Source organism: Paenibacillus sp. FSL R5-0923 (assembly GCF_038009145.1).
Lineage (GTDB): Bacteria > Bacillota > Bacilli > Paenibacillales > Paenibacillaceae > Paenibacillus_AQ.
Map to the genome: position 1 here is coordinate 2,595,219 of NZ_JBBPAT010000001.1, position 57,671 is coordinate 2,652,889.

General features: G+C 43.4%; 46 protein-coding genes and 1 riboswitch (2 of these 47 cut by a window edge). Of the genes, 39 read left to right on the top strand and 7 right to left on the bottom strand.

The annotated features are described in order from the left end of the window. The 3 genes from MKX35_RS11480 to MKX35_RS11490 all read left to right on the top strand — a co-directional run. Positions 1-1,585, top strand: the 3' portion of a protein-coding gene (locus tag MKX35_RS11480) for a PTS fructose transporter subunit IIABC (RefSeq protein WP_042190597.1). It extends 344 nt beyond the left edge of the window; 1,585 of the gene's 1,929 nt are visible here — the last part of the coding sequence; the start codon falls outside the window, past its left edge; it ends in the stop codon at positions 1,583-1,585. A gap of 274 nt (positions 1,586-1,859) precedes the next feature. Then, positions 1,860-2,360: a Crp/Fnr family transcriptional regulator gene (locus MKX35_RS11485; RefSeq protein WP_076284669.1), complete on the top strand. Its 501-nt coding sequence runs from the start codon at positions 1,860-1,862 to the stop codon at positions 2,358-2,360. Positions 2,361-2,677: 317 nt separating this feature from the next. Continuing rightward, on the top strand, positions 2,678-3,349 hold the full coding sequence (locus MKX35_RS11490; RefSeq protein WP_076300790.1) for a YitT family protein: 672 nt from the start codon (positions 2,678-2,680) through the stop codon (positions 3,347-3,349). A gap of 732 nt (positions 3,350-4,081) precedes the next feature. On the opposite strand, the gene trhO is transcribed toward MKX35_RS11490, so the two are convergent. Further along, a complete protein-coding gene (trhO, locus tag MKX35_RS11495; protein WP_076300830.1) occupies positions 4,082-4,978 on the bottom strand; it encodes an oxygen-dependent tRNA uridine(34) hydroxylase TrhO in 897 nt (298 codons plus the stop codon). 481 nt (positions 4,979-5,459) lie between these two features. On the opposite strand from trhO, the gene MKX35_RS11500 reads away from it, so the two are divergent. Further along, the gene (locus MKX35_RS11500; protein ID WP_042190589.1) at positions 5,460-6,254 is read left to right on the top strand and encodes a TIGR00266 family protein; all 795 of its coding nucleotides are present in this window, start codon (positions 5,460-5,462) and stop codon (positions 6,252-6,254) included. A 194-nt stretch (positions 6,255-6,448) separates the two neighbouring features. On the opposite strand, the gene MKX35_RS11505 is transcribed toward MKX35_RS11500, so the two are convergent. After that, a complete protein-coding gene (locus MKX35_RS11505) occupies positions 6,449-6,838 on the bottom strand; it encodes a hypothetical protein (RefSeq protein WP_143759579.1) in 390 nt (129 codons plus the stop codon). 572 nt (positions 6,839-7,410) lie between these two features. On the opposite strand from MKX35_RS11505, the gene MKX35_RS11510 reads away from it, so the two are divergent. The 7 genes from MKX35_RS11510 (at position 7,411) to metE (ending at position 16,259) form a co-directional block, all read left to right on the top strand. Next, positions 7,411-8,112: a response regulator transcription factor gene (locus MKX35_RS11510; protein WP_042190586.1), complete on the top strand. Its 702-nt coding sequence runs from the start codon at positions 7,411-7,413 to the stop codon at positions 8,110-8,112. Next, positions 8,109-9,107 carry a sensor histidine kinase gene (locus MKX35_RS11515; protein ID WP_042190583.1) on the top strand — a complete coding sequence of 333 codons (999 nt, stop codon included), beginning with the start codon at positions 8,109-8,111 and terminating at the stop codon, positions 9,105-9,107. The genes MKX35_RS11510 and MKX35_RS11515 overlap by 4 nt, the downstream gene beginning before the upstream one ends. Before the next feature lie 85 nt (positions 9,108-9,192). Next, positions 9,193-9,963, top strand: a complete 771-nt coding sequence (locus tag MKX35_RS11520; protein WP_076300832.1) for an ABC transporter ATP-binding protein — start codon at positions 9,193-9,195, stop codon at positions 9,961-9,963. Then, on the top strand, positions 9,938-11,887 hold the full coding sequence (locus tag MKX35_RS11525) for an ABC transporter permease (protein ID WP_076300833.1): 1,950 nt from the start codon (positions 9,938-9,940) through the stop codon (positions 11,885-11,887). The genes MKX35_RS11520 and MKX35_RS11525 overlap by 26 nt, the downstream gene beginning before the upstream one ends. 17 nt (positions 11,888-11,904) lie before the next feature. Then, the gene (locus MKX35_RS11530) at positions 11,905-12,528 is read left to right on the top strand and encodes a DedA family protein (RefSeq protein ID WP_076300834.1); all 624 of its coding nucleotides are present in this window, start codon (positions 11,905-11,907) and stop codon (positions 12,526-12,528) included. 49 nt (positions 12,529-12,577) lie between these two features. Then, on the top strand, positions 12,578-13,438 hold the full coding sequence (locus tag MKX35_RS11535; protein WP_042190575.1) for an undecaprenyl-diphosphate phosphatase: 861 nt from the start codon (positions 12,578-12,580) through the stop codon (positions 13,436-13,438). A 160-nt stretch (positions 13,439-13,598) separates the two neighbouring features. After that, a riboswitch (cobalamin riboswitch) is annotated at positions 13,599-13,804 on the top strand. A 133-nt stretch (positions 13,805-13,937) separates the two neighbouring features. Beyond that, positions 13,938-16,259, top strand: a complete 2,322-nt coding sequence (metE, locus tag MKX35_RS11540) for a 5-methyltetrahydropteroyltriglutamate--homocysteine S-methyltransferase (protein ID WP_076284442.1) — start codon at positions 13,938-13,940, stop codon at positions 16,257-16,259. Between the two features lie 138 nt (positions 16,260-16,397). On the opposite strand, the gene MKX35_RS11545 is transcribed toward metE, so the two are convergent. Continuing rightward, the gene (locus MKX35_RS11545) at positions 16,398-16,550 is read right to left on the bottom strand and encodes a DUF1540 domain-containing protein (protein WP_076120659.1); all 153 of its coding nucleotides are present in this window, start codon (positions 16,548-16,550) and stop codon (positions 16,398-16,400) included. A 650-nt stretch (positions 16,551-17,200) separates the two neighbouring features. Here MKX35_RS11545 and MKX35_RS11550 point away from each other — a divergent pair. Beyond that, a complete protein-coding gene (locus MKX35_RS11550) occupies positions 17,201-18,331 on the top strand; it encodes a DUF4349 domain-containing protein (protein ID WP_076284443.1) in 1,131 nt (376 codons plus the stop codon). A gap of 173 nt (positions 18,332-18,504) precedes the next feature. Here the strand turns inward: MKX35_RS11550 and msrA are convergent, their stop codons facing one another. Both msrA and MKX35_RS11560 read right to left on the bottom strand, forming a co-directional pair. Further along, positions 18,505-19,491, bottom strand: a complete 987-nt coding sequence (msrA, locus tag MKX35_RS11555) for a peptide-methionine (S)-S-oxide reductase MsrA (protein WP_076284444.1) — start codon at positions 19,489-19,491, stop codon at positions 18,505-18,507. Positions 19,492-19,590: 99 nt separating this feature from the next. Continuing rightward, positions 19,591-20,211, bottom strand: coding sequence for a TVP38/TMEM64 family protein (locus tag MKX35_RS11560; protein ID WP_076284445.1), 621 nt, complete (start codon positions 20,209-20,211; stop codon positions 19,591-19,593). Positions 20,212-20,376: 165 nt separating this feature from the next. Here MKX35_RS11560 and MKX35_RS11565 point away from each other — a divergent pair, with 165 nt between their 5' ends. From MKX35_RS11565 to MKX35_RS11610, 10 genes are all read left to right on the top strand, one after another. Further along, a complete protein-coding gene (locus MKX35_RS11565) occupies positions 20,377-21,312 on the top strand; it encodes a Gfo/Idh/MocA family protein (RefSeq protein ID WP_076284446.1) in 936 nt (311 codons plus the stop codon). Between the two features lie 25 nt (positions 21,313-21,337). Then, positions 21,338-21,661 (top strand): hypothetical protein, encoded by a 324-nt coding sequence (locus MKX35_RS11570; protein WP_076300857.1) that lies wholly within the window; start codon positions 21,338-21,340, stop codon positions 21,659-21,661. 124 nt (positions 21,662-21,785) lie between these two features. Continuing rightward, a complete protein-coding gene (locus MKX35_RS11575) occupies positions 21,786-22,103 on the top strand; it encodes a winged helix-turn-helix transcriptional regulator (protein ID WP_042129916.1) in 318 nt (105 codons plus the stop codon). A gap of 250 nt (positions 22,104-22,353) precedes the next feature. Next, entirely contained in the window at positions 22,354-23,085 is a 732-nt protein-coding gene (locus MKX35_RS11580) for a hypothetical protein (protein ID WP_076300835.1), read from the top strand. A gap of 200 nt (positions 23,086-23,285) precedes the next feature. Then, positions 23,286-24,035 (top strand): iron-sulfur cluster repair di-iron protein, encoded by a 750-nt coding sequence (ric, locus tag MKX35_RS11585; RefSeq protein ID WP_076300836.1) that lies wholly within the window; start codon positions 23,286-23,288, stop codon positions 24,033-24,035. 222 nt (positions 24,036-24,257) lie between these two features. After that, positions 24,258-24,704, top strand: a complete 447-nt coding sequence (locus MKX35_RS11590; RefSeq protein ID WP_076300837.1) for a hypothetical protein — start codon at positions 24,258-24,260, stop codon at positions 24,702-24,704. Positions 24,705-24,889: 185 nt separating this feature from the next. Further along, positions 24,890-25,600: a hypothetical protein gene (locus MKX35_RS11595; RefSeq protein ID WP_076300838.1), complete on the top strand. Its 711-nt coding sequence runs from the start codon at positions 24,890-24,892 to the stop codon at positions 25,598-25,600. Positions 25,601-25,831: 231 nt separating this feature from the next. Further along, positions 25,832-28,255, top strand: coding sequence for a nitrite reductase large subunit NirB (gene nirB, locus MKX35_RS11600; protein WP_076300839.1), 2,424 nt, complete (start codon positions 25,832-25,834; stop codon positions 28,253-28,255). A 32-nt stretch (positions 28,256-28,287) separates the two neighbouring features. After that, positions 28,288-28,608 carry a nitrite reductase (NAD(P)H) small subunit gene (locus MKX35_RS11605; RefSeq protein ID WP_042190549.1) on the top strand — a complete coding sequence of 107 codons (321 nt, stop codon included), beginning with the start codon at positions 28,288-28,290 and terminating at the stop codon, positions 28,606-28,608. 52 nt (positions 28,609-28,660) lie between these two features. Further along, the gene (locus MKX35_RS11610; RefSeq protein WP_076300840.1) at positions 28,661-29,452 is read left to right on the top strand and encodes a formate/nitrite transporter family protein; all 792 of its coding nucleotides are present in this window, start codon (positions 28,661-28,663) and stop codon (positions 29,450-29,452) included. A gap of 276 nt (positions 29,453-29,728) precedes the next feature. Here MKX35_RS11610 and MKX35_RS11615 read toward each other — a convergent pair whose 3' ends face one another. Next, on the bottom strand, positions 29,729-30,454 hold the full coding sequence (locus MKX35_RS11615; RefSeq protein ID WP_042129903.1) for a Crp/Fnr family transcriptional regulator: 726 nt from the start codon (positions 30,452-30,454) through the stop codon (positions 29,729-29,731). A gap of 418 nt (positions 30,455-30,872) precedes the next feature. Here MKX35_RS11615 and MKX35_RS11620 point away from each other — a divergent pair, with 418 nt between their 5' ends. The 3 genes from MKX35_RS11620 to pgmB are packed head-to-tail and all read left to right on the top strand — an operon-like array spanning position 30,873 to position 36,126. Next, complete coding sequence (locus MKX35_RS11620; protein ID WP_076300841.1) at positions 30,873-33,179, top strand: glycoside hydrolase family 65 protein; 2,307 nt, start codon at positions 30,873-30,875, stop codon at positions 33,177-33,179. Beyond that, positions 33,176-35,458: a glycosyl hydrolase family 65 protein gene (locus MKX35_RS11625; RefSeq protein ID WP_076300842.1), complete on the top strand. Its 2,283-nt coding sequence runs from the start codon at positions 33,176-33,178 to the stop codon at positions 35,456-35,458. The genes MKX35_RS11620 and MKX35_RS11625 overlap by 4 nt, the downstream gene beginning before the upstream one ends. A 32-nt stretch (positions 35,459-35,490) precedes the next feature. Then, positions 35,491-36,126: a beta-phosphoglucomutase gene (pgmB, locus tag MKX35_RS11630; protein ID WP_076300843.1), complete on the top strand. Its 636-nt coding sequence runs from the start codon at positions 35,491-35,493 to the stop codon at positions 36,124-36,126. 73 nt (positions 36,127-36,199) lie between these two features. Here pgmB and MKX35_RS11635 read toward each other — a convergent pair whose 3' ends face one another. Beyond that, positions 36,200-36,364 (bottom strand): hypothetical protein, encoded by a 165-nt coding sequence (locus MKX35_RS11635; protein WP_179085761.1) that lies wholly within the window; start codon positions 36,362-36,364, stop codon positions 36,200-36,202. A 317-nt stretch (positions 36,365-36,681) separates the two neighbouring features. Between MKX35_RS11635 and MKX35_RS11640 the strand changes: the two genes are divergently transcribed. The 14 genes from MKX35_RS11640 to MKX35_RS11705 all read left to right on the top strand — a co-directional run. Beyond that, the gene (locus MKX35_RS11640; protein ID WP_076300844.1) at positions 36,682-38,475 is read left to right on the top strand and encodes a cache domain-containing sensor histidine kinase; all 1,794 of its coding nucleotides are present in this window, start codon (positions 36,682-36,684) and stop codon (positions 38,473-38,475) included. Between the two features lie 19 nt (positions 38,476-38,494). Next, entirely contained in the window at positions 38,495-39,823 is a 1,329-nt protein-coding gene (locus MKX35_RS11645; protein WP_076300845.1) for a response regulator, read from the top strand. 117 nt (positions 39,824-39,940) lie between these two features. Then, positions 39,941-40,861, top strand: coding sequence for a carbohydrate ABC transporter permease (locus tag MKX35_RS11650; protein ID WP_042129891.1), 921 nt, complete (start codon positions 39,941-39,943; stop codon positions 40,859-40,861). Position 40,862: 1 nt separating this feature from the next. Beyond that, positions 40,863-41,735, top strand: coding sequence for a carbohydrate ABC transporter permease (locus MKX35_RS11655; RefSeq protein ID WP_042190530.1), 873 nt, complete (start codon positions 40,863-40,865; stop codon positions 41,733-41,735). 132 nt (positions 41,736-41,867) lie between these two features. Further along, the gene (locus tag MKX35_RS11660; RefSeq protein ID WP_076300846.1) at positions 41,868-43,331 is read left to right on the top strand and encodes an ABC transporter substrate-binding protein; all 1,464 of its coding nucleotides are present in this window, start codon (positions 41,868-41,870) and stop codon (positions 43,329-43,331) included. Between the two features lie 401 nt (positions 43,332-43,732). Next, entirely contained in the window at positions 43,733-46,354 is a 2,622-nt protein-coding gene (adhE, locus tag MKX35_RS11665) for a bifunctional acetaldehyde-CoA/alcohol dehydrogenase (protein WP_042129885.1), read from the top strand. Between the two features lie 252 nt (positions 46,355-46,606). Further along, the gene (pflB, locus tag MKX35_RS11670) at positions 46,607-48,868 is read left to right on the top strand and encodes a formate C-acetyltransferase (RefSeq protein WP_076284457.1); all 2,262 of its coding nucleotides are present in this window, start codon (positions 46,607-46,609) and stop codon (positions 48,866-48,868) included. 217 nt (positions 48,869-49,085) lie between these two features. Continuing rightward, positions 49,086-49,823, top strand: coding sequence for a pyruvate formate-lyase-activating protein (gene pflA / locus MKX35_RS11675; protein ID WP_076284458.1), 738 nt, complete (start codon positions 49,086-49,088; stop codon positions 49,821-49,823). 422 nt (positions 49,824-50,245) lie between these two features. After that, positions 50,246-51,655 (top strand): extracellular solute-binding protein, encoded by a 1,410-nt coding sequence (locus MKX35_RS11680; protein ID WP_076284460.1) that lies wholly within the window; start codon positions 50,246-50,248, stop codon positions 51,653-51,655. A 127-nt stretch (positions 51,656-51,782) separates the two neighbouring features. Then, complete coding sequence (locus tag MKX35_RS11685; protein ID WP_042190519.1) at positions 51,783-52,667, top strand: carbohydrate ABC transporter permease; 885 nt, start codon at positions 51,783-51,785, stop codon at positions 52,665-52,667. Then, positions 52,667-53,497: a carbohydrate ABC transporter permease gene (locus MKX35_RS11690; RefSeq protein ID WP_042129876.1), complete on the top strand. Its 831-nt coding sequence runs from the start codon at positions 52,667-52,669 to the stop codon at positions 53,495-53,497. The genes MKX35_RS11685 and MKX35_RS11690 overlap by 1 nt, the downstream gene beginning before the upstream one ends. Before the next feature lie 29 nt (positions 53,498-53,526). Continuing rightward, a complete protein-coding gene (locus MKX35_RS11695) occupies positions 53,527-55,383 on the top strand; it encodes a cache domain-containing sensor histidine kinase (protein ID WP_076284461.1) in 1,857 nt (618 codons plus the stop codon). Then, positions 55,358-56,143, top strand: a complete 786-nt coding sequence (locus tag MKX35_RS11700; protein ID WP_076284462.1) for a response regulator transcription factor — start codon at positions 55,358-55,360, stop codon at positions 56,141-56,143. Before MKX35_RS11695 ends, MKX35_RS11700 begins: the two co-directional genes overlap by 26 nt. 530 nt (positions 56,144-56,673) lie before the next feature. Beyond that, a protein-coding gene (locus MKX35_RS11705) for an ABC transporter permease (protein WP_339266345.1) crosses the window boundary here: on the top strand, positions 56,674-57,671 show its 5' portion. Its footprint extends 28 nt past the window's final position; 998 of the gene's 1,026 nt are visible here — the first part of the coding sequence; its start codon is at positions 56,674-56,676; its stop codon lies beyond the right edge, outside the window.

A 57,671-nucleotide genomic window follows, 5' to 3' on the forward strand; every position in this document is an offset into this window, starting at 1 on the left:
TACATTGGCCTCGCTGTCCAGACTGTTGATCGATAGCGAATTCATTGAACAGCTGATGAACACCCGAACGCCAGATGAGGTATCCGCCTTGTTCGATGCGAAGCAGGCGGAAGGAGAAGCCAAGGAGAAAGAGAGCGAAGCTGCTGAAGCTGTCAAGAAGTCAGAACCTGAAAAGCTAATCGTCGGCAACCCGGATTCCCAAGCATTCGTCGTAGCTGTTACTGCTTGTCCTACTGGGATTGCGCATACCTTTATGGCTGAAGATGCGCTCAAGAAGAAGGCTCTGGAAATGGGAGTTAATATCCGAGTAGAGACAAATGGTTCAGAAGGTGCCAAAAATGTCTTAACACCCGATGAGATTCGGCGTGCAAGTGGTGTAATTGTGGCAGCAGATAAACAAGTGGAAATGGCCCGTTTTGATGGTAAGCCAGTACTGCAAAGACCGGTTAGTGACGGTATTCGCAAATCGGAAGAGCTTATTCGCAAAGCAATGAACGGCGATGCACCGATTTACCATAATGAAGGTCGTAGTGGTAATGAAGGAGAGTCGAAAGAGAAGTCCGGCAGTATCGGGAGTAAAATATACAAGGACTTAATGAACGGTATCTCCCACATGCTGCCGTTTGTAGTCGGCGGTGGTATTCTGCTGGCGATCTCCTTCCTGATTGAACAAGTCGGTGGAGAGAATCACCCTCTATTCCAACTGCTGCAGACGATTGGTGGCGGTGATGGTGCCTTCCATTTCCTAATTCCGGTTCTTGCTGGATTTATTGCGATTAGTATTGGTGACCGTCCAGCCCTGATGCCAGGTATGGTTGGCGGTTACATGGCCTTGAATTCCAACGCTGGATTCCTCGGCGGTCTGGCTGCGGGTTTCTTGGCTGGTTATGTTGTTATCGGTCTGCGCAAACTGTTTGCAGGTCTGCCAAAAACGCTCGACGGATTAAAGCCGATTCTGTTATATCCGGTATTTGGTCTATTGATAACCGGTGGATTGATGTATTACCTGTTCGATCCGATCTTTAGCTGGATGAACGTAGGACTCATTAATTGGCTTAACGATCTTGGAACCGTTAATGCAGTAATTCTGGGTCTCGTTCTCGGTGGAATGATGGCTATTGATATGGGAGGTCCTTTCAATAAAGCGGCCTACACTTTTGCCATCGGGGTATTCACTACCAGTGGAAATACTAACGGATTCATGATGGCGGCTGTAATGGCAGGCGGTATGGTTCCTCCACTTGCAATAGCGCTGGCTACTACCTTTTTCAAGAACAAATTTACAGAATCAGAACGTAAATCAGGGTTAACAAACTATGTATTGGGCTTATCGTTCATTACAGAAGGGGCGATTCCATTCGCCGCTGCCGATCCACTGCGTGTCCTGACTTCTTGTATCCTAGGTTCAGCTGTAGCTGGTGGTCTCACTCAGTTTTGGAATATCAACGTTCCAGCACCGCATGGTGGGATCTTTGTAGCCGCGCTTTCGAGTCATGCGTTGTTGTTCCTATTGGCCGTTCTGATCGGATCTGTTATTTCCGGATTAATGCTCGGATTATGGAAGAAACCTCTTGAGGCAAAGTAATAAAATAAATAATTTGAACTGCTGGGTGCCAGACGCTTCTTCTGGTGCTCGGCAGTTTTTTGAAATATAAGAATTTTTATACTTACGCTAAAAACTATTCTTCTATTTTTCGCAGAAACGATCATCGTCCCTAAGAGGAAGCCAAAGGCGTTTCTTCTTACCTAAACTTTGACCACGCATGCCCCTCTACCCTTGCGAGAATAATCTCCTTCATTGAGGTTTATTTTTGTATAATTGAAAATATATATAACAAGAGGGCAAAGGAGCGAGCGAGATGATACTGCACAAGGGGGAGGTCTTGTTCCGTCAAGGGGACAGCTGCGAATTCTTATATAAGGTGAAAAGTGGGCTGTTCAAAGTAACAAGGCTTCATGAGAATGGGAACATGGTGTTGTTCAACATCTTGTATCCTGGTGAGATGGTTCCCCATCATTCACTCATTTCGCCAAAGGAGGCGCATGGAACAGCGGTTGCGATGATGAAGAGCGAGGTGGAGGCAGTTCCTTCAGCGGAATGGTATCAACAGGTACGGGATGAGCCAGGTCGAGCGATGGAGATCGCTATCCTTCTTCAGGAGAAGGTAAGGTTTATGCAGACTCGGCTAGATCACCTTACTGTAGGAACACCCGCAGAACGTATGGAACTCTTAACCCGTTGGTTCAATGACTACTCTCATGGCGCAGCGCTAACAGAGCTTTTGACACAGGAAGAAATTGGACAATTGATCGGTGTGAGACGCGAAACAGTCAATCGTTTGTTGCGTACCGTGGAGTGATTCCTGCCTATTTTTATAACGAAGTGTTTAGAGTGGGGGATCTCCGTGGTATAATGTATTCAGAACTTATTAAATTACAGAAAGGATCAGGATACCATGTGTCCCCGAAGGACGATTCCCCAAAGGACGATTTGGAAACGTTATGATCTGTCTTATACTTAGCTTCCCTGTAGAAGGTGCGTGAACCGTTGTTACTCGACGAACCGCCTCTGCGAGGGGAAGGAGTATATATATGCGAAGGAGCAATACCTCCGGTTTTACCCGTCGTAGAGGTTGGTGGGACGTTTAGCCGCCATATACGATAAGGGGAGACCTGTATGAGGAACCACAATTACGGAGTGAATGTACTGCTCCGGTTGACAGTCATTTTGTTTGGAACATTTTTGCTTGCATTTGCTTATTATCACATCAATTTTCAGAACCATTTGTCTGAGGGCGGATTCGTAGGATTATCGCTACTCGGCAAATATGTATTAGGAATTTCACCTTCAATTTCAACTCTGCTTCTAGACGTTCCAGTACTCTTGATTGCATGGATGTTCAAAGGGAAAGCGTTCGTGTGCAACACCTTTGTTTCTGTAGGAGCTTTTACAATCTTTTACGGACTCATGGAACGTTATTCCGGTTTGGTCATCAACTTGCAGAGCAACTTGGCATTAGCAGCTCTTTTGTCTGGCGTACTGACAGGTTTAGGCGCGGGAATTATTCTGCGAAGCGGCGGCGCAAGTGGTGGAGACGATATTTTGTCGCTGCTGATCAGTGAATGGAAGGGAATTAAAGTAGGTACAGTATTCATCATGTTGGACGTAGTCGTTCTGGCATTATCACTCTTTTATATGCCTGTTAGAGAAACGATGTATACGGTGATGGCGGTAGTTGTAGCTGGTTATGTGATCACCTTTACAACCTCTTTAGGTAAACCAAAGTTAGTGAAGACGCCAAAGATTCAGTCTACGCTGCGTAAGCCACATGATGGTACGGTAATATGAATAAGACTGTATAAACAGCTTATTTCGGGGATATACTATATTTAAGGTCAGCCAGAATTTCTGGTTGACTTTTTTTGTTTAGGAAATTATACAATACAAAAAAATGTGGATAACTCCGAAGAAAAAGGAAGGAGGGGTGAACGTGAAGAAGCAGGAGACATGAAATAAACGAGGAGTCATCCGTCAGATTCTAAAAACCGAGCGGACCTTATATCCTCCGAAATGCATGTTTTAGTCGAGCCTACGGACAAATGTATGCGAAAAACCGAATAAAAATGTGCCGCCAGTAACGTAAATGAGCCAATGTATGCGAAAAATCGAATACAATGTGCCGCCGGTAACGTAAACAAGCCAAATGTATGCGAAAAACCGAATACAATGTGCCGCCGGTAACGTAAACGAGCCAAATGTATGCGAAAAACCGAATACAATGTGCCGCCGGTAACGTAAATGAGCCAGCGCTGTTATTCGCCCCAGATCACCCGGGAAGGGGCTTGTTATTAGGGAATAAGTGCAATACGGTCCGTCCCTAATATATGTGCTCATTTCATCGAAATAAAGCCATTCGGTCCGTAAGCGGAACCTCACTACGAAAGTGTATATGGATACGAGTATGGAATTACGGATGTACTCAGCTTGTAACTCTACCTCAAGGACGACGTCAGGCGTTTTTCTTGTGTTTCTCTATAAAACAAGATGGCGCACAGTGATAATCCTGTGCACCATCTTTATTTAGCCCACGGCATTCGTGATAGCTTCGCATTCGTCCGAGCAATGACCACTGTGCTGTGCTTCACAGTCCTCACAGCAAATATGCTGAAGGTGGCAAGCATCGTTGGCGCAGTTGATGAATTGGTCAGCTGGCTGACCGCAGTGATGGCAACGACCAACAATGATATCCTCGTCGGTATGATTAATCTGTACGGAGATCCGCTCATCGAAGACATAACATTTTCCATCAAACAGTTGGCCCTGTACCTCAGGGTCTTTACCATAAGTCACAATGCCGCCATCCAGCTGGTACACCTGCTGGAAGCCTTCCTTCATCATAAACCCGCTTAATTTCTCGCAGCGGATTCCGCCTGTACAGTAGGTTAGGATTGGTTTATCTTTTAGCTCGCTCATATTCTCGCGAATCCAGTCCGGGAATTCTTTGAAGCTGTCTACTTCAGGGCGGATGGAACCGCGGAAATGACCAAGATCGAATTCGTAGCCGGTACGACCATCCAGAATTACCACATCATCGCGCTGCATCATTTCATAGAAATCTTTAGGCGCCAGATGCTCTCCGGTGATCACGTTAGGGTCCAGTTCATCCTCGACCCGGAACGTCACGAGTTCCTTTTTATAACGAACGAAGATTTTTTTGAAGGCATGACCATCAGCCTCATCGATCTTGAAGACGATATCGCTAAACAGCGGATTTGCGCGCAAATCCTTCATGTATTGCTCGGTTTGGGCAATCGTACCGGACAGTGTCCCGTTAATGCCCTCATCTGAGATGAGAATTCGTCCCTTTACGTCAAGCTCTTTGCAGTAAGCCAAATGCTCCTGAGCGAATTGTTCTGCATCCGGCACTTTTACAAATTTATAGTATAGCAGAATTGCATATTCCGATTGTGGTTTCATTCTTTTCACCTTTATCATTAGAATTAGACTACTAAATAAACGTTTAAGTATAAAAAGTATTGTAACATATTATCAAGACTTGAAAAAGATACTCTTGAATCGGTAATGGTTAAAACTTGGATATTAGTAAGAAAAACAGCGCAATGAATATGTCTGAATCATCATACCTATGGGGGAAGTCTGCGAAGTGGCGGAGCGAGTGGATGAGACGATATTTTGCCGCTGCTGATCAGTGGATGTAGGAGTCAAAGTAGGTACTGTGTTCATCCTGTTGGATGTAGTCGTTGTGGCGACTGGTATAAACTGCATTTTTCGGGGATACTACGATTAAGGTCAGCCAGAATTTTGGTTGACTTTTTTTGCTGGGAATAGGCGAATAACATGGATAGTTATGATTGGCGAAACCGTGAATCACAACGCGCGTATTAATTTTCATTCGAAGAGTCACATGGTGACTTTAATAATAAGGAGGAACTGCGGGATGAGTGCTCACGAGATTGATTATGTCATTATGGGCGAGGAAATTCAGTGTGTGGAGGTGCAACTTGACCCCGGAGAGAGTGTAATTGCCGAAGCTGGAAGCTTCATGATGATGGATCAGGAAATTACGATGGAGACGATCTTTGGTGATGGTAGTGGGGGGACGCGCGGAAGCGGACTGATGGGTAAGCTGATGGGTGCGGGCAAGCGTCTGTTGACAGGGGAAAGCTTGTTCATGACCGTATTCACACACAGCGGTTCTTATGGACGAAAAAGTGTCACCTTTGCTGCCCCATATCCAGGAAAAATCATCCCGCTCGATCTTCAGCAATATGCTGGAAAAGTGATCTGTCAAAAGGATTCATTCCTCTGCGCGGCGAAGGGAGTCTCGATCGGTATTGAATTTCAGCGCAAGCTGGGCACCGGATTTTTTGGTGGAGAAGGCTTTATTATGCAAAAGCTGGAGGGCGACGGTCTTGCATTCGTACACTCTGGCGGCTACGTTATGGAACGCACACTGCAGCCGGGAGAGACGCTCAAGTTGGACACAGGTTGTCTTGTCGCTATGACGTCTTCCGTGGATTATAATATTGAATTTGTAAAAGGTGTCAAAACCGCCCTATTCGGCGGCGAGGGCCTGTTCTTCGCCACGCTGCGCGGACCCGGCAAGGTGTGGGTGCAGTCACTGCCGTTCAGCCGTATGGCTGACCGCATTCTGTCCGCAGCTGGTAACAGCGGACGCAAAGAAGAAGGCAGCGTACTTGGGGGACTCGGCAATCTGCTGGATGGCAGATAGGCTTGGGCGAGGTTGATGGGTAGAACATTCGAGGCACAGAATAAGCGGTTTTAGCGAGTGGCTTATTAGGGGGAGACAAGGACAGAAATACCCTTGTCTTGTGCGTGTTGGCCCGAATAGCGCGAAAGAGGGGCAAAAACACCCTAGATTTGTGGGAATTGGCCCAAGTTGAGCGAAAGAGGGGCAAAAATGCCCTAGATTTGCACGGATTGAGCGAATCCAGCCAAAAGAACGGTATAAATCCCGTAGAATGGGCTGGATTGAGCGAATCCAGCCAAAAGAACGGTATAAATCCCGTAGAATGGGCTGGATTGAGCGGATCCAGCCAAAAGAACGGTATAAATCCCGTAGAAATGGCCGGATTGAGCGAATCCAGCCAAAAGAACGGTATAAATCCCGTAGAATGGGCCGGATTGAGCGAATCCAGCCAAAAGAACGGTATAAATCCCGTAGAATGGGCCGGATTGAGCAGATCCAGCCAAATGAACGGTATAAATCCCGTAGAATGGGCCGGATTGAGCGGATCCGGCCAAATGAACGGTATAAATCCCGTAGAATGGGCCGGATCGAGCGAATCCAGCCAAAAGAACGGTGTAAATCCCTTAGAAATGGCCGCATCCAGTTCTAATTGCTTCAGCAAGACATTGGTTACTTATGTTCGATGTGATATCACCATTCGACGTTTGAATTATCGACTCTGTGATGTCCACCGCTACTGTATCTGCAACTAACTATATAGTGAGACCCGTGAATGATTATGCTCATTCACGGGTCTTTTTTTAGAGGTTGGGCTTGGGATAGTTTAATTCATAACCATCAAATACCTGCCTCACGTTACGCTTGGCGACCTGCCTAGCTTTACGCTGATGATCTATCACACAATCTTCCTAACAATTTGACTAACCCTGTCCGCGATGTATATATTATTTGGCAAAGCCCTTATAAGAGGTTGTTCAAAAAGTCCGCTTTTGATCACGAAGTATTCCAAGAAGATTATTCGACATCGAATATTGAATTCAGGCGAAACTTCCGGTGCTCACGTAGCTTCCACTACGCTCCGCTCCTCAGTTTCTACTTTCGTCCAATCTTCTCGGTGCTGAAAACCGTACTTTTTGAACACGTACTATAATGTTAAAGCTGTGACCGGAGGCATGATATGTTCAAAATATTTATTATAGAAGATGACCGTGGACTGGTGGCTCTGCTGCAGGATTATTTACATAAGTTTGGATATGAAACACAGGCTGTGAATGATTTCGAGCGTGTTCGCACTCAGTTTGAGATGTTCGCTCCGCACTTGGTTCTTTTAGATGTTAATTTGCCAAAATACGATGGGTATTATTGGTGCCGCCAGATTCGTGGGATTTCCACCTGCCCTATCCTTTTTATATCTGCCCGCGATGGCAAAATGGATCAGGTGATGGCGTTGGAGAACGGAGCCGACGATTATATTACGAAGCCCTTTGATTACGAAATTGCGATGGCCAAAATTAAAAGCCAGCTGCGACGCGCCTACGGTACCTATGCGGGAAGCAACAATGAGCGTACCCTAACCGTTGCCGGAATGGCACTGGATGTGGAGCGACTAGTCCTTACCCGAGGAGAAGCCAAAGTGGATTTAAGTCACACGGAAGCCAAGATACTAGATGAGCTGATGCAAAAGTCGGGAACTATCGTTACCCGCGACAGACTGCTCGAAAAAATCTGGGATGATCAAGCCTTTGTGGATGAGAATACGCTTAATGTCTATGTCACCCGTGTACGTAAAAAGCTTGCCGCTCTTGAGATTACGGACGGTCTACAAACCGTTCGAGGTCAAGGCTACCGCTTGATTCCGAATTGGGGGGATGAGGATTGAAGCTATTTTTAAGGGAGCAGATCCCTTTAATTGTTGTCTATCTAGCACAGCTCATCTTGATCACACTAGTATATCGGCTGGATGGGGGCAGTGGGGTGAGTGTTAGTCTGTACGCTGCTCTTCTCAGCACTTGTCTGCTGCTTGGCTACCTCGCTTATCGGTATATCAGCAATCGTACGTTCTATGAACGACTGGAGACTGTACCCACCTCTCTAGATGAAGCTGGCGGTCCATCACAGGATTCTCCGCTTGCCGTGAGTTTACGAGGACTACTAGGGTCACAATTCCGCCTCTACAAAAATGATTTACACAGCTACCGCCACAAGCTGGAGGAACATATTCACTTTATTAATCAGTGGGTGCATGGGATGAAGACGCCATTGTCTGTCATCCATTTGATGATTCAAGATAAAGACGGACCGCCTTTTACGGCGATAGGTGATGAACTGGATCGTCTGAAAAAAGGACTGGACACTGTACTTTATACGGCTCGGCTAGATACTTTTGAGCATGATTTTTACGTGGAACGTTTGGATTTGGAAACCCTCGTACGTAGCGTGACCTCAGAGCAGAAGCGTCTGTTCATACGTAACCGTATATTTCCTACTATTAAAATAGATGAACGAATCGCCGTAACCACAGATGAGAAATGGCTAAGTTTTGTGCTTACGCAAATTATTACGAATGCAATACGGTATACGACGGAAGTCGGCAAACATGTATATTTCCATGGGTACATACAAGAAGAAAAGAGAGCAGTACTGGAGATACGAGATGAAGGGGTTGGCATTCCAGCAGGTGATCTGCCGCGTGTGTTTGATCCTTATTTTACAGGTGTGAATGGACGAACCTTTCAAGAATCCACGGGGATGGGTCTATATCTTGTGAAACAGATCTGCGGAAAACTTGGTCACGAGGTGAGCATTTGCTCAGAAGAAGGTAAGGGCACGACCGTGCGGATAGTGTTTAGGGAGTCCTACCTTACAAAAATGTAAGGTCATTGTAAGTTAGAGAAATGGCAGCCTGTGTATACACTTTGTATAATGAAGGCAATCCAGTCGAAAGAAGGAGAGGTAACGCTTGCCCATTCTAGATGTTCATAATTTATCAAAAATATATGAGGGTAAAGTGTCCACTCAGGCATTGAATCATATCCGTTTTTCTGTTGAAAAAGGGGAGTTTGTTGGCATTATGGGACCTTCGGGGAGTGGAAAAACAACACTGCTCAACACGATCGCAACCATCGACCAGCCGACCTCCGGTCAGATTCTGATCAACGGCCGAGATCCCAATCTGCTTAGCAGAAAAGAAAAGGCACTCTTTCGCCGCCATGAGCTTGGTTTCGTCTTTCAGCATTTCAATCTGCTGGATACGCTCACTGTAGAGGAGAACATTGTGCTGCCTCTCACGCTTGCTGGTGTCCGTGTTACGGAAATGGAGAGCAGATTGAAAGAAGTAGCAAGTATGCTGGACATTGAGCATTTGCTGCAAAAAAGGACATACGAGATTTCAGGTGGACAGATGCAGCGGACCGCCATCGCCCGGGCGATGATTCATCGTCCTTCATTGATTTTAGCAGATGAGCCTACAGGGAATCTGGATTCCAAAGCTTCAGGTGAAGTCATGAATATGCTGACAGAGGTGAATCAGGAAGAAGGGGCAACCGTGCTGATGGTCACACATGACGCAGTGGCCGCGAGCTTTTGTAACCGAGTCATCTTTATTAAAGACGGACGTTTCTATAGTGAAATGTACAGGGGGAGCAGCCGAGGCGCCTTCTTCCAAAGTATCATTGATATGTTGTCTCTGCTTGGGGGAACTAGCCATGACCTTTCGGCAATTCGCTTATAGGAATGTTACACGTAACAAGCGTAAATATGCGGCTTATTTTGTCGTCAGTGCTTTTTCAGTGATGATCTTTTTTGTGTGCGCATTGTTTATTTACCATCCGGATATTTCTAAGAGCTTGGTTTATAGTACAGCTGCTCATACAATGATGGCGGCAGAAACCATTATTTATGTGTTTTGCTCCTTGTTCGTTCTTGTATCGGTCGGATCGTTCCTGCAGTCACGTAAGATGGAGTTTGGGATTTTATTGATGCATGGAATGACGAAGCGACAGCTGAACATGATGGTATTTTTGGAAAATATGATGATCGGCACCTCTGCCATCCTGACAGGTACTTTACTTGGGTTAATTCTAGGTAAGTTGTTTTTGATGATCGGATCTACTTTTCTAGGGATACCTCTTTTAACGTTTCATCTTCCATGGCAGGCGCTTGTACTAACGATATGTAGCTTTGCGCTGTTATTTATTCTAATCTCGCTAAGCACGTTCTTCTTTATTGGGAATGAATCACTGATGCGGCTGTTTCAGGGAGAACGAAAAGCAGAAGAGGAACCTAAAGTTTCCTTGGTGTTATCTATACTGTCTGCTTTATTGCTGTTAACGGGCTATTTTATGGCAGCTACAGCACAAGCGGCTTCGGTTGAAAAGGTGATGTTCCCCGTCGTTATAATTACGGTTGCGGGTACCTATCTCTTTTATACTCAGCTCAGTATTTACACTGTTAAACTACTTAAGACGATCCGGCGCCTGTATTGGAACCACACGAATATCATTACTTTATCGGGTTTGTCTTACCGCTGGAAAGAGAATGCCCGAATGTTTTTTATGGTGACGATTGTATCCGCAGTATCTTTTACTTCAGTGGGAGTATTCGCATCGATCCATACGCTTTCCAGAGAGTTGAAATTGGACTATCCCGCAGCAGTTGGTTATGTAGCCAAAGGCAATCAATTGCAGGATCCTTTTGATCAGCATTTGGACGAAATTAAGGAAGAGCTTACAACGCTCGGTTTACCCTATGAGACACTTAGTATTCCGATTAAATACGCAGAGGTGGAATCTCAGACCGGGCCAGATCGCACGTTAAGGCTTCCCTTGATTGCTTACAGTGATTATAAGCTTGCTCTGCTTCGTGCAGGGTTTACGACGGATGAGCAGCCTCTAAGTAGAGATGAAGGACTGGTGATGATCGGTTCGCAACGAGACCGGAGTCTGCAAGCGGGTAGAGTAAAGCCGGTATATACCTTGAAGCAAGGTCTTTCCATTCGAGAAATGGGTTATACCCAGCATGTTCCGATTGCTGAATATCTATTGCCGGAGCTGGATGGAAGGGATGGGGGAGATTTCAGTGGTGTTGTGATTAGCGATGAGCTTTACAAGGCTATTCATCCCGTACAGACCGATTTGTATACAGGATTTTACATGGATGACTTCCCGCGAACGGTAGGTATAGCTGCGGATCTTGCTCATAAAGGGAAACGATCCTATGAAAATAACTCGCCATACGCGATTGTTGTTAGCGGCACGCTGTTTGAAATACAAAGAACATTGTACAACACGATGCTATTCGCTTCTTTACTGGTGGGTACTGTCTTTTTCATTGCAGCAGGCAGCTTCCTTTACTTCCGGCTGTATACAGATCTAGATCATGATCGTCATCAATATTCTACATTGTCCAAAATGGGACTTACAGATCAAGAGCTAAACCGAATTGTAACGATACAATTGTCGTTGTTGTTTTTTGTTCCGGTTGGGGTAGCTATTTTGCATAGTGTGTTTGCCTTTATTGCGCTTCAGCGGTTGTTTTACTTATCTATTGCTGTGGAGACCGGGGCGGTTTTATTGGGATATTTGGCTGTCCAGGGACTTTACTTCTTTTTTATTCGCAGCCGTTATTTACGCAACTTGAAGAAGAACTTGATCTGAATAATGGGGGTTACGAAATGCAAGTATGGATTACAGATTTTATGGAGCAGTTTGGTTACTTTGGTATTTTCCTGATGCTCGCTTTTGAAAATATATTTCCACCGATTCCTTCCGAAGTGATCCTTCCTTTTGGCGGATTCATGACAACCACAACGAATTTGACCATTCCTGGTGTAATTATTGCTGCTACGCTTGGCTCACTGCTGGGTGCAGTAATTCTCTATTATATCGGTCGTTTGTTGGATGTAAATCGCTTGGAAAAGATCGTTGAACGCTGGGGCGGCCTACTCCGGATTAGCAAAAAGGACATCCACAAGGCTGACGCTTGGTTTGACAAATATGGCTATTGGACCGTATTATTTTGTCGGATGGTTCCACTAGTGCGTAGTTTGATTTCGATCCCTGCAGGGATGTCGGGCATGAAATTTGGAGTGTTTATGATCTTCACAACGATTGGTACGCTGGGATGGAATCTATTGCTGGTGCTTATTGGTGCGGCATTGGGTGAGTCCTGGGAAGACATCGCCATGTATATGGATATGTACTCCAACGTAGTGTACGTGCTTCTTGCAGGTGGAGTAGTGATCCTTGGGTATTTGTTCTTCCGCAAGCGCAGCCGGAAAATGAACACCGAAGGTTGAGCCGAGAAGGACATATAGATAAAAGTTATGATTAAAAGGAGGAGAACAAATGGAGCTATTAACGATTATTAAAGCTATTATTTTGGGAATTGTTGAAGGATTGACTGAATTTGCTCCGGTATCCTCCACAGGTCATATGATTATTGTTGATGATATGTGGTTAAAATCGACAGAGTTATTTGGGCAATATACGGCCAATACGTTCAAAGTGGTTATACAGCTGGGGTCAATATTAGCAGTTGTAGTTATTTTTAGAAATAGGTTCATTGAATTGCTGGGCTTAAAGCGCTTCAGCCGCAAGCAGTTGGATCCTGTAACCGAGCAACAACCACAGCTTGAAAAAGGCGGCCACCTGAAGCTTACACAGGTGCTTGTAGGTTTAGTGCCAGCAGGCGTGCTGGGGGTTCTGTTTAATGATTATATTGACGAGCATTTATTCTCTACATCCACCGTGTTAATCGGTCTAGTAGTCGGTGCTGTATTAATGATTATTGCGGATCTATTCGGACCAAAGAAGATTCAAACGGAGAGTGTCGATCAGATTACATATAAGCAGGCGCTAGGTGTTGGTCTGGTCCAGTGCTTCTCCTTGTGGCCGGGATTTTCTCGTTCCGGGTCGACGATTTCTGGTGGTGTTCTTCTGGGTATGAGTCATCGCGCTGCTGCTGATTTCACGTTTATTATGGCTGTTCCAATCATGGCAGGCGCCAGTTTACTCTCACTGATGAAGAACTGGCAATATTTCACCATCGATGCCCTGCCGTTCTTCATTGCAGGCTTTATCAGTGCCTTTGTATTTGCACTATTATCGATGCGTTTCTTCTTGAAATTGATCAACCGGATTAAGCTTTTACCATTTGCTATATATCGCATAGTACTTGCTGCAGTAGTATATTTCGTGTTTTTCTAAATCCGTTATAAGGAATCGATATAACAAAAGCCCCCGTAATCTATTGCAGATGACGGGGGCTTTCACGTATGATGACATCAGATTTAAGACACTCACTTTATCCTTATAATTCTCGCATAAACGCTTACCGTCCTTAAAAGGACGCTGAAGGCGTTTTAGCTTGACAATATCGGAGACAGGTGCTTGCCGGAAATTAGTAATTCGGTAGGCTTAATAGGGAAATTCGGTTTGAAGCCGATGCGGTCCCGCCACTGTAACGGAAGAGTCCATAGCAACATATGTCACTGGCAATTTACTACTGCTGGGAAGACTGCTAAGGATGCTGACACCGCTAGCCAGGAGACCTGCCTGTTTCAACAGCACTGCTTCACCTACGGAGGATAGGAAGGTGTTAGACGTTAACCATAGGTATATTATGGGCGTCTTTCCCTTTGACTTTTTTAGGGAAGGGCGCTCTTTTTTAAAGGAATGCAAGTGATATCGAGTCCAAAATAAGAAGATGGAGAAGGGGAGCTGCAAAGTGACGAACAAAGTAAAAGTAAGCAATCTTGGCTATCCAAGAATCGGAAAAAACCGCGAGTGGAAGAAAACGTTGGAAGCCTTCTGGGCGGGAAAAATAAATGAGGAAGCGTTCCGTACTGAAATGACAGGAATTCAGCTTCAGCATTTGAAGACTCAGCAGGAGGCAGGAATTGATTTAATTCCGGTAAATGATTTTACGTTCTACGATCATGTGCTAGATACAGCTGTAATGTTCGGGATCGTACCTCCACGTTATGCGTATGATGGTGGCGACATTGGGCTTGATCTTTATTTTGCGATGGCTAGAGGAAATGCTGAGGCTACCGCTTGCGAGATGACTAAATGGTTCAATACGAACTATCATTACATCGTTCCAGAGATCGGTGCACAAACGCCGCGTCTGACCGAGAATAAACCACTGGCAGCTTATCGTTTTGCCAAGTCCCAAGCGGGAATTGAGGGTAAACCTGTGGTTTTAGGCCTTTATACATTCCTTAAGTTGTCAAAAGGTTTTGCATCTGCGGATATTGCGAAGATTGCTGCTCGGTTTCTTCCGGTTTACGTTCAGCTGTTGCAGGAACTGAAGCAAGAAGGAGTAAGCTGGGTACAAATTGATGAGCCAGCGATTGTTACAGGAATAAATGAATCAGAATTATCATTACTTAACTCGATTTACACAGAAATTGCTGAATCCGTGCCTGGATTAAATATTATTCTGCAGACTTACTTTGAAGCTGCTGAACCGCTGGAGGCACTGTTCAAGCTTCCGGTACAAGGTTTAGGTCTTGATTTTGTCCATGATGGCGGGACGAACCTGGCATCGATTGAACGTCTTGGCTGGCCTGAGGATAAGTGGCTGGGAGCGGGTATTATTGACGGACGCAACATCTGGCGCTCGGATCTGGATGCTAAGCTGCAGCTGATCGAGAAGCTGAGTGTACATGTACCGCTTGATCGTCTTATTCTACAGCCTTCTTGCAGTTTGCTGCATGTTCCGGTTACTGTTCAGGGTGAGGTGAAGCTGAAGGCCACCGTCAAGGCTGCTTTAGCTTTTGCTGATGAGAAGCTTAGAGAGCTTGGCCTGCTTGCTGCAGCCTTAGAGGGTACAGCAGAAGCTGCTGCTGCGTTGACAGCCAGTCGCGAAGCCCTTACTGCCTTCCGTGCACTTCCTGAACGCGGTCGTAAGGATGTGGCCGAGCAAGTTCTCGGACTTGCAGATTTACCAGACCAACGTAGCCTACCTTTTGCTGAGCGCCTGAAGGTGCAGCAGGAGAAGTGGCAGCTGCCACTTCTGCCAACGACAACAATCGGAAGCTTTCCACAGACCGTAGAAGTGCGCCAGGCAAGGTTGAAATGGCGTAAAGGCGTATGGAATCAAGAGCGTTACGACGGGTTCGTTCGTGAGCAGATTGCAGATGCAATCACTTTCCAAGAAAAGCTGGGTCTGGATGTACTCGTGCACGGTGAGTTCGAAAGAACCGATATGGTGGAGTTTTTCGGGGAGAAGTTGGATGGTTACTTATTTACTAGTAATGGCTGGGTTCAATCCTACGGATCACGCTGCGTTAAGCCACCAGTTATTTATGCGGATATAGCTTTTATCCAGCCTATGACTGTAAAAGAAAGCGTCTATGCTCAGTCGTTAACTTCCCTTCCTGTTAAAGGTATGTTGACTGGTCCTGTTACGATTCTCAATTGGTCTTTCGTACGTGATGATCTTAGTCGGGAAGCAGTAGCGAATCAAATTGCCTTAGCGCTCCGTCATGAAGTTAAAGCTTTGGAGGATGCAGGCATAGAGATGATTCAAGTAGATGAACCGGCTATCCGTGAAGGACTTCCTTTGAAGGCGGAAGATCATGAGGCATACTTGAATTGGGCGGTGAAGTCGTTCCGTATCGCGACGAATCATGTGAAGGCTACGACACAAATTCATACCCACATGTGCTATAGCGAATTTAATGACATGATAGACTCCATTTCAGCGATGGATGCGGATGTTATCTCTATTGAGACTTCACGTAGCCATGGGGAACTGATCGTTAGCTTTGAGGAGCAGGAGTATGATAAAGGAATTGGTCTTGGTGTATATGATATCCATAGTCCACGGGTTCCTGCAGTAGAAGAGATGACAGCTAATATTGATCGTGCGCTGCGGGTGCTTGATCCTGAACAGTTCTGGATTAATCCGGATTGCGGTCTTAAGACACGTGGCTGGCAGGAGACAGAAGATGCACTTCGTAACATGGTAAAGGCTGCCGCTATTGCAAGAGAAAATGCAGGAGTTAGTGCTTCCAAATAACATAAGAAGTATACAATAAATCATAGCCGGGGAATTTCTCCCTGGCTTTTTATTTCAGCCACTTGATAATAATTCTCATTCTTGATAGAATGAGAAAAGAAAAGAAGGAACCGTGGAGGGTCCCTTCAAATCATCACCTTATTTGCTTTCGAAAGTCTTGCAATCTGTTTCTTCTGCACGTGTAGGTTCTTGGGAGCTGTGGAAAGCTACAAAGATAGAATCAGCACTGCATTTGTTCTCTTCTGCCCAGTGGGTGCAGGAGTTAACTTCGCAAATTACGTCTTTTGCCATGAGGGTTCACCTCCCCTTTTAGTAATAGACAGCATTATTAAAAAACTTCTCTGTTCAACAAGGTGGAGCTTGTCCGAACAGAACCGTGTTCTGCCCTCATTCATTATGAATAGAGGGTTTTTTGGTATTTTTTTACGTGTTTAGACGTGGTAATTGTACCAAATAAAGTGCGTGTAAGCAAATGAGTTATTCGAATGGTTATGGTGTCCCATATGTCACTAGAAGTGGTTTGACTAGAAGAATCTCTCAGCCTGTATACAACAGTGCTTCTGTAAATTCGTTGTTAAACATTAGCTTTTCAGTATCTCAAGGCTATATTGCGAATACAAGCTTTAGTGTAACCGCAAAACAAACAGTGGCAAGCTTATTAAGCGGTTTTATGCCATTAAACAAAGCACTTCTAACCCAGGTTGATTTTTGCTCGAAAAATAATAGCTTAAACTAAAAGAGTTGCAGAAATGCGACTCTTTTTTTATTTAGAGAGCATAATTCAAAAGAAACTGTTCATAATTCCATTTTTCAGTGCAACCTTCCAAGTTTTGGAACGTCTTAGTAAAGAGTGACGGAAGAGATCTGCTTAGAACAAGACATTCCGTAACGATATTATGATCCGTGCAAGCGGTATCTATTACATTTTTGGAGGAATGAGAATGCGTAAATGGGGTCTGCATTACTTATGTTTATTAATTCTTGCGGTAGTCTTGGCGGGTTGTGGCTCATCGGATAGGAATTCAGCGGCAGATAGTTCGGCAAAAGAAAATGGTAGTACGAGTAACGACGCAGCAGTAGAGGTACAATCGCAGAGCTCGATGGCCTCAACAGCGAATCAAAGCACTTCGGCAGCTCCTGAGTCAGAAGCAACTGGCAGCGAGAACTTGGCTGTAAAGGGCTCCACATCAGAAAATACAGTTCAAGCAAGTGCAGGATTTACTGGTAGTGATGTAGTAGCGGGCTTGAACAAGAAGCTGATCTATAAAGCGAATCTTAATATGGAAGTAGAAGACTATGGAAAAGCACAGACTGAAATACGTAATTTAGTAACCATGGCCAATGGATATATTATTGAGTTTAATGAAAATATGTCGCAGTACGAGCAAGGTGGAACGTTTATCCTTAAGGTGCCTGCCTCCGGATTCTCACCTTTTCTGAATAAATTAGAACAAGTAAAACACGAATCTCTACAGCGCAGCATTCAAGGTCAGGATGTCTCAGAAGAGTATGTTGATCTGGAGTCACGTTTGAAGGCAAAGCAGCTAATGGAAGCACAATATACAGAGTTTATGAAAAAAGCGACGAAATCCACTGATCTGGTCGCCTTCGCGAACGAGCTTGGTTCGATTCAAGAAAGTATTGAGCAGATTAAAGGTAGAATGCGTTATATCAATCAGAATGTATCCTTCTCTACAGTAGAATTGAGAGTGTATCAGACGGATGAAAGTATTGCTGTCAAGGAGAAGAAGGAGCAAGGGCCGTTACTGGAACGTGCTTCAGATGCTCTAAATGGAAGCTTAAATGCACTATCTGTGATGTTTCAGTGGATTGTCGTTATCCTTGCAGGAGCGTTACCGATACTTATCGGGGCTGCCATTATTTTAGCTATTGTATTAGTTTCCCGTAAAAATATCCGCGAGCGTCGGGAGCAGCAGACCGAGAGAATTCGTCAGCGAAATAAGGAGCTGAACAGAGAGCAAATCATCCCTGCGGCAACAGAGCCTAAGGAGGCAGTTTCAGAGGATAATTCGAAGTCTAATAAGGAAACAGAGGACTCAAAGAAAGAATAGCCCTGCAAGCATAAACGCTTTCGGCGTCTTCATAAAGATGGTAAGCGTTTAAGCGAGAAATATATGAATAATGTATAACGTGAAAATTATACTTTCTTATATTTTAAGAGAAAAAAACGGTTGTCATCCTAAAAGGACGACAACCGTTTTTTTTATGTGCTGAGGATTGATGTTTAGGCAGGCTGGAAGAGTATACGATACTCCCCGTATCCTTCCTTCTCCAAATCCTCTTTCGGTACAAATCGTAGCGCCGCCGAATTTATGCAGTAGCGTAAACCGTTTTCTCCGGGACCATCGTCAAAGACATGGCCTAGATGGGAATCCGCTACTTTGCTGCGCACTTCAGTGCGGACCATCAAATGACTGAGATCCGTCTTTTCTTTCACAGCGTAGTCCCGGATGGGACGAGTAAAGCTTGGCCAGCCGCAACCGGAATCGTATTTATCCTGCGAGCTGAATAACGGTTCGCCAGATACGATGTCTACATAAATACCATCTCCATGGTGATCCCAAAAATCATTCCGGAAAGGAGATTCTGTTGCACTGTTCTGAGTGACTTCATATTGAAGAGGGGTTAAACGTTCTTTCAAACTTTGTTTGTCCTCTTTATGTGTCCAGTGGGTTTCGATAAAATCCTCTCGGCCAGAACCTTTACGATAACGTTTGTAGTGGCCTGGATTCTTATGATGGTAGCCTTGATGATATTCTTCGGCAGGATAGAAGGTGGTTGCCGGGAGAATCGGGGTTACAATCGGACTAGAGAATCGACCGCTTGCTTGCAGAGCTGCCTTGGAAGCTTCTGCTTGTTCTTTTTGTTCCTCCGAATGGGTAAAGATTGCTGTTCCGTAAGAAGTCCCGCGATCATGGAATTGTCCACCTGCGTCGGTAGGGTCAATTTGCTGCCAGAACAGCTCAATTAACTTGCTATAAGGGAAAATATCTGGGTTGAACGTAATTTGTACAGCTTCAACATGTCCTGTCGTTTCAGAACAAACCTCTTCATAGGTTGGGTTCACTGTATGACCGCCGGTATAGCCAGAGACGACACTAATGATACCTGGCAATTCTTCGAACGGCGAGACCATGCACCAGAAGCATCCACCTGCAAAGGTTGCTTTTTCCGTCTTGGTATTTATATGGTTAGTCTGATGTTCACTCATTGATATCCCTCCATTCACATAATGCAATTAAATAGATCACAATTTAATTATAAAGCAAATACTAACTGCCTGCCAGTTTGTAACCGATAAGTTCTTTCGCTATCGGCTGTTCTTCGCTTCTTGAGAGCGCGGACGCAAGCTCAGTCCAGCGATAATTAGCACAGCGGCATAGGCGATGATGGCAATAACCGCACTTACAGGGTCCTGAAACAGATGATCCCCAAGGAAAGCGTATAATGCAATTCCCGGTATTTTTCCTATGCCGGAAGCTGCAATATAGCTCCAAAAAGGTAAACCGGCAGCTCCAGCGTAGATGTTAACCGCTGTTTGGGGAATGATTGGCATGAGTCGTGCTAGGACAATCGAAGCGAAAGGTCGCCGCTCAATGCCTACTGTGAACTTTTCGAGTGCGGGAATGGAGGCTAAATAAGCTCTCGCTTGGCTTTGAAACAAGTACTTCACAACACCAAAAAGGATTGCGGCAGCCAAATTAGTAGCTAGCCAGCAAATCAAGGCTCCCACTAAACCTCCGTATGCATAACCGAAGAATCCGATGACAGCTTTATAAGGGACAACTGGAAACAGGGCCAGTAAAGTTGCAATCCCTATAGAACTGAAAAGATTATGATCCTCTTTCATCCAGCTTAGGATGTCATATCTGTAGATAAACGCAAGGATTGTACCCGAAACATAAAGAACAATCGAGAACCATTTTTTCATAGATAATATGCCCCTTCTTCCACTCATTCATCTCATCATACGGGATATGAAGTAAATATTGAAGCAAAGATCAATTGTCAGAGAATGAGAAGCAGGTATAATAGCATTTGTAGAGAACAAAGAGAAAAGAACGATATATTGAAGTGTTAAGAGGGGGATGGATCAGTGATTGTACCTGAACGTAAAAGAGTCGCCATAATAGGAATCGGCAATATAGCCCGCAAAGTATATTTACCACTGCTCTCTCAGCATGATTATGCCGAGGTAGTTGGTGTTCTCAGTCATTCACCGACAACGGTGGAGCAGGCCGTTCATACCTACCGTTTTCCTAAAGGGACGACTAATCTGGAAGAGCTGTTATCTTGGGATCTGGATGCAGTATTTGTACATAGCCCAACAACTACTCATTATGATATAGTAACAAAATGTCTCGAACGTGGGATTTCGGTATATGTAGATAAACCACTTTCCTATGATCTAGAAGAGTCCAGAAGGATGGCAGAGCTAGCACAAGATAAGGGGCTTTTGCTAGGAGTGGGCTTTAATCGCCGTTTTGCCCCAATGTATGTCACCGCCAAGCAATGGCTTGAAGAAGTTGGCGGAATTAGCCATTGCAGTGCGATTAAACATCGAACGAAGCTACAGACAAGCACCAGCCGCGAAACCGTGCATGATGATCTTATCCATATGCTTGATTTGCTGTTGTGGTTGTGTGGAGATCAGTATGAACTGCTTCGTAGTCATCTTCACTCTAGTGGTGAAGGTCGTCTGCTGCAGGCATCTGGAATGCTAGGCTGGAAAGATAGTGCAGTTGGGATGTACAGTATGGTTCGTGAAGCTGGTGTGGATTTGGAGAAGCTTGAGCTGCACGGAAATGGCAGATCGGTGGAAGTAGTGGATCTAGAAAAAGCCATTCTTTTTGAAAAAGATACCTTACCGCATATTCAAGGCTTTGGAAGCTGGGATACTGTACTCGATAGAAGAGGTTTTAGTGGAGTGGTGAATAATTTTCTTAGCAACATAAATACACCGGAGCTATGCAGCATTGCTGCTTCAGCGGTACTGCCTAGTCATATGCTGGCGGCACAGCTTGCTGAATGAGGTCTCTGAGAAAGGAGAAGAATATATGGAGGATAACCGTAAATTAGTGGAGGAACAGATCATCGAAAGCTATAAGCGCGAAGAAGAGATGATGATTCTTGTATTCGCTCAGTGGTGTGTAAATAATGGACTCGATCCACATGCTCTATACTTGCAGGCTTATCCGCAGCAGGAAGGGAATGAAGCCTTGCGTCAGGCACTTGCCCTCACGGTTTCCGCAGAGGAAGCGGGGGACATTTCTGATGACACCGTTTTGGGTGTACTTTCGCTTTTTGGAAATGATGACTTGGCACAAATCGTAACTGAAGCGATTGCTCAAAGGGGATCTAAAGGACCTCTGGGGGATTGACATTGGGGATATAATAATAGAGTCAGATGAACTTTTTTCGGTAAACGATGTTCATCATGGTTAAAATGTGTTAATATTATATATACTAACTAATAGTAAGTTTCGCTAGTGAGAGGTGAGAACAATGGAAGAACATCAATTTGCGATGTGTCCCAGATTTGAAACAGCCTTCTCTTTCTTAGGCAAACGTTGGAATGGACTTATTATTCAGACATTGATGAGTGGACCGAAGCGTTTTAAAGATATCTCCGGCCTCATTCCTTCAATGAGCGATAAGATGCTGTCCGAGCGGATGAAGGATTTGGAAGGTGAGGGTATCCTGGTTAGGCATGTATACCCAGAAACACCCGTACGTATTGAGTACGAATTAACAGACAAAGGCCGTGCATTGCAGCCTGTTATGCAGCAGATTCAGTCTTGGGCTGAGAGCTGGGTAGACTAAAATTCACAGTGATGTTGTGGCCCTTTTTCCGGAATGGTGGAAAAGGGGCTTTTCAATTTCTAAATATTAGACAGTGACAGTATTGTTCCAATCCTTTATGCTTGAAAAAAACTTGCACAGTTTAAAAATAATTGTAATATAATAGAAAAACATTGTATGATCCTTGAATGGAAACGCTCGCGTATTGGTTTTTGCTCAAATCTACTCAGCTGGAGTACAGGCATAGCAAAACTATTAGGAGGCGAGGGAGATGAAGACGAAGACGACCCTGTTTTCCCGGGAAATAACGTATGGAAAAAAGGATGTTGCTGAGCTAGAGAATGCTTCTATCAAAGTACAGCTCATCTATGACAAGACGTTGTTCATGCTGCATAGCCATCTTCCTGATTCCTTATGGGATGCGTGGATTGGCGTGCCTTACAGCATTATCTCTTCACTCTACAAAGGAAACAATGATAGTGGGACTATTTTTCAAAAATGGATTCAAAGTCCGACCGGCTGGAAGTGTATTGGTTGTGAACGGCACTGTCTGGAGTCCACGGAACCTCCACAGGATGTAAATGCGGCGAATCATGGGCGACAATATAAGTTTCATAACGGCATTCGCCAGAGTATGGTGCTTCAAGCCTTAATTTGGTCCATGTACGAGAATACCGTATTATTCAAACCCTTTTTAGGCGACGAGCCTTTTTTTGACGATGATGATTTGCATACGATATCCTCTTATTTCGTTCCAACTTATCTTAATGAATTCCACCTTATTGAGCGGTCTAAGCCATGTAAAGAATACAAAGATCAGAATATACGAGTCTTTCAGGAATGGATTTCCGCACCTGATCTTGTCCTTAAATGGAATGGTGGCTTGACGGAAGGCAGATGGATGACCGGTGTTTATATGGATCACTCCCGTTTTGCCGGATTAGGACCTTATTTGAAGGATTCAAAGGGACAGCGGACGTATATGCAGGCTTATGTGCAATAAAGTGAGTTGAAAAAGCACCTTTGTAGGAAAAGGTGCTTTTTTGCGTTTACTTTGCATGTACATCCATCTCCAATTTCGTTCAAAAATAAGATACAATTTCCGTGCGTACAATCACAAGTCAAAGTTCCTTTCAGGGTTAAGGTGAAGAAGTGGATAAGATTTATTCAGAACCTAATCCCATAACCCAAGGAGGAGCTATAATGGAAACTAAACAACTTAATGATAGTATTTCGGATTCGAAGCAAGCACAATCGGTACAGGCTGGGTTTACCCCAGATGCACTAGTGAGGGATATTGTATTACAGTTCCCTAAAGCGGCAGATTATTTCAAAGCAAAACGGATTGATTTCTGTTGCGGTGGAGCTAAACCTCTTGCTGAAGCAGCTGCTGAGCGTGGTCTGGATCAAGAGATAATTATCAGTGATCTTAACAAGATGTTCGAAGAGTATCCAGTACCCGAAGAGGAGATCGCTTGGAATACCGCACCTTCAGATGAGTTAATTGACCATATCATAAACAAACATCACCGCTATCTTCGTGAAGAGCTACCTCTCATTAGCCAAAATGTAACTAAGGTGTATCGAGTGCATGGTGGGGATTCTCCCCATTTGGTGGAGTTACATTCCTTGTTCAACACACTTAAGGAAGAATTGCTTACGCATACGGCTAAAGAAGAAGAAGATGAGTTTCCTAAGCTGTTGATATATGATGCTAATCCTAGTGAAGAAGGTCTGTCATCGCTCCGCGAGTCATTATCTGAGCTGGAGAGTGAGCATGATGGTGCGGGCGACATTTTGAGAAAAATGCGTAGTATTACAGATGACTTCACTCCACCAGCGCATGCTTGCACAACCTATCGATTGACATATGCCCGGCTGGAAGAGCTGGAGAGTATGACTTTTGAACATGTACATTTGGAGAATAATATATTGTTCCCTAGGTATCAGTGAAGACGAATAGAGTTCTAAAGAGTCCCTTAGGGGGCTTTTTTTTATAGGAAATTATAGAATGTAAAGAAATGTGGATAACTCCGTTGAAAAAGGTAGAAGAAATGATCGTGAAAAATATGGGTAAGATCGATTGATGGATGGCGGAAGGATTGCTTAAAAGCGGACTACGAGATAGCGCCGAGTGAGCAGAAAGAGGGGAATAAATCCCCCAGAAAATGTGAAATGACGCCATATGAGCAAAAAGAAGGGGATAAATCCCCCAGAATATGCGAAATGACGCCGAACGAGCAAAAAGAGGGGGATAAATCCCCCAGAATATATGAAATGACGCCAAATGAGCAAAAAGAGGGGGATAAATCCCCCAGAATATGCGAAATGACACCGAATGAGCAAAAAGAAGGGGATAAATCCCCCAGAATATGTGAAATGACACCGAACGAGCAAAAAGAGGGGGATAAATCCCCTAGAATATGTGAAATGACGCTGAATGAGCAAAAAGAAGGGGATAAATCCCCTAGAATATGCGAAATGACGCCGAATGAGCAGAAAGAGGGGGATAAATCCCCCAGAATATGTGAAATGACGCCAAATGGGCAGAAAGAGGGGGATAAATCCCCTAGAATATGCGAGATAGCGCCGAATGAGCAAAAAGAGGGGAATAGAGGTTAGCTTTTTAAAAAGTTTTTGCCAATTTTTAATATCATTGGGGAGATAATTAAAGATACTGAGAAGTAAGCTTGTTATTACTTATTTGAGAACATGGCTTGTTTAAGTTATCCTTAAAAAGACAGTATACATAACTTTACAAGCCTGAGACGCTATATGGTCATTAGGCGGGACAAGGCGGTGCCAGGATGCCCATGCGATCTTTGTGGAAATTGATGTTAGGATTAGTCATTGTATTCATAATAGGTGGATGCTCTACTAACAATGACGGCAATAGTAATGCTAATAATGGTGTGGCACGATCAGAGGGACCGACAATATCAATAAGGGTTGGAGATAATGAACTGCTTACTAAACCATCAGATAGGTTACTTAGTGGGAGTTATAGAAATGGAATATCGATCATGGAGCTACTGAAAGGTAGTAATGTTGCCACATTTGCTGAGGATAACTCAAGCATTGTTTCGGTAAAGGATTTTTCGCTAGAGGCGGGAATGGTTTGGGAGCTTCAGATGGGCGGTCAAATCATTGGGAATGCGGATTGGAATAATACTGTAGGGTATGATTCACAGCTAGTCTTCACCGCGAAGTCGAAGGACCATCAAGCACCACTTCAAACTGTAAGGCTGACCTTGAACGGTGGAAGTGTTGAAGTAGACTTGCATCATACGTATATTATGTTATTTAAAGAGGATTTAACTGTAAGAGATTTGCTTAAAAGCTGTAGTAGCGTACAGTTGGCCGATGACAATAAAAAGGTGCTTTCCGTCGAAGATTATACTCCTCTTAGTAATGAAGAATGGAAGCTGAAGGTGAACGGAAAACAACTACTCGATGATGGAATGGATATGAAACTCAGGGCTCAAGATGAATTGGAGATTTTATTGACTTTACGCTAAAAAATCGTACAATAAGCCCGATCAACGGTTGTTCAGAATCGTTGATCGGGCTTATTTTATGTGCAAAATATAGCTAAAAATTCTCAGAGTAGTAAACTGTGAAAATATTCACAATTAATGTGACTGCAATCACAATGTCTACTTGAATTCGAACCGTATAATTCCAATATGAAGAAGAGTAATTGACGCGAAATTAATCAAGAAACCTTAAGCTTGAGGAGGCACCTAACCATGGCAGAGAAGAGAGAAAAATTAGTATTAGTCGGCAACGGTATGGCAGGCATAGGTACGATAGAGCAGATTTTGAAGCTGGGTGGAGCTTATGACATCACGGTTTTTGGAAGTGAACCTCACCCCAATTACAATCGGATCATGTTGTCTTATGTTCTTGAAGGAAGTAAGACCCTTAATGATATCATCCTAAACGACTGGAATTGGTATGAAGACAATAATATAACTCTACACACGGGAACAACGGTCACACGAATTGATGAAGGCTCTAAGCAAGTTGTTACGGATAGTGGGATGATAGTCCCCTACGACAAGGTAATTATTGCGACAGGCTCGAATTCGTTTATTTTACCTGTACCTGGCAGTGATAAAGAGGGCGTTGTAGGATTCCGAGACATTTCAGACTGTGATGCGATGCTGGCAGCGGCCAAACAATACAGCAAAGCGGCTGTCATCGGCGGGGGTTTGCTTGGGTTGGAAGCGGCAAAAGGTCTTGTGAACCTTGGTATGGATGTTACCGTAGTTCATTTGATGGAAGATCTGATGGAGCGTCAGCTTGATCGGAATGCCTCCTCGATGCTGCAAGCTGAGCTGGAGCGTCAAGGCGTGAAATTTGCTATGGGCAAACAAACGGTAGAATTGAGCGGGGAACAGAGAGTAAGTGGATTGCGTTTTAGTGATGGCAGTACGCTTGCTGCAGATTTTGTGGTAATGGCTGTTGGAATCAAACCGAACGTGACATTGGCAAAAGATAGCGGAATCTCCGTAAATCGTGGGATCGTGGTGGATGATTATTTGCAAACTTCCATGCAGAATATATATTCCATCGGCGAATGTGCTGAGCATCGCGGTATGTGTTACGGACTGGTGGCTCCACTATTTGAACAAGGCATGGTTCTAGCTAAACATTTATGTGGTAGCGATACCAAGCCTTATGAAGGTTCGATTGTTTCCACGAAGCTTAAAATATCTGGGGTGGATGTATTTTCTGCAGGTGAGTTTTTGGATTGTCCTGAACACACTGTGATCTCAAGCAAAGATGAATGGAAGAAAACTTATAAGAAAATTTTGCTCAAAAATAATGTGATTGTCGGTGCGGTTTTGTTCGGTGATGTAACGGAGTCCGCGAATCTGCAAAAGCTAGTAAAACAAGGCGCAGTAATGACCGATGAGATTTATACGGAGGTTATGGGAACGGGCTGCTGCGGTGGCGGAGCTAAGAAGAGCACATCCGTAGAAGCTATGGCGGACGAAGAAATTGTCTGCGGCTGTAATGGTGTAACTAAAAAAGCGATCGTAGATGCTGTTACTGAACATGGTTTTACTACTGTGGATGAGATCAAAGCATGCACTGGCGCTACTCGCTCTTGTGGTGGTTGTAAACCCGTAGTAGAACAAATCCTGCAATTTGTCTTAGGTGACAGTTTCCAGCAAGCTGCTAAGCAAGGTATTTGTGGGTGCACAACGCTTAGCCGTGATGAAATTGTTGCTGAAATTACAGCTAAAGGTCTTAAAACAACAAAAGAGGTCATGAATGTACTCGGTTGGAAACAAGAGGAAGGCTGCTCCAAGTGTCGTCCGGCGATTAACTATTATCTAGGGATGATGAACCCTGATACCCATCAAGATGAGAAAGAATCCCGATTTGTAAATGAAAGAATGGGTGCCAATATTCAAAAAGATGGAACCTACACCGTGATACCACGCATGTATGGTGGGGTAACTACGCCGGAGGATTTGAAGAAAATCGCCGACGTCTCCCTTAAATATGACGTGAAAGTTGTGAAGGTAACTGGAGGGCAACGCCTGGATCTAATTGGTGTGAAGAAAGAAGATTTGCCTAAGGTATGGGAAGAGCTGGATATGCCTTCAGGCTACGGTTATGCCAAATCCCTGCGTACGGTTAAGACTTGTGTGGGCTCCCAGTTCTGCCGCTTTGGCACACAAGATTCGCTGGGAATGGGCGCGCTCATAGAACGTAAGTATGAACGTCTTGATTTTCCTGCCAAGTTTAAAATAGCTGTCAACGGCTGTCCACGTAACTGTGCGGAATCCTGCACGAAGGATATTGGCATCGTTGGAAATGATGGTGGTTGGGAAGTGTTTATCGGTGGTAACGGTGGGATCAAGCCACGGATCGCAGACTCCTTCTGCAAAATTAAGACCGATGAAGAGTTGATCGAAGTGTGCTCCGCAGTGATGCAATATTACCGTGAGACCGGCAATTATTTGGAGAGAACTTCCGAGTGGGTTGAGCGTATGGGACTTGAGCGGATTCAAATGGTTATTTTGAATAATGAAGATAACCGCAAAGAGCTGGCCGCACGGATTGACTTTGCTCTGACTCAGGTTACGGATCCTTGGAAAAAAATGCTCAATGACAGCAGCACTCGTGCTGCGCTTTTTGAAGAAACAAGAGTCTAGCGGATATAACGCACACAGAAGGGGAGAGACCAATGAATAAGACAACACAAACGTATCCAATAGGATCAGTACAGGATTTCCTGCTGCAGATTGGCCGTGTGGTGATTGCTGGAAATGTGGAGCTGGCTGTATTTCGTACCTCTGACGGAGCGATCTATGCACTTGAGAATCGGAGCCCTCATCCAAAAGGGGGGCCGCTTGCGGAAGGGATCGTTTCGGGTCACTTTCTTTACGATCCACTGTATGATTGGAAAATAGATCTTCGCACGGGTGAAGTTCAGGCACCGGATCAAGGTATCGTTATGACTTATCCAGTCTCTCTTGTCGGAGACATTGTGACAGTGAGCTTGTAGACACCGAAGCTTGTAGTAAAGGATGAAATAGAAAACGGTGGGGTGGAGTACTATGTTTACTCAAAGTGTGGAAAACATTGTCGAGGCGGCAGTCAGCAAGCGAGACCAAATGAATGAAAGTTTACCAAGATATTTTCTAGCAGCCCTTTTGGCAGGAGCATATGTAGGCATTGGGATTATCCTTATTTTTTCGCTGGGAGCGCCTCTAGCGGCTGCCAAATCGCCTTTCCAACCCCTCATTATGGGTGCATCCTTCGGTATTGCCTTGACTCTTGTTGTGTTTGCAGGCTCAGAGCTGTTTACCGGAAATAATATGTTCTTTACGGTTAGTACACTAGCTGGTAGAACAAGTATCTGGGATACCGTCAAGAACTGGGTACTTGTGTTCGTAGGAAATGTGGTAGGGGCAGTGATTTTAGCACTTTTGATCCGAGGAACTGGATTATTCAGTGCGGCTCCCCCAGAGCATCTGATCTTTGCAGCTGCAGCCAAGAAAATGAGTCTTCCGTTTTCGGAGCTATTTTTCCGTGGAATTCTATGTAACTGGCTGGTCTGTCTAGCGCTATGGATGGCCTCACGCGCCAAAAGTGAAACTGCCAAGCTGGTTCTAATCTGGTGGTGTTTATTTGCCTTTATTGCGAGTGGATATGAGCACAGTGTGGCTAATATGACGCTGCTGAGTGTTGCTGTGTTGCTCCCGAATCACCCTGACACCGTTACAATTGCCGGATGGATCCACAATATGATTCCTGTTACCTTAGGAAATATAATTGGCGGTGGCGTATTCGTCGGTATGGCCTACTGGATGATCTCTCCCGTGCGTGGTACTCAGACCAAGCGGTAAGAGTATATATAGTTATAGGGCTGACCCAATTTCGGGTTCAGCTCTTTTTCTAAATATAAGAAAGTATAAGTTTCACGCTATAAATTATCCTTATATTTCTCGCTCTCGCATAAACGCTTACCGTCCATTAGGGACGCCGAAGGCGTTTTTGCTTGTCTTGTGGGATAAAAAAAGACGCCTATGTTAGGCGCCTTTGACCACTCTATTTTATAATGTGCAGAATAATTGGGTCATGTATGTTTCATTGAGGAGAATAGAGGGTACATTATAATGGAATTAAATTCGGCAGATCTCGTTTGGACACATTTCGCAGTGGCAAATTTCCTGCAGCATGCCAAGATCCTTGATGACAATCATACCGTTCTCGTACTCAACCGCGTCTTTTTTACGCAAGTCACTCAGCATCCGGTTTACACTCTCACGAGTGGCACCGATCATGTTGGACAGATCTGTATGCGTAATTTTTTTGTTGATGAGGATGTTCTCACCATCGCTGCTCTTCTCACCATAAGTATTACCAAGTCGAATGAGAGTGGAGCAAAGTGCGCCTGGTTTGCCATACATCATCAGATCACGGAATTTCGTTTGAGTTAGACGGTGATGAATGCCCATCCATTTCATAAAGTCGATGGCAAAATCACAATGTTGGCAAATGAGAATTTCTAAATCCTTTTGCTCGATAACGCCAACTTCACTTTCTTCAATCACTTCTGCAGTAAAGCTGTGCTTGGTGCTGAAGAATGGGTCCGCTTGACCTACCATATCGCCGGCTTGGTACATATAAAGAATAAGTTCTTTACCTTCATCCGTTGATTTAGTTAATTTCACACGTCCACGTTTGATATAAAACAATTTATCCGAGTAGTCGCCTTCCCAGAAAAGATGTGAACCCTCTGGAACAACGCGTTCTTTCATAGTAACAAGAAGTCTGTTGAAATTCTGTTCGGAGAAACAGTTTGTATTTCCGTGGGCTTCGATGACATTGTAATGTTCTTTTAGCATAATCGACATCCCCTTTATTCCCTCAGTTTTTCAGTAAATTTTAAATTAATTATACCTCTAAAATCTTCGATTTGGTTAAGAAAAACCATTTAAAAGTGTCGAATTTTCAACATTGTGATTATTTTCACTTCAAAAGTGCTAGATGTAATATGATTTTTAACTAAAAAGGAGTAAGAAGTATATGTTCTTTATATATCAGCAGTGGCAATCCATTATTCTCAAATAATGGGTCTGTTGCTGTTTTTTTTGTTCTTATTAGATTCTACATATTATACTGCAAAAATTCATGATATAGAAATCCGTTCGATTTCAACTCCGTATAAATGCACACATCTTCATTAAGGTCAGACATTGGCGCAACGGGTATGGAACGATATCCTGAGAATGGAGCAAAAACCAGGAGAAGGGGAAATCATACATGGCTAAAGTGGCGGACAAATATCTTAAGGTAGATCCTTGGGCAATTATTGAAGAGGGCTTTGATCCAGAACGAAATCGGACCTCGGAATCTATTTTTTCACTGGGAAATGAGTATATGGGTGTGCGGGGGTATGCTGAGGAAGGTTACTCTGGGGATTCCCTGCAAGGCAGTTATTTCAACGGGCTAAATGAACAATTGGACATTGGCAATCATTATAAGGGGATTATTCGCTCGCTGAGATATATGGTAAATGCGGTGGACTGGCTGTATACACGGATCACTGTGAATGGTGAACAGCTTGATCTGGCAAAAAGTAAAATATCGGATTATGTGCGCAAACTGGATCTTCGTAGTGGGACTTATCGGCGGGAGCTAATCTGGCACCTAGATGATGGAAAAATCTTAAAAGTTGTCTTTACACGCTTGGTAAGTATGACGATGTCTCATCTGGGACTACAGCGGGTGGAATTTGAGCCCCTTAATTTCTCGGGCAGCGTGGACATTTGTGCAGGTCTTGATTTCAGCATTATTCATGAGGAACGCGGCGACTGTATGTGGAGTAGTCTCCGCAGTGGAGAACAAGGATCTACCACAGCTATTATGGCGAGAACAGTGAATACAGCTAACAAGCTATTCTCTAGCTTTTCGTTACAATCTTCACAGCCGCTTCAGCTTACGCGAGTTGAACATGATAAATTTATTGGACAAAGCTTTACTATGGATCTTGCTCAGGGAGAAGCGACCCATTTTACAAAGCTGGTTATCAACTGTTCGGATAGTGAATCTGCCCATACAGCTGAAGAGCTGTGGAGCAAAGGGCTAGCTCTTGCTGAAAGTGCAAGCCAACTGAGCGATACTCAAATATTCGCGGATCAGACGGCATATTGGAATGGTATCTGGGAGACAAGTGATATTCGGATTGAGGGCGATCCTGAGAATCAGCAGGGCATTCGTTTTTGCATTTTCCAGCTTTATCAGACTTATCATGGTGATCATCCAGGGTTCAACATCGGCGCTAAAGGATTGACTGGAGAAGTGTATCGTGGTTTGGCGTTCTGGGATACAGAGTCGTATTGCTTACCATTCTATATGTTTAATAATCCTAAGGCTGCACGGAGCCTGCTGGACTTTAGATATAAGACATTACCTCAGGCTATGCAACGTGCTAAAGATGTTGATTGCGATGGCGCTTGCTACCCTATTGCTACAATAGACGGAACAGAAAGCTGTGATCTCTGGCAGCATTCGAATCTTCAGCTTCATGTAGGGACTGCTATTTCCTATGGTATCTGGCATTATGTCAAAAATACTGGGGATAAAGAATTCTTGCACAGTAAAGGCGCTGAAATGCTGATCCAGATCAGTAGATTCTATGCTACACGCGGTCAATGGGGTCAACAGAGTGGGGAATATGGATATTTTGGCGTAATGGGTCCTGATGAGTTCCAATTGATGGTGAATAATAACTGCTATATTAATTTGATGGCCCAAAAATCATTTGAATACACCTTAGACACCCTGAGTGAAATGAAAGAACAGGCACCAGAGGCTTTTGCAATGGTTGCGGAAAAGACGGGACTCCGTGACGAAGAGCTTAGCGATTGGAAAAATAAAGCAGACAATATGAAGATTCCGGTTGACGAAGTGACAGGAGTATTTGAGGAGCATGATGGATTCTTCGATATGCCACATATTGATATTCATTCCATTCCTGTAACAGAATTTCCGCTCTACTCGAACTGGTCGTATGATCGATTGTACCGTTATGACATGATTAAGCAACCGGATGTTCTCATGTTTATGTTCTTATATAATGGACAATTCTCTAAAGAAGCGAAGCTGGCTAACTATGAATATTACGAGTCTAGATGTATTCATGAGTCTTCACTTTCACCTTCGATCCATTCGATACTGGCAAGCGAAATCGGCAAGCCAGAAGAAGCCTATTCGTTCTTTGAATTTGCGACAAGACTGGATTTAGACAATTACAACCGTAACACACGCGAAGGATTGCACACGACTTCGATTGCAGCCGCTTGGATGAATATTGTGTATGGCTTTGGAGGTATGCGTTCAGATGGGGATCGTTTGTCCTTCCAGCCTTCATTGCCGGAGCGCTGGAACGAGTATAGCTTCCAAGTGATGTATGAAGGGGTATTACTACGTATTTTGGTCAACAAGACTTCAGTAACGCTCACCGCAATTAATGGGGGGAGCACTGATATTACAGTGTATGGTCAGTCAATTACGGTGGACGCATCCGGGACGACGCTTCCGCTAGGTGAAGGGATGTTGGCTCGATGAGCTGGGCGGTTAGGGATAGCTGTTTTGACAAGCAACTTGTGACGACGAACGGGAACAAATATATGTTAGGCAATGGCTATATGGGGTATCGCGGGACTCTTGAGGAATTCGGTAAAACTGAGTTAGTTGCCGTAACTTTAGCTGGTCTATATGACAAAGCGGGAGATAAGTGGAGAGAACCTGTCAATGCTCCAAATGGATTATGGGCCAAGATTGTCTGCAACGGTCAACCTTTAAGTGTGCTAGAGCGTGAACCGAGCTCTCATGTTCAGGAGCTGAATATTCGTAGTGCCATTCATCATCGGAGCACTGGCTATAGTCTATCTGATGGTGGGATGTTGACATTTACAGCAGATCGTTTCGTAAGCCAGGACAATCTTCACCTGCTCGTTAGTAAATACTCTATCCATAGTACACAGGACTGCCAAATTGTGATTGAGACCGGGATTGACGTAGATGTATGGGATATCAATGGTCCCCACCTCTATGGTCAAAAAGTAAAGTCACAGGGTGAGGTACTAGTCTCTTCCTCCACTAGTGGAGAATTGAACATTCCGGTAGTTGTGGCGGAGAGAGCCGTATTTAATTTCGGAGATCAGCAACTGGATGAGGGCGCTAGTATTCGCCGGATTTCTTTTGAAGCGCGTGCGGGTGAGACCTATGAATGGTTTAAGTACGTTGCGGTATATACTGGACTTGATGTTAGTGTGCCGGAGTCAGAAGCAGTAAAGTCTGTCCTAGCTGCTGAAGCGCTCGATTATGACGAGTTATTAAAGGCTCATCGCCAGCAATGGGAAGAAAGATGGTCGCTTAGCGATGTCATTATCGAAGGCGATGAGGATGCCCAGTTTGCTCTAAGATACAGTATTTATCAGCTGTTAATTATTGCACCTACAGTTTCGGAAAAGGTTTCTATCCCGGCTCGAGGTTTATCGGGTCAGGTCTATAAAGGGGCCGTATTCTGGGATACGGAGATGTTTATGCTGCCTTTCTTCCTGCATACTGATCCAACGGTTGCTCGCAACCTGATGATGTACCGGATTCATACCTTGGACGGAGCTCGCCGGAAAGCCGCGGAATATGGTTTTTTGGGAGCATTCTATGCTTGGGAAAGTCAGGATACAGGAGACGATGCTTGTACACTGTTTAATGTGAATGATGTATTTACCGGTCGACCAATGCGGACTTATTTCCGTGATAAGCAGGTTCATATCAGTGGGGATGTTGTACATGGGATCTGGAAATACGTTCAATTTACAGGTGACGAGAGTCTGCTGACTAGCGGAGGGGCGGAAGTGATCTGGGAATGTGCCCGGTTCTTCTACTCTTATGCTTACTATAATTCAGTAAAAGAACGCTTCGAGATTCTAGATGTAACAGGTCCAGACGAATATCATGAGCGTGTGAACAATAATGCTTTTACGAATGCTCTGGTTAAGGAGACACTGGAGATTGCCTTGCGCACAGCAGAATTGCTGCAAGATAAGTATCCGGAAGTGTACAATCAACTCTCTACAGAGTTTAGTGAAGGTCCGTTTCTGACGGAGTTCAAAGCTATGCTGGATAGCTTCTATGTTCCGCAGCCAGACCCTGCCAGTCTTGTCATCGAACAATTCGACCGTTACTTCACCTTAGAAGATGTTAGGCTGCCAGATTTGAAATCCCGTGTACTTAACAAAAATGAGTATTTGGGTGGCGGTAATGGATTAGCCACAACCACAACAATACTGAAGCAAGCGGATGTCGTATTGATGTTAAATCTATTCAAACATTCCTTCACCAAGGAAGTGAAACAAGCGAACTGGGAATTCTACGAACCGCGCACCGAGCATGGGTCAAGTCTTAGTCCTTGTATCTACGCTTTGGTAGCGGCCGATATTGGTTCGCCGGATTGGGGATATCCATATTTTATGCGCACGGCTACTGTTGATCTCACGGGAGAATCTAAGCAGTACGTAGGCGATCTTTATATCGGTGGTACCCACCCAGCCGCTAACGGTGGTGCTTGGATGGCTGCGGTGCTTGGTTTTGCAGGGTTGGATTATGATGGGGGAACAGTCCATATCAAACCTTCACTGCCTAAACATTGGCAGTCTGTTGAGCTTCCGGTTACGCTTCGGGGGAATACCTTTAAGCTGCGGATCAGCAAGGATGAAGTTACAGTTATCACAGCAGCCGACTACAGCGGGACTCTTGTGTTCTCGGTACAAGGGCGAGAAGGAAAGCCCTGTGGTGCAGGTGAGAGCTTGCGGCTAACCTTGGCCGAAACAACAGTATAGACATTAACTAACAACGGAGAGGAAGTAAATCCATGTTGCAAAATATGAAGGGTGCCATTTTCGATCTGGACGGCGTTATCGTAGATACGGCCAAATATCATTATTTGGCTTGGGCGAGTCTTGCTGACGAGCTAGGCTTTACATTTACAGAGGAGGATAACGAACGTCTTAAGGGCGTGAGCCGGATGAGATCGCTCGATATTCTTCTGGAAGTTGGTGGCCTACAATTTGAAGAAGCGGAGAAGCTTGCGATGGCGGAGAAGAAGAATCGCCTATATGTAGAGTACATCTCTAAGCTTGAGGAGTCGGAACTGCTTCCTGGGGTCAAAGAATACTTAACTGGACTGAGAACGCGCGGGATTGGAATTGCGTTAGGTTCAGCTAGTAAGAATGCAGAGTTTATTTTGAATAAGCTGAACATTACGGATCTGTTCGATGCCGTAGTTGACGGTAACAAAGTGTCACTTGCCAAACCGGACCCGGAGGTATTCTTGATCGCTGGTCAGGAGCTAGGCTTACAGCCGGACGAATGTGTCGTGTTTGAGGATGCGGAAGCGGGCGTTCAAGCAGGTAAGGCTGCAGGTATGAAGGTCGTAGGCATAGGTAAGCCGGAAGTGCTGAAGGAAGCCGATATGGTTGTAAAAGGATTGTATGAGTTGTTGAGTTAAATAAAAAGGGGACCGACTCCAAAGTAGCTGATGCTACTGTGGGGTCGTTTTTTTTTGCTTTAAATTCCTGTGCTCACGCTGTGTATTCAGCTATCAAGTACAACTGCGCACACCAAGTAGTAATGTCGCTCATTGGGTAATCCAATCGCTCATCCAAAGGCTCAACAAATGTGAAGCCCACAACAGTGTAAAACAGAGGCGAATAATACCTCTCATAGCCCCACGCAGTGGCCTTCACTCTCCCTCCCTTTTTTCTGTTTTCGGTTTTTAGGAATTCCGGTGATGGAGTTGCGGAGTGGAGGTTTGGAGCTGGAGAAACGAAGTGGTCGCCTTTATCCTCGGATTTCTACCGCCAAGCGGTATAAAATCAGGAAATCTGAGGATAACAGCGATCGTAAGCCCAAACGCTCCACGCAGTGACGTCTATATCACATGCTCTTATAATCCGTACAACAGAAAAAAACTACATACAAATGACCATAAAAAACTTTAAAATGAACATATGTAAGCGTTTATCCCTTTGATATAGTTATTTAACCCGGAGGTGTGATTATAGTGTTGTCTAGGCTGATTAGATTGATTCGAAAGCTGAGCGTCAAGCAGCAGCTCATCCTACTATTCCTGATTATGATATCTCCTATTTTCTTTTTGAACATATTTGGGAATTTGAAGGCGGAGCAAATACTGAAGCGCCATGTTACGAATGCATATGTGGAATTGAACAAGCAGAACTTTACGATCATTAATCGGGATATCGATACAGTAAATAAAATCACTACCACCGTGATTCAAAATCCTCTGATTCAGCAAATGAATATGACTGGCTCGGATACCATACTGGAGCGGGTCAAACGATATGAGACAATAGAGAAGCTGTTGGTCAGTTACTCTCAGGGGGCTGAACGTGGTGATGGCATCTATTACTCCCTTTATATATACGATCCGAATGATTATTACTTTTTTGCTCCCAATTTTCCACAGGTTAAGAAGGCGGGAGTTTATTTCTTTTCTAAAGCCGAAGAGCCTTACTGGTTTGAGGAGGTTGTTCAGAAGAAAGGACGCGGCTCACTGAAGTTCACGGAGAGGCTAAGCGCTCAAGCGGAGAATTTAAAGACACTTACTTACATGAGAGCTGTAAACAACATTTCCAGAAAAGCGGAGACTATAGGGGTTTTAGTCATCACCAAAATGGACTCTAAAATTGGAGAATCTCTCAAATCGATCTCTTTGCCTGACGGCGAAATTTACTTAACAGACTTAAACAACCGTGTTCTCGCCTCTACTACGAATAATACTGGAGAAGTAATTGCGTTGCCGGAGACGGTTGTTGCCGAGGATCTGGAAGGTACAGTGGATGTGATTACCTCCGATTTTATCTATGTGGTTAACAATAACCATGCGCTTGGACAAAAACTGGTCTACAAAGTTCCGGTGAAGGCGCTACTGCAGCAACAGAACGAAATGAAAAGTGTTATTCAATACATCACCGTGGCTTATGCAGTATTTGGACTAATTATGATTACGTACTTCTGGCGTTCATTAATGACACCTTTGCAAAAGCTGGCTTTTTTCGTGCGAAAATACGAGCCGGGTAATCGAGTTCCAGAGACACCACGGAGGGGGAGTAACGATGAGGTCAGTGTGCTGATTGCTTCTACCTATGATATGGCCCGAAGGCTGAACGGATTAATCACATACAAATATCAGATGGAGCTTAAACAGAAGGAATCCCAGCTTCAACTTCTATATCAACAAATCAACCCTCATTTGCTTTACAACACCCTAGAGAGCATTTATTGGAAAAGCTCTTTAGAAGGAAATGTCGAATCCGCCGAGATGATCAAGGAATTGTCCAAACTAATGAAGATCAGTCTTAGTCGGGGAAGGGAGCTGATCAGCCTTGAAGAAGAGCTGGAGCATGCAACGGCCTATATCAAGCTACAGCAGCACCGTTATGATTATGTATTTCAAGTTGTGATGAATATTCACCCGGATACGAAAAGCAACCTAATTCCAAAAATCACGCTGCAGCCATTAATAGAAAATGCTATTATTCATGGGGTTAAAAATATGGGCGAGGATGGTGAGATCACCATCACTGCAGTATGTGAGGATGAAACCGTTAGGATCTCTATTGAAGATAACGGCTATAAGTCTGTTGACTATGAAGCCATAGAAGCTGTATTGAATGATGAAAGCCCCAATCCCACTAGCGGTTATGGTATCCGCAATATTAACCAGCGTATTCATTTACATTTTGGCTCTGATTATGGCATCAGCTATACCCCTCGTACAGAAGGCGGAACGCTAGTAACAGTTAAGCTTCCGAAATCGGAGAATCAGGACTAAGGAAGGGGAGCATGCAGATATGTTCAATATATTGGTTGTGGATGACGAACCATTGATTTGTAAAGGATTGAGCAATTTATTAGCTTCATCCGGGCTGGATATTTCTAATATCTATACAGCTAATAGCGGATTTGAAGCACTAGACTGTATCCGTATGGAGGAAATTGATCTGCTCGTTACGGACATACAGATGGGTGCGATGAGTGGAATTGATCTGATGCAGCATGCCAAACTAGCCAAACCATGGGTACAGACCATCGTAATTTCTGCTCATGAGACGTTTCAATATGCTCAAATGGCTGTTAGGCTCGGGGCAAAGGACTATTTAATCAAGCCTTTGAATAGTGAGCAGTTTTTGGATTCGGTTCGAAATGTGCTCCTTAAGATGGGGAAGCCCTCACCAGAACTAGATGTCTTCATGTCTGGAATTAACGAAAGCTTTCGACTGGAAGAGCCGTTGCCGGAATATAGCAAGCTCTTGAACGAATTGCTCATTGACCCTGGAGTTGTACTAGCTGAGGGAGATAACCTCCTGAAGCTGGATAACCTGAAGCTACAAGGGCCGTATTTTTCCGTCTTAAAACTTAAGGTGCCACTGTCTGGAGTGAATCAGGAGAAGCAGTATACTATGCGGGACAGACGGCTTCTTTGTTATGCTGCGCTGAACATTGCCAAAGAATTAATGGATCAGGAATGGAACTCGATAGCCTTTTATGCGCCGGATGGAGAAATTACGATCATTATTCAATGGGATGAAAAAAGCTATGAAGATTCTTCTGCCGGCCAAATCAACAGGCTAGATATACTTGGTCGTAGTCTACATTTTAATATCCATAAATATTTACATCTGAACGTAGTCATTGGCATTAGCCAGATTTTAAAGGGGCTTTCGTTTATGGCCGTGTTGAACCGTCAGGCCTCTAATGCAATTCTTTGGAATAATGAGCATAGTGACCATTACGTGTTCTATTATGGGGATTTCAACTGGAACAGTTACACGAGTGATCCTTCTGTAGAAGAACTTCATACGCATAGCAATCTGATCGTACAAAAAGCAAAAGAATATATTGACGAGAACTATGCTCAAAAAGGACTTACTATTCACGATGTGGCTAAAAAGAATCATGTTAGCCCCAATTATTTGAGCTACCTATTTAAGAAAAATACAGGTTATAACCTGTGGGAATATGTAATTAAGCTCCGGATGGAAGAAAGTCGGGAGATGATTTTGAATACCGATCTTCGCAGATACGAAATTGCGGAACGTGTGGGTTATGAATCACCCGAGCATTTTAGTAAAATTTTCAAAAAATATTATGGGATTAGCCCCAGTGAATTGAAGAAGTAAAAACACTCATGACTTCGGTAGATATAGACATGTTCAGTACAACCCTCATTTCCTACAATTTAAGGTAGGAAGCATTTTGCGAAAAATGCTGATAGAACAATGGAATGAGGGAGCCTGATGAATCAAACCGCAGTAGTAACCGAAAACCCGGCGACGCTGAAGGGGACACCGTACAAGCAAAACCGCTGGAAGAAAAACTTTTGGGGATATATGTTCCTCGTACCTGCCGTAATTATTTTTATTATGTTCTTGTGGGTTCCAATTTTTAAAGGCTTACTGTACAGCTTTTACCATGTTGATTTTGTGAAAGGTAATAGCTTTGTAGGCTTTGAGAACTACAGTAGAGCACTTAGTGATCCAGATGTTTTGACCGCATTAAAGAACACTGGGTATTACATGTTTCTATGTCTTATTATCGGTTTTTGGGTTCCGATTGCTTTTGCCATCATGATCTCGGAGCTGAGAAAGTTTGGGGGCTTTGTACGTGTAGCGGCTTACCTTCCTTTCGTAATGCCTGGTGTGGTTCTCTATGGACTGTGGAGATGGCTTTATGATCCGGTGGGCCCGATTAATGCGTTACTAGGCACAATGGGTGTGGATCAGGTTGCCTTCTTAACAGATACAAGATGGTCGATGATTTCCCTTGTGTTTATGGAAACATGGCAGCAGTTCGGATCAGGGATGCTAATATACTTAGCTGCTGTACTCAGCATTCCAAGAGATTGGTATGAAGCCGCTGAGATTGATGGAGCAGGTATATGGGCACGTATAAAGTACATCACATTGCCTTCACTGCGTAATTTAATCTTTTTGATGCTGATCCTGCAAATTATTGGTACTTCACAAGGGTATCAGTCACAGATGGCGCTGCTTGATGGCGGTCCAAATAATACTACGCTTACCTATGCGCTGTTGATCGTGAAATATGCATTTACAAGACTCGATTATGGAACAGCTACTGCGCTTGGCATGTTAATGTTCATTGTCCTAGGTGGTTTGGGCATTTTACAGTTCAAGCTTAACAAGGAGGACTACTAAGATGAAGAGCGCAGATAGAGGAATTCTTTCAGAACACGATTTGAAAAAAACAAGTAATAAGATCGTTTATGGTTTGATGTGCGTCGTTATTTTGGTTATGGTTTTTAGCATGCTGTACCCGATTTGTATGACGTTATTCAACGGGTTGAAGTCGAATCAAGAAGTGAATTCATTCCCGCCGCATTTTTTCCCTCAGGAATGGCACTTCAGCAACCTTAAAGACGCGATGAACTACATTGATCTACCCATGTTCCTTAGAAACACCATTTATATCTTTTTAGGGAATATGGTCGTGACTCTTGTGGTTTTGGGAATGTCAGCTTTTAGTATTTCTCGTATGAATGTTCCTTACAAAAGAGCTATTTACTTCTTCTTTCTGATGACATTGTTTATTCCGGCTACCAGTTACATGATCCCGAACTTTGTCAATTTGAAAGAGCTCGGATTGCTGAATCAGTATGCGGCTTTCTGGTTGCCAGCGGGAGCGAACACGTTCTACTTTCTATTGTTAAAGAACTTTTTTGACGGGATTCATCCAGAAATCTTTGAAGCAGCACGAATTGATGGGGCCTCTGAGCCGAGAAGCTTTTTCTCCATTGCCGTGCCACTATCCATTCCGATTTTTGCTACATTAGCGATCTTTATCTTTTCTACCGCATGGAATGACTGGTTCTGGCCATCTCTGGTTATGCACAGTGAAGAGAAATATACGCTTGCGACAGCCATTTATAAATACGTTATTAATGTGAAGGCACTCAATACTAATATTAAATTTGCAATCCTGTTTATAGTATCCTTGCCTCCAATCATTGTCTTCTTGATTTTCCAGAAATTCATTATGCGTGGGGTTGCTTTGTCGGCAGTGAAAGGATAAGCAATTATCGACGAATTTAACCACGGATCGTAAACATGCACATGAAAGGAATATAAATGCACCTCGTTTGTAAACGGTTTCTAATTTATGATCGATATGTAAGATAATTATGAATTGAAAAGGGGAGTTTCAATGCGTAAGTACTCTAGCGTTCTACTAAGCGTACTTGTAGCCGGATCGTTGCTATCTGCTTGCAGCGGCAACAATAACGGAAATACAGCGGGGAACAAAGGCGGTGAAGCATCTGCTGCGCCAACAAATGCGGTAACGGATAATACAGCAACCGCTACAGATGCGCCAGTGGATGACATTACTCAAAGAAAAGTGACGATCAAGATTCACTATCCAACACCTGATTTGACTGAAATACGAGCACAGGAAGACGACAAAATCAAACGTTTCCAAGAGGTATATCCGAACGTAGAAATCGTTAAAGACGACTGGCAGTACAATGTAAGTGAAATCGGAATTAAAATGGCTGCGAATGAAGCACCAACCTTCTTTAATACTTTTGCTACAGAAGCTAAATTCCTGGTTGAAAAGGGCTGGGTTGCTGACATCACAGATCTGTGGAACAAATATGAATTTAAAGATCAAATTAACACAGTGCTTCAAAATCAATTTATTATCGACGGCAAAGTTTTCGGAGTAACACAAAAAGGTTATGTAACAACCACTATGATCAACAAAAAAATGCTGGATGAAAAAGGCGTAGCCATTCCACCTATGGATTGGACTTGGGATGATATGCTGAATACGGCTAAAGGTGTAGCTGATGCCAAAAAAGGGATTTCCGGTATTGCTCCAATGGGTAAGGGGAACGAATCAGGTTGGAACTGGACCAACTTCCTGTTTGAAGCTGGCGGAGAGATTCAAAAGATTGAAGGCGGTAAGGTTATAGCTACATTTAATTCCGATGCTGGCGTTAAAGCACTGGATTTCTACAAGAAACTTAGATGGGAAGCTAACGCGATTCCTCAGGACTGGGCACTTGGTTGGGGCGATGCTGTAGGTGCGTTCCAACAAAGTCGTACAGCAATGGTAATGGCCGGATCTGATGGCGTTATCGAGCAAGCGTTGAACCAAGGTGGACTGAAACCTGAGGATGTGCTTACGTATCCTATGCCAGCTATGGAAAAAGGCGGTAAGCACACAGGGGTACTTGGTGGTGACTATCTAGTAATCAATCCAAATGCTACGCCAGATGAACAAGAAATGGCATTCCGCTACATTACTTTTGATTATTTCTCTGACAAAGGTTTGGAAGCACTGGATGCAATTCTTCAACAACGGACAACCGATGGCAAATACTTTATCCCGCCGCTCTTAGACTACTACTCAGCTGATTCTGAGTTTGGTAAGAAGACCAAAGCGGTTTATGACAAGTACACAAATGTATACCAATATAGCCCTGACATTATGGGACTTTTGGATGGTAAACCTGAAGCTCAATATAACACACAGGACTATTACGCAACCATGTCCAATGTTATTCAAGAGCTGTTCTCCAAAAAAGGAACGGATTCCAAGAGCCAGTTAGAAGCAGCAGCTAAAACAGTGCAAGAGAAATTCTTTGATACGATTAAAGCGGAATAGTTTAATGCAAAAACCGGCTCCTTTGGGGCCGGTTTTTTTGTTGTGAAGATTTATAAATTTATAAATCTTAAGAAATAGTGATAATCAATTGGAAATTATGACGGTGTAGAAAAATCGTAATTGACTGTGATGAAGAGTATACATTTTTGTGCACTGATTTTAGATATATGGAATAAAAAGGAACTAAAATTTTGCTTATTAAAGTATAATTCTAAGATTTAAAGGGTTTTATAGCACATAATATGGTAAAAAGACTATAATATGATCGAATGAAAGCGCTTTGAAAACAAATCAAAAAAACTTTATACTTTGTGAAAGATTTCACTATACAAGGTGGAAATCATGTGATAAGATAAATGTGTAGAGAAAAACAACTAAAAATTGACAGGAGGACGAGGGAGATGGCAGTTAAGAACGAAGTCGCCGCCCAAGTTAAACAAGTTACCGCTGAAGAGTATATTCAGAATTTAGTGGATAAAGCAAAAAAAGCGCATGAGGCGTTCATGGCGCTAGACCAAGAGCAAGTTGACACAATCGTTCATGCAATGGCGTTGGCTGGACTCGACAAACATATGTACCTCGCAAAATTGGCCGTAGAAGAAACTGGACGCGGCGTATACGAAGACAAAATTACGAAGAACATCTTCTCAACTGAATATATCTGGCACGGAATTAAATACGATAAAACAGTAGGCGTTATTGAAGACAACGCTTATGATAGCTTCCAAAAAATTGCTGAACCCGTCGGAATTGTTATGGGTATCACACCGGTAACCAACCCTACATCCACCACGATGTTTAAAGCGTTGATTTCGATTAAGACACGGAACCCTATTATATTCGGTTTCCACCCATCTGCGCAAGAGTGTAGTGCAGCTGCTGCAAAAATTCTTCATGATGCTGCCGTGAAAGCTGGCGCTCCTGAGAACTGTATCCAATGGATTGAAATGCCAACAATGGACAAGACAAACGCATTGATGAACAACCCAGACGTTGCTCTTATCTTGGCAACTGGTGGTTCTGCAATGGTAAAAGCAGCTTACAGCTGTGGTAAACCAGCACTTGGCGTAGGCCCTGGTAACGTACCTGCTTTCATTGAAAAGAGCGCGGATATTGATCAAGCCGTAACGGACATCATTCTTTCTAAAACATTTGATAATGGTATGATCTGTGCTTCCGAGCAAGCTGTTATTATCGAAGAACCAATCTTCGATCAAGTGAAGAAGAAAATGATTGCTAATGGCTGCTACTTTGTGAATAAAGAAGAAGCTGCCAAACTGACTAGTGGAGCAATGAATGTAGATAAATGTGCGGTTAACCCAGCAATCGTAGGTCAATCCGCAGTGAAAATTGCTGAAATGTGTGGCATTCAAGTCCCTGCCGGCACAAAGATTCTGGTAGCAGAACTTGAAGGTGTAGGCACTAAATATCCACTTTCCGCTGAAAAATTAAGCCCGGTTCTTGCTTGCTACAAAGTTAAAAATGCAGATCAAGGTATCGAACGCGCAGCTCAAATTGTTGAATTTGGTGGTATGGGACATAGCTCGGCTATCCACTCCAACAACGAAGAAGTAATCATGAAGTTCTCTAACCGTCTGCAAACAGGACGTATTCTCGTTAACTCGCCTTCCACACATGGTGCGATCGGCGATATCTATAACACTAATATCCCTTCGTTGACTCTGGGTTGTGGATCTTATGGTCGTAACTCCGTGTCGCAAAACGTTACAGCAATCAATTTGATCAACGTGAAAAGGGTGAATCGTCGTACCGTGAATATGCAATGGTTTAAAGTACCTGACAAGATCTATTTCGAAAAAGGCGCTACTCAGTACCTGACCAAAATGCCTGATATCACACGTGTCGCAATTATCACTGACCCAATGATGGTTAAGCTTGGATATGTTGAAAGAGTTGAACATTACCTGCGTCAACGTCAAACTCCTGTAGCTATCGAAGTGTTCTCTGAAGTTGAACCAGATCCATCGACAACTACAGTTGAAAAAGGTACTGCAATGATGAACAGATTCCAACCGGACTGCATTATCGCACTTGGCGGCGGCTCCCCAATGGATGCTGCAAAAGGAATGTGGTTATTCTATGAACATCCAGACGCAGACTTTAATGGTCTGAAACAAAAATTCATGGATATCCGTAAACGGGTGTACAAATTCCCTAAACTTGGTAACAAAGCTAAGTTTGTAGCGATTCCAACTACTTCGGGTACAGGTTCGGAAGTAACATCTTTCGCAGTTATTACCGATAAAACAACTGAACAGCACACCAAATATCCTTTGGCTGACTACGAGTTAACTCCAGATGTGGCTATCATTGATCCAGAGTTCGTATACAGCTTGCCAAAAACTGCAGTTGCTGATACAGGTATGGACGTATTGACACATGCTATCGAAGCTTATGTATCTGTTATGGCGAGTGACTATACTGATGGTCTAGCTATTAAAGCGATCCAACTTGTATTCCAATACCTTGAAAAATCGGCGCTGGAAGGCGACAGAGTAGCACGTGAGAAAATGCATAACGCATCAACACTTGCTGGTATGGCCTTTGCCAATGCATTCTTGGGTATTAACCACAGTTTGGCGCATAAATGGGGCGGACAGTACCACACTGCTCACGGTCGTACTAACGCGATCCTTATGCCACACGTTATCCGTTACAATGCTAAAAAACCTACGAAGTTCGCTTCGTTCCCTAAATATTCGCACTTCGTAGCTGATGAGCGTTATGCTGAAATTGCCCGTATTCTGGGATTGCCAGCTCGCACAACTGAAGAAGGTGTAACTAGCCTGATCAATGCTATTCGCGATATGAATAAAAAATTGGGCATCGAAGAATCGTTCCAACAACTGGGCTTTGATCCTAAGGACTTCGAATCCCGCGTAGATTACTTGGCTGACCGTGCGTTTGAAGATCAATGTACAACTGCCAATCCTAAGCTGCCACTGGTATCTGAGCTTGCTGATGTATACCGTAATGCGTTCTACGGAAGATTTGATAATTAATAAATGGTTAAATAGAGAATAGGATAGTTGTGGACTTAGATAAAGGTGACAAATATCACTCGAAAGGTGATATTTGTCACAGTGTTTTTATAGAAAATAAACTAGAATGTTTATATAAACAACGGTCCCACATATGAAATGTTGATTGTGAAATTTGGAACAACCACATCTTTTGGGGATCACGAGACACGGGATCAACCTTCAAGCCCGCGATCTCTACAAATATAATAAATATAGATGGAGGGATTTAGCATGTCGGTGATTGAAAAAGAAGTAAATGAAGTGAAATCCGGTTGGAGAAGTTTTACAAAAGGTAAATGGTCCAAGAAAGTTGACGTTAACAACTTTATTGCTAGTAACATTAAGCCTTATGAAGGTAACGAAGAGTTCCTCGTAGGTCCTACTAGTAACACAACTGAACTATGGAAGATTATTTCTCAACTGAGCAAGGAAGAAAGAGAAAGAGGCGGCGTATGGGATGTTTCCCTAGATACTGTCTCCACAATCACTTCACACGCTCCAGGCTACATTGACAAGGACAAGGAACAAATCGTAGGCGTACAGACTGACGCTCCTTTCAGACGTTCCATTCAGCCATTCGGCGGGATCAAGATGATGGTCGATGCTACGAAGGCTTATGGCTTCGAGCTTCCACAAAACATCGTCGACATGTTCACGAACATTCGCAAAACGCATAACCAAGGCGTATTTGATGCATATACACCAGACATGAGAGCAGTACGTAAATCCGGCGTTATCACAGGTCTTCCTGATGCTTACGGCCGTGGACGTATTATCGGCGATTACCGCCGCATTGCTCTGTACGGTATTGATTTCTTGATTAAAGACAAAAAGCAACAACTAGCTGAGCTTGAAGTTGATTCCATGACAGAAGAAGTAATTCGTTTGCGTGAAGAGCTGTCTGAGCAAATTCGTGCACTGGGCGAATTGAAAGAAATGGCAGCAGCTCACGGTATGGATATTTCCAAACCAGCGACGAACTTCAAGGAAGCTACTCAATGGGTATACTTTGGATATCTGGCAGCAGTTAAAGAACAAAATGGTGCGGCGATGTCCCTGGGACGTGTTTCTTCCTTCCTAGACATCTATGCAGAACGCGATATTGAAGAAGGTACTTTGACTGAAGAACAAGTACAAGAAATTGTCGATCATTTCGTAATGAAACTGCGTATCGTGAAATTCTTGCGTACACCTGACTATAATGATCTGTTCTCCGGCGACCCTACTTGGGTAACTGAATCCATCGGTGGTATGGCTGAAGATGGAACCACTCGTGTTACCAAGAACAGCTTCCGTTTCCTGAACACCCTGTACAACTTGGGTCCAGCTCCGGAACCAAACTTAACTGTTCTGTGGTCCGAGAGATTGCCTGAAGGCTTCAAGAAATATTGTGCTAAGGTTTCCATCGAAACTAGTGCAATTCAGTATGAAAATGACGATCTAATGCGTCCATACTGGGGTGACGATTATGCTATTGCTTGCTGCGTATCTCCAATGCGTATCGGTAAACAAATGCAGTTCTTCGGCGCTCGTGCCAACCTGGCAAAAGCTTTGCTGTATGCTATTAATGGTGGTAAAGACGAAAAATCCGGAGCACAAGTTGGACCGGAATTCCCAGCGATCACTTCTGAATATCTGGATTATGACGAAGTAATGAAACGCTTCAAACCGATGATGGAGTGGTTGGCTAAGACTTACGTTAACACTTTGAACATCATTCACTATATGCATGACAAATATTCTTACGAACGTATCGAAATGGCACTGCATGATCGCGACATTCTGCGTACGATGGCTTGCGGTATCGCTGGTCTGTCCGTTGCAGCTGACTCGCTGAGTGCTATTAAATACGCGAAGGTTAAACCGATCCGTAACGAACAAGGTATTGCAATTGACTTCGAAACCGAAGGCGAATTCCCTTGCTACGGTAATAATGACGATGCTGTAGACAGCATCGCAGTAGAATTGGTTGAAACCTTCATGACAATGATCCGTAAAAACAAAACTTATCGTGATGCTGTGCCAACTCAATCGGTATTGACCATTACTTCGAATGTAGTGTACGGTAAGAAGACAGGTACAACACCTGACGGACGTAAAAAAGGCGAACCATTCGCACCAGGTGCTAACCCAATGCACGGACGCGACAAGAAAGGTGCTCTGGCTTCACTGAACTCTGTAGCCAAACTGCCTTACTCCGATGCACAAGATGGTATCTCCAATACGTTCTCTATCGTACCTAAGGCACTAGGTAAAGACGATGAATCCTGTAAGTCTAACCTGGTACACATGATGGACGGATACTTCCATAATAACGCTCAGCATTTGAACGTTAACGTATTTAACCGTGAACAGCTGATGGACGCTATGGATCACCCAGAGAACTATCCACAATTGACTATCCGCGTATCCGGTTATGCAGTTAACTTCATCAAGCTGACTCGCGAACAGCAAATGGACGTAATTAACCGTACGTTCCATGGTTCGATGTAATTCGTTCCTATTTATAAAGATCTTTGATTTAAATTCTACATTGAAATAGTTGCAAGGAAGATACCGCCCTTGTCTCAAGGGCGGTAATATCTTGTTTGAGAATGGTTAAAATTTTAAATTTCACAGCCGCGATTAAGGAGAATGACAGTCTCAAGGACAGGGAGCTTCTTCGTGAAAGAGGGACTGTTAGTCTGTCGTGGCGAAAGGATGACATCCTATGATTAAAGGTCGCATACACTCTTTGGAAACCTTTGGGACCGTTGACGGGCCTGGTATTCGTTTTGTCTTATTCATGCAGGGCTGCTTGTTGAAATGCCAATATTGTCATAACCCTGATACTTGGGCTTTAGATGAAGGCAAAGAAATGAGTCTCGAAGAAGTGCTTTCCGAGATCGAGCCTTATTTGAACTACTATCGTTCTTCCGGAGGCGGACTGACTGTATCCGGTGGAGAACCTACTTTGCAGGCACAATTTGTAAAGCAGTTATTTACGGAAGTTAAGAAACGTTGGAATTTGCACACTACACTAGATAGTAATGGTTACAACGAAGGTGACAAGATTAATGACTTATTGGATGTTACGGACTTGGTGATGCTTGACTTGAAGCATATTGATGAAGAAGCACACATTAAGTTAACTGGTAAATCTAATGATCGGACCTTGAAGCTTGCACGTTGGCTGTCAGATCATAACCGTAAGATGTGGATTAGACATGTATATGTTCCAGGCATTCATGACCGTGAAGAGGACCTTATCAATCTAGGTCGTTATATTGGAACCTTAAATGGCGTTGAGAAATTTGAAATCTTACCTTATCATCAAATGGGTATCTATAAATGGGAAATGCTCGGTAAGGCTTATGAATTGGATGGAGTGCCATCCCCTACGGATGAAGAAGTTCAGCGGGCGTACCGCTTAGTCGAAGAAGGTCGTAAGCAGACAGCGTTGGTATAATTCTTACCTACATTAAGTGGAGCCGTTCCTTCAGTGATTTACTGCTGAAGGAACGGCTTTTTTTGTTATGAGGGACGTCTGATGTCATTTAAAGGGGTAATTTTGTATTTTCGCTTTAAAAAAATGGTATGTTTACTGCTGTTAATTAACGACTTGGAAATCCATTATGATATATATTGTATCATTGCATTGAGTTTTTATGATTATTTTCAAAGTGTATGTATGGTTAAATCACGCTATAAAGCTTTTAATCGTAATTATTACTGAAATAAAGTTATATTATATTACATATTGTGTAGTTGATTCCGCTTTCATTAGAGATTTTTATCCCTATAGTGGATGAATCTTAACCTTACGAGAATGGAATCTGTTTTCTATAATAAGAAGTGTAAAGCACAACATTATATGGGGGGTCACAAGAAATGAAAAAAGGTATGACTTTGCTATTGTCCCTGATTTTTGTATCATCAGCTTTACTGGCAGGTTGCGGAGGCAACAACAATGCATCTTCTAACAAAGGAGATGGAAACGCTACCGCGACGAATGCAGCGGATGCTACAAATGCTCCAGCAACAGAAGAACCGGTTAGTAGCGAGCCGTTCGAAATGACGATTCGTCACACTCAAATCGGTGCCGACAAACAGAAACGTTTAGCTATTCTGCAAGAAGTAGTGAAAAAGGTAGAAGGCGATGTACCGGGTCTGACCTTTAAGCTTGATGGAGTAGATTCAGATGTAAACCGTAAAGAAAAATTACGTGGTGAAATGGCTGCAGGTAATCCACCAGAGATCTTCGATCTTTTCGGAAGCCCTGACTCTAAGATCTATGCTAAAGAAGGTAAATTACTCGATCTGACTCCAATCCTAGAGGAACTTGGAATTAAGGATAAATTCTCAAATCTTGATCCTTTCACTTATGAAGGAAAAATTTACGGATTGCCTATCGGTGGATCTGGTGAAGGGTTCTTCTACAACAAAGAATACTACAATAGCAAGGGTTGGAAAGCTCCAACAACATTTGCTGAATTGGAACAACAATTGGCTGACATCAAGGCTGACGGAAAAGTACCTTTGGCTGGTGCATCTAAGGCTGGTTGGGTACCACTTATGCTAGCTAACCACTTGTGGTCACGTTATGCAGGTCCAGATGTAACCGCTAAGTTTGCAACAGGCGAAGCTAAATGGACTGATCCAAACGTTGTAAAAGGTTTTGCAAAGTACAAAGAATGGGTTGACAAAGGATACTTCAAAAAAGGCGAACTTGGTTTCGAGTATGCTGAATATACAACACAATTCACTAGTAGTGAAGCAATCCTCTTGTATGATGGTACTTGGAAATCTTCCGTATTTAAAGAAGGACAATCTGGCGAAGGTTTGATTGGTAAAGTTGGATTCTTCAATATTCCTCCAGTTGATGGTGGCGTAGGCGACCAAACTGCATTGATGCGCGATGTAAACAATGGCTACGGTTTCTCTGCTTCTGCTGAGAAAGATCCACGTCAATTGGCTGCTGTGAAATCTTTCATCAAAAACTTGTTTAACGAAGAAATGCAATTACGTGGTCTTGTTGAAGATGGCGTACTGCCAGCAATGAAAATTGATCAAAACGTGCTGAATGAAAATATTACGGATGATCTGATGAGCGAAATCGTAGGTGTACTTAATAACTCACAATCTTCGTTCCCAGCATTTGACTCACTTGTTCAAGCTGATGTAACTACAGAAATCAGTAACATTCAAATTCAAAAGCTAATTGGTGGTCAGACAACTCCAGAGAAAATGGGCGAAGCTTTACAGAAGGTACAAGAAGAAGCAAACGCAGCAGTTGAATAAGTAGCTGCAAATTGAATGTACCCTGGTGCCAGAACCAGGGTACATTTTTAAACTCAAAGAATTTATGTGTTTGCAAAGCTCTAAAACATTCATTGTTCGCCAGATGTCAAAGCAACCGGAGGTAGTCATGAATAAAGCACTAAGAAATCCATTGGTATTTTTCCTTTTTATTCTTCCAGCACTGATCTTGTTCACGATGTTCTTCATCTATCCCATCTTTAGTTCAATCTATTACAGCTTTACTAGCTGGAATGGGGTATCTGACACAGTCAAGTCTGCCGGAATCAGTAATTTTGAGAAGGCATTAGGAGACGAACGATTCTGGATATCTGTCAAAAATAACGGTTTCTTTATTCTTTTCTCCTGTTTTGTACAGGTACCGTTAATCATATTCTTCTCGTTATTGATATCGAATGTAAAGAAGCTAAAAGGCTTGTATAAGACAGCGGTCTTCATGCCTTCTATTATGTCTACAGCAGTTATCGGTATTCTATGGGGCTTCATTTATGAGCCCAACATTGGACTTTTAAATAAGGTTCTAGGCTTAGTTGGTATTGATCCACTTTACTGGCTGTCGGATGAAAGATTCGCAATGTTATCCATCCTGATCACGAATGCTTGGCAATGGACCGGATTCTACATTGTAATGGTACTTGCAGCTATTCTGTCGATACCAGGTGAATTGGATGAAGCAGCTGCCATTGATGGCGCAACTGGATTCCAACGTGCTACACGCATCACGCTTCCTTTAATTGTTCCGATCATTTCTGTTGTAATCATGTTGTCCATTGCTGGAGCAATGAAAGCGGCGGATATCGTCATTGTAATGACTAAGGGTGGACCTGCTGGTTCAACCGATGTAATGGCAACTTACATGATTAAATATGCTATCACTAACTTTAAGTACGGGTACGGTAATGCCATTGCAGTCCTGATCTTTGTATTTACATTGGTGGTTACAGCTATTTATCAGCTGCTGATAGCCCGACGCACAGAAAGGATTGAATACTGATGCCACGCGCCCTGAAAAAAAGTCTGCCACACGTCGCACTATTGTCCTATCTACTAGTTATTCTATTTCCTTTCCTGTTCGTGTTATTCTCCTCTGTGAAAAAGGATAACAATGCAATAGCACTTAACCCTTTTGGGATTCCAAAGGAGTTCGTCTTCAATAACTACGTTGAAGCTTGGGTAAATGCCAAGATCAGCACCTACTTTTTTAACAGTTTGTACATTTCCATATTGGCTTCTGTAGTATCTATCATTCTAGCGTCTATGTTTGCTTTTGCAGTTACTCGGATGCGCCAAGGCAAATGGAATACGATTTTGTTCACCTTAGTTATGGTGGGAATGCTCATTCCAAACAACGCATTGATGCTTCCTATTTATACGATTGTACGTAAGATGGGAATTCTGAATACGCACTGGGCATTGATTATCCCTTATATCGCGAATGCAATTCCGTTTACGATAATTATATTGGCTGCATTTATGCGCTCGTTGCCTAGAGAAATTGAAGAGGCAGCGGTCATGGATGGGTTGAAGGCACCAGGTATCTTTGCTAAAATTATTGTACCTCTAACCGTACCTGCCATGGTTACTGTATTCATTGTTAATTTCCTGGGCAATTGGAACGAATTCTTGCTGGCAAACTACTTCCTATCAAATGATGAACTACGTACGCTCCCAGTGGGTATGGTTCAATTCCGTGATCAATATCAGATGAACTATGCACAAATGTCAGCGGGTATCGTCTTCAGCGTTCTGCCAGTAATTGTGATTTATGCGATTTTACAGGAAAAAATTATTGAAGGCGTAACTGCGGGTGGCGTAAAAGGATAACTTTTTTTCTCAGTCAGGAGCACTAGCCGATGAATTTGCGCTATAAATTATTTACGGCATTTTTGGGCCTGATAATCATTCCCTTATTTATTCTAGGCATGCTTATGTTTTTCGTGACTTATAACTCTATTGAGAAGAAGTACAGTCAACAGTCGGAATACTCGCTCAAAGCAATTAGTTACAGTATTTCAAATGTGTTAAAAGATATGGATAACGTTACAGACAACGGAATTGCTACCTCGGTTTTTCATATGGCACTTAGCGCAGAAGATCCTTCTAATCAAGATTTGACTGATGCTGAGCAACTCAATTTGAATGCAAGCCAGCGCAATTTCCGTAGTCTGTTGTTTAACCATCCATCGATTAGCTATGCTTTTTTATACAATTTTAACGGTAGAGGTAACTCTGAAATCGTGTCGCTTTTTAATAAGGAAAATTTCCGAACGCTACCCTATGATACTTTCAAAAAAAGTGATTTGTACCAGGAAGTAATGGATTTGAATGGCGTGCCAAAATGGCTGGCTCCTCATGAGTATCCTGAACTTACAGGAACTGAACCTGTGTTTACACAAATTCGACTCGTGAAGGAACTGAGCTTCTTTCAGAACATAGGTATCCTTGTTGTACAGATCAAAAATTGGGAGCTCGAATCGATATTTCGCAATTTAAAAATTGGGGATAGTAATCAGGATGTTTCGTTTATGCTAGTAAATGATGACGGAATGATTCTATTTGACCCAGATCAAAAGCTGGATGGGCAGGATATTCAGTCATTCGCGAATAAAGAGATTACCTTCAAAAAAGGGTTTCAGAGTTTTAAAACAGAGTATAACGGGGAGAAGAGTATTCTCTCCATGTATCATTTGAAAGATTATCCTTGGAGTCTAGTGTCTGTAACCTCATGGGACTCTTTATCTCGAGAAGTTACAGTATTTGCACGCTGGTTTGTAGGGGTTATCTTCCTTTGCTTTTTGGCAGCGGTGATCTTCAATCTATTCTTTATGAATCGCATTACTGGTGCAATAGCCGTAATTGTTCGTTTTATGCGACGTGTTGAGGATGGAGATCTAACTTCGCGGGTAGAAGTGAAGGGGAATGATGAGTTAACGCTTCTTGGTAAGGGCTTTAATGATCTTATGGATAAAATTAACCGATTGTTTAACAGAATCCATTTGGAACAGCGTCGCAAGAATCAAGCCGAGATGCGTGTTCTACAGGCTCAAATTAAACCGCATTTTTTATTCAATACGTTAGAGTCGATTAATGTTCTGGCTATACAGAATGAAGGCAAGAAAGTCAGTGAGATGGTCTACCGACTGGCAAGTATTTTACGAATTAGCATTCAGGATCGAGAAGAAATTACACTGGATGAAGAGATTAAACATCTGCGCAATTATTTGGATATTCAAAAATTTAGATTTGAGGATTTATTTGAATACGATATTGATATCCCACAAGAATTGATGAGTTGCGGCATTTTAAAGCTTACTTTGCAACCGCTTGTAGAGAATAGCATTCAACATGGATTTGAGGGTATTGATTACAAAGGTCAAGTTTCTGTGAAAGTTTGGGAGAAGCAAGGGGACTTAATTTTACGAATTGAAGATAACGGTATTGGAATTACACCATCTCAGTTGTCTATTTTCCAATATATTGTGAATGATCCTGTGGAGCAAGAGGTTGAAGTTGAACGGGAAAACCGGATGAATCTTGAACGTAGAGGCCTTGGCATTCGCAGTGTAGCAGATCGCATCCGCATTGAATACGGTGACAGATATGGAATATTTATTTGTTCCAGTCCAGGATATGGTACTATTATTCAATGTGTCATACCTAAATACGAGCAGGGGGAAGATCATTATGCTAAAAGTATTATTGGTAGATGACGAAGCCCCAATTCTGAATAATCTGAAGAGAGTGTTGCCATGGCAGGAGATGGGGATGGAGGTCGTCGGTATGGCGCGAAGCGGTATGGACGCCTTGCGCATTGCTGAAGAGGAGCAACCCGATCTTGTGTTGAGTGACATTCGTATGCCAGTGATGGACGGGTTAACTTTTGTAGGAAAGCTGCGGGAATTGGGATTGGATAGTGAGGTACTGCTTCTTACCGGGTATCAGGAATTTGACTATGCACGGGAAGCGATCCGGCTTGGGGTAAAAGAATACATTTGTAAGCCGATACATTATGAGGAGCTTGGCAATAAGGTACGTGAGATCGGAGCTAATATCCGTAGTAAACAGTTTAAGAATAAACTGTATAATAGTATCCCTTTGTTTCAGGAGATTCCTGAAGTTGACAATGGCAAAAAAACGCCGGATCAGCTAATGAACTTGGCCGCTCAATACATCACTGAACATCTTCATTCAGATATCGGGATTGAGGAAGTGGCGAATAAGATCGGCATCAGTGGCAGTTACTTCTGCCTCTTGTTTAAGAACCGTTTTGCAATGACTTTCGTGGAATACGTAACACAACAGCGAATTGAAGCTGCCAAGTTTATGCTTACTAACAGCGATAAGAGCATTACGGTGATTGGTTCCGGAGTCGGTTATCAGGAACGACGTTATTTCACGAAGGTATTTCAGAAGCAGACGGGGATGTCTCCTAAGGAGTATCGTGACCGGTGCCGGGCCGAAGTGTTATGAGGTCGGCGGCGTATGGTGATGTTTAGCGTCACTGCAAGGAATGTCTGTTACTCAGCATGGTGAGGTAAGCGTCACTACGGAGGAATGTTTGGACTTTCGGTCGCTGTTATCCTCGGATTTCTTGATTGGAAACCGCTGCTCGCGGTTGAAATCCGAGGATAGCATATGCTTCCGAGGTAGCTTTCCAAGGAAAGCTTTTAGGCGAACGCTACGCTCCTACAGTTCCAAACTTCCTCTCCATTCCTTCTCCCTCACCACACTTCGTTGTGGATATGGGGTCGTCCCACTCCTGCGGTTGTGGGGACTCCTTAGGGGAAAGAAGGGATTATCGATCAGCCTGCGGCTGTGATAAAGGTACATAAGTTATAACCAATTTAATGATTTTAAACAGTAGAGATGATTATCCTTAGTTATTAAGGATAATCATCTCTTTTTTTATAGAAATATAATATGCTCCCTATACTCCCAAAATTTATCATATGTTTTAATTAGAGTGTAAGAAGGAAGTGCAAGGCGATAGCCAAGCAAGCGTGAAAAAGGCTCTAGATTGGGACGATGGGGAAATGGGGGAACAGAACATGAGTGTGACGAATCCTTCCGTCAGCTTATCAGAAGTGAAAAAACGCGGCAGGGGAAGAGTACCGAATTTTCTGAGAGTGATGAAGAAATATTGGGTGTTCTATTTGATGATGCTCCCAGCCATTATTATTCTGATCATCAATAACTACATACCGATGTTAGGGACGGTAATTGCTTTTAAGGATATCAATTACCAGAAGGGCATTCTAGGCAGTGATTGGGTCGGGTTCTCGAACTTCAAATATTTATTCTCGACAGAGACGGCGTGGATCATTACAAGAAATACCCTATTGTACAACACTGCGTTTATTGTACTCACACTATTTTTTTCACTGGCTTTTGCGATTATGTTTAACGAAATGCGCAGCAGATGGCTATCGAAATTCCATCAGAGTGCGATGTTTCTCCCATATTTTCTCTCATGGGTCGTCGTCAGTTATTTAGTATACGGCTTTCTAAGTGCTGAGCACGGGTTCATGAACAAGACACTGCTTCCGTTCTTTGGGGTAGATCCAATTGAATGGTATTCGCAGTCGCAATATTGGCCGGGGATTCTAGTGATCGTAAAGCTGTGGAAAGAGATTGGCTATACGACGGTCATTTATATGGCTGCGATCATCGGCATAGATCACGAATATTATGAGGCTGCGCTGATTGACGGTGCTTCTAAATGGAAGCAGATTCGTAAAATCACGCTGCCGCTGATCAGTCCGGTTATCATCGTAATGACGCTACTGCAGATTGGTAGGATTTTTAACGCAGACTTCGGATTGTTCTTTCAGGTGACTAGAAACGCAGGAGCATTATACTCCACTACGCAAGTTATCGACACCTATGTATATCAGACCTTCCTGGCGATTGGTGATATTGGGATGTCCTCTGCCGCGGGTCTCGTTCAATCTATTGTAGGATTTCTACTGATATTCTTAGCAAATCTAGCAGTACGACG

What these genes read in the sequence shown, in the direction of transcription:
- MKX35_RS11595 (WP_076300838.1), top strand. Translation starts at nt 24,890, where the DNA reads ATGCCCATGCGATCTTTGTGGAAATTGATGTTAGGATTAGTCATTGTA.
- MKX35_RS11530 (WP_076300834.1), top strand. Translation starts at nt 11,905, where the DNA reads ATGCAAGTATGGATTACAGATTTTATGGAGCAGTTTGGTTACTTTGGT.
- metE (WP_076284442.1), top strand. Translation starts at nt 13,938, where the DNA reads ATGGAGAAGGGGAGCTGCAAAGTGACGAACAAAGTAAAAGTAAGCAAT.
- MKX35_RS11615 (WP_042129903.1), bottom strand. Translation starts at nt 30,454, where the DNA reads ATGCTAAAAGAACATTACAATGTCATCGAAGCCCACGGAAATACAAAC.
- MKX35_RS11605 (WP_042190549.1), top strand. Translation starts at nt 28,288, where the DNA reads ATGAATAAGACAACACAAACGTATCCAATAGGATCAGTACAGGATTTC.
- MKX35_RS11690 (WP_042129876.1), top strand. Translation starts at nt 52,667, where the DNA reads ATGCCACGCGCCCTGAAAAAAAGTCTGCCACACGTCGCACTATTGTCC.
- ric (WP_076300836.1), top strand. Translation starts at nt 23,286, where the DNA reads ATGGAAACTAAACAACTTAATGATAGTATTTCGGATTCGAAGCAAGCA.
- MKX35_RS11685 (WP_042190519.1), top strand. Translation starts at nt 51,783, where the DNA reads ATGAATAAAGCACTAAGAAATCCATTGGTATTTTTCCTTTTTATTCTT.
- MKX35_RS11580 (WP_076300835.1), top strand. Translation starts at nt 22,354, where the DNA reads ATGAAGACGAAGACGACCCTGTTTTCCCGGGAAATAACGTATGGAAAA.
- MKX35_RS11535 (WP_042190575.1), top strand. Translation starts at nt 12,578, where the DNA reads ATGGAGCTATTAACGATTATTAAAGCTATTATTTTGGGAATTGTTGAA.
- pgmB (WP_076300843.1), top strand. Translation starts at nt 35,491, where the DNA reads ATGTTGCAAAATATGAAGGGTGCCATTTTCGATCTGGACGGCGTTATC.
- MKX35_RS11570 (WP_076300857.1), top strand. Translation starts at nt 21,338, where the DNA reads ATGGAGGATAACCGTAAATTAGTGGAGGAACAGATCATCGAAAGCTAT.
- MKX35_RS11525 (WP_076300833.1), top strand. Translation starts at nt 9,938, where the DNA reads ATGACCTTTCGGCAATTCGCTTATAGGAATGTTACACGTAACAAGCGT.
- MKX35_RS11560 (WP_076284445.1), bottom strand. Translation starts at nt 20,211, where the DNA reads ATGAAAAAATGGTTCTCGATTGTTCTTTATGTTTCGGGTACAATCCTT.
- MKX35_RS11550 (WP_076284443.1), top strand. Translation starts at nt 17,201, where the DNA reads ATGCGTAAATGGGGTCTGCATTACTTATGTTTATTAATTCTTGCGGTA.
- nirB (WP_076300839.1), top strand. Translation starts at nt 25,832, where the DNA reads ATGGCAGAGAAGAGAGAAAAATTAGTATTAGTCGGCAACGGTATGGCA.
- trhO (WP_076300830.1), bottom strand. Translation starts at nt 4,978, where the DNA reads ATGAAACCACAATCGGAATATGCAATTCTGCTATACTATAAATTTGTA.
- MKX35_RS11490 (WP_076300790.1), top strand. Translation starts at nt 2,678, where the DNA reads ATGAGGAACCACAATTACGGAGTGAATGTACTGCTCCGGTTGACAGTC.
- MKX35_RS11545 (WP_076120659.1), bottom strand. Translation starts at nt 16,550, where the DNA reads ATGGCAAAAGACGTAATTTGCGAAGTTAACTCCTGCACCCACTGGGCA.
- MKX35_RS11700 (WP_076284462.1), top strand. Translation starts at nt 55,358, where the DNA reads ATGCTAAAAGTATTATTGGTAGATGACGAAGCCCCAATTCTGAATAAT.
- pflA (WP_076284458.1), top strand. Translation starts at nt 49,086, where the DNA reads ATGATTAAAGGTCGCATACACTCTTTGGAAACCTTTGGGACCGTTGAC.
- MKX35_RS11485 (WP_076284669.1), top strand. Translation starts at nt 1,860, where the DNA reads ATGATACTGCACAAGGGGGAGGTCTTGTTCCGTCAAGGGGACAGCTGC.
- MKX35_RS11610 (WP_076300840.1), top strand. Translation starts at nt 28,661, where the DNA reads ATGTTTACTCAAAGTGTGGAAAACATTGTCGAGGCGGCAGTCAGCAAG.
- MKX35_RS11645 (WP_076300845.1), top strand. Translation starts at nt 38,495, where the DNA reads ATGTTCAATATATTGGTTGTGGATGACGAACCATTGATTTGTAAAGGA.
- MKX35_RS11655 (WP_042190530.1), top strand. Translation starts at nt 40,863, where the DNA reads ATGAAGAGCGCAGATAGAGGAATTCTTTCAGAACACGATTTGAAAAAA.
- adhE (WP_042129885.1), top strand. Translation starts at nt 43,733, where the DNA reads ATGGCAGTTAAGAACGAAGTCGCCGCCCAAGTTAAACAAGTTACCGCT.
- MKX35_RS11650 (WP_042129891.1), top strand. Translation starts at nt 39,941, where the DNA reads ATGAATCAAACCGCAGTAGTAACCGAAAACCCGGCGACGCTGAAGGGG.
- MKX35_RS11575 (WP_042129916.1), top strand. Translation starts at nt 21,786, where the DNA reads ATGGAAGAACATCAATTTGCGATGTGTCCCAGATTTGAAACAGCCTTC.
- MKX35_RS11590 (WP_076300837.1), top strand. Translation starts at nt 24,258, where the DNA reads ATGACGCCATATGAGCAAAAAGAAGGGGATAAATCCCCCAGAATATGC.
- MKX35_RS11680 (WP_076284460.1), top strand. Translation starts at nt 50,246, where the DNA reads ATGAAAAAAGGTATGACTTTGCTATTGTCCCTGATTTTTGTATCATCA.
- msrA (WP_076284444.1), bottom strand. Translation starts at nt 19,491, where the DNA reads ATGAGTGAACATCAGACTAACCATATAAATACCAAGACGGAAAAAGCA.
- MKX35_RS11660 (WP_076300846.1), top strand. Translation starts at nt 41,868, where the DNA reads ATGCGTAAGTACTCTAGCGTTCTACTAAGCGTACTTGTAGCCGGATCG.
- MKX35_RS11620 (WP_076300841.1), top strand. Translation starts at nt 30,873, where the DNA reads ATGGCTAAAGTGGCGGACAAATATCTTAAGGTAGATCCTTGGGCAATT.
- MKX35_RS11510 (WP_042190586.1), top strand. Translation starts at nt 7,411, where the DNA reads ATGTTCAAAATATTTATTATAGAAGATGACCGTGGACTGGTGGCTCTG.
- MKX35_RS11625 (WP_076300842.1), top strand. Translation starts at nt 33,176, where the DNA reads ATGAGCTGGGCGGTTAGGGATAGCTGTTTTGACAAGCAACTTGTGACG.
- pflB (WP_076284457.1), top strand. Translation starts at nt 46,607, where the DNA reads ATGTCGGTGATTGAAAAAGAAGTAAATGAAGTGAAATCCGGTTGGAGA.
- MKX35_RS11695 (WP_076284461.1), top strand. Translation starts at nt 53,527, where the DNA reads ATGAATTTGCGCTATAAATTATTTACGGCATTTTTGGGCCTGATAATC.
- MKX35_RS11500 (WP_042190589.1), top strand. Translation starts at nt 5,460, where the DNA reads ATGAGTGCTCACGAGATTGATTATGTCATTATGGGCGAGGAAATTCAG.